Annotated in this window: 59 protein-coding genes and 1 tRNA gene; 20 read left to right on the top strand and 40 right to left on the bottom strand. The window is 45.8% G+C overall.

Translation table 11 applies throughout. The features are described 5' to 3' along the window. The first annotated feature begins 143 nt into the window (after positions 1 to 143). Together Q0238_RS09500 and Q0238_RS09495 are read left to right on the top strand one after the other, a co-directional pair. On the top strand, positions 144 to 569 hold the full coding sequence (locus Q0238_RS09500; RefSeq protein ID WP_297945530.1) for a hypothetical protein: 426 nt from the start codon (positions 144 to 146) through the stop codon (positions 567 to 569). Between the two features lie 355 nt (positions 570 to 924). Further along, positions 925 to 2,481: a hypothetical protein gene (locus Q0238_RS09495; RefSeq protein ID WP_297945528.1), complete on the top strand. Its 1,557-nt coding sequence runs from the start codon at positions 925 to 927 to the stop codon at positions 2,479 to 2,481. 927 nt (positions 2,482 to 3,408) lie between these two features. On the opposite strand, the gene Q0238_RS09490 is transcribed toward Q0238_RS09495, so the two are convergent. The 21 genes from Q0238_RS09490 to Q0238_RS09390 all read right to left on the bottom strand — a co-directional run bounded on the left by Q0238_RS09490 (position 3,409) and on the right by Q0238_RS09390 (position 24,649). After that, positions 3,409 to 3,882, bottom strand: a complete 474-nt coding sequence (locus Q0238_RS09490) for a hypothetical protein (RefSeq protein WP_297945526.1) — start codon at positions 3,880 to 3,882, stop codon at positions 3,409 to 3,411. Then, positions 3,875 to 4,480 (bottom strand): hypothetical protein, encoded by a 606-nt coding sequence (locus Q0238_RS09485; RefSeq protein WP_297945525.1) that lies wholly within the window; start codon positions 4,478 to 4,480, stop codon positions 3,875 to 3,877. Before Q0238_RS09485 ends, Q0238_RS09490 begins: the two co-directional genes overlap by 8 nt. After that, positions 4,449 to 4,724 carry a hypothetical protein gene (locus Q0238_RS09480; protein WP_297945523.1) on the bottom strand — a complete coding sequence of 92 codons (276 nt, stop codon included), beginning with the start codon at positions 4,722 to 4,724 and terminating at the stop codon, positions 4,449 to 4,451. Before Q0238_RS09480 ends, Q0238_RS09485 begins: the two co-directional genes overlap by 32 nt. 308 nt (positions 4,725 to 5,032) lie before the next feature. Further along, complete coding sequence (locus Q0238_RS09475; protein ID WP_297945521.1) at positions 5,033 to 5,335, bottom strand: DNA cytosine methyltransferase; 303 nt, start codon at positions 5,333 to 5,335, stop codon at positions 5,033 to 5,035. A gap of 268 nt (positions 5,336 to 5,603) precedes the next feature. After that, on the bottom strand, positions 5,604 to 12,935 hold the full coding sequence (locus Q0238_RS09470; protein ID WP_297945519.1) for an LPD23 domain-containing protein: 7,332 nt from the start codon (positions 12,933 to 12,935) through the stop codon (positions 5,604 to 5,606). Next, a complete protein-coding gene (locus Q0238_RS09465; RefSeq protein WP_297945517.1) occupies positions 12,935 to 13,807 on the bottom strand; it encodes a hypothetical protein in 873 nt (290 codons plus the stop codon). Before Q0238_RS09465 ends, Q0238_RS09470 begins: the two co-directional genes overlap by 1 nt. Positions 13,808 to 13,818: 11 nt before the next feature. Further along, on the bottom strand, positions 13,819 to 14,055 hold the full coding sequence (locus Q0238_RS09460) for a hypothetical protein (protein WP_297945515.1): 237 nt from the start codon (positions 14,053 to 14,055) through the stop codon (positions 13,819 to 13,821). Positions 14,056 to 14,209: 154 nt separating this feature from the next. After that, positions 14,210 to 15,742 carry a hypothetical protein gene (locus tag Q0238_RS09455; RefSeq protein WP_297945513.1) on the bottom strand — a complete coding sequence of 511 codons (1,533 nt, stop codon included), beginning with the start codon at positions 15,740 to 15,742 and terminating at the stop codon, positions 14,210 to 14,212. Beyond that, the gene (locus Q0238_RS09450; RefSeq protein ID WP_297945511.1) at positions 15,742 to 16,323 is read right to left on the bottom strand and encodes a hypothetical protein; all 582 of its coding nucleotides are present in this window, start codon (positions 16,321 to 16,323) and stop codon (positions 15,742 to 15,744) included. Before Q0238_RS09450 ends, Q0238_RS09455 begins: the two co-directional genes overlap by 1 nt. After that, complete coding sequence (locus tag Q0238_RS09445; protein WP_297945509.1) at positions 16,316 to 16,756, bottom strand: glycoside hydrolase family protein; 441 nt, start codon at positions 16,754 to 16,756, stop codon at positions 16,316 to 16,318. Before Q0238_RS09445 ends, Q0238_RS09450 begins: the two co-directional genes overlap by 8 nt. A gap of 87 nt (positions 16,757 to 16,843) precedes the next feature. Further along, positions 16,844 to 17,173, bottom strand: coding sequence for a DUF5675 family protein (locus tag Q0238_RS09440; protein WP_297945507.1), 330 nt, complete (start codon positions 17,171 to 17,173; stop codon positions 16,844 to 16,846). Continuing rightward, on the bottom strand, positions 17,154 to 17,513 hold the full coding sequence (locus Q0238_RS09435; RefSeq protein WP_297945505.1) for a phage holin family protein: 360 nt from the start codon (positions 17,511 to 17,513) through the stop codon (positions 17,154 to 17,156). The genes Q0238_RS09440 and Q0238_RS09435 overlap by 20 nt, the downstream gene beginning before the upstream one ends. 152 nt (positions 17,514 to 17,665) lie before the next feature. Continuing rightward, the gene (locus Q0238_RS09430) at positions 17,666 to 17,998 is read right to left on the bottom strand and encodes a hypothetical protein (protein ID WP_297945503.1); all 333 of its coding nucleotides are present in this window, start codon (positions 17,996 to 17,998) and stop codon (positions 17,666 to 17,668) included. Continuing rightward, a complete protein-coding gene (locus Q0238_RS09425) occupies positions 17,995 to 18,531 on the bottom strand; it encodes a hypothetical protein (protein WP_297945501.1) in 537 nt (178 codons plus the stop codon). Before Q0238_RS09425 ends, Q0238_RS09430 begins: the two co-directional genes overlap by 4 nt. Before the next feature lie 55 nt (positions 18,532 to 18,586). Further along, entirely contained in the window at positions 18,587 to 19,237 is a 651-nt protein-coding gene (locus Q0238_RS09420) for a hypothetical protein (protein WP_297945499.1), read from the bottom strand. A gap of 10 nt (positions 19,238 to 19,247) precedes the next feature. After that, entirely contained in the window at positions 19,248 to 20,309 is a 1,062-nt protein-coding gene (locus tag Q0238_RS09415; RefSeq protein WP_297945497.1) for a phage tail protein, read from the bottom strand. 89 nt (positions 20,310 to 20,398) lie between these two features. Continuing rightward, positions 20,399 to 21,034 carry a hypothetical protein gene (locus tag Q0238_RS09410; RefSeq protein ID WP_297945495.1) on the bottom strand — a complete coding sequence of 212 codons (636 nt, stop codon included), beginning with the start codon at positions 21,032 to 21,034 and terminating at the stop codon, positions 20,399 to 20,401. A 40-nt stretch (positions 21,035 to 21,074) separates the two neighbouring features. Next, positions 21,075 to 22,004 carry a DUF5309 family protein gene (locus tag Q0238_RS09405; RefSeq protein ID WP_297945493.1) on the bottom strand — a complete coding sequence of 310 codons (930 nt, stop codon included), beginning with the start codon at positions 22,002 to 22,004 and terminating at the stop codon, positions 21,075 to 21,077. A gap of 12 nt (positions 22,005 to 22,016) precedes the next feature. Continuing rightward, the gene (locus Q0238_RS09400) at positions 22,017 to 22,577 is read right to left on the bottom strand and encodes a hypothetical protein (protein WP_297945491.1); all 561 of its coding nucleotides are present in this window, start codon (positions 22,575 to 22,577) and stop codon (positions 22,017 to 22,019) included. Between the two features lie 2 nt (positions 22,578 to 22,579). After that, complete coding sequence (locus tag Q0238_RS09395; protein ID WP_297945489.1) at positions 22,580 to 22,879, bottom strand: hypothetical protein; 300 nt, start codon at positions 22,877 to 22,879, stop codon at positions 22,580 to 22,582. Positions 22,880 to 22,951: 72 nt separating this feature from the next. Beyond that, positions 22,952 to 24,649 (bottom strand): hypothetical protein, encoded by a 1,698-nt coding sequence (locus Q0238_RS09390; protein WP_297945487.1) that lies wholly within the window; start codon positions 24,647 to 24,649, stop codon positions 22,952 to 22,954. Positions 24,650 to 24,778: 129 nt separating this feature from the next. Between Q0238_RS09390 and Q0238_RS09385 the strand changes: the two genes are divergently transcribed. Both Q0238_RS09385 and Q0238_RS09380 read left to right on the top strand, forming a co-directional pair. Beyond that, positions 24,779 to 25,114 carry a type II toxin-antitoxin system RelE/ParE family toxin gene (locus Q0238_RS09385; RefSeq protein ID WP_297945485.1) on the top strand — a complete coding sequence of 112 codons (336 nt, stop codon included), beginning with the start codon at positions 24,779 to 24,781 and terminating at the stop codon, positions 25,112 to 25,114. Positions 25,115 to 25,149: 35 nt separating this feature from the next. Next, the gene (locus Q0238_RS09380; protein ID WP_297945483.1) at positions 25,150 to 25,428 is read left to right on the top strand and encodes an XRE family transcriptional regulator; all 279 of its coding nucleotides are present in this window, start codon (positions 25,150 to 25,152) and stop codon (positions 25,426 to 25,428) included. A gap of 82 nt (positions 25,429 to 25,510) precedes the next feature. On the opposite strand, the gene Q0238_RS09375 is transcribed toward Q0238_RS09380, so the two are convergent. From Q0238_RS09375 to Q0238_RS09345, 7 genes are all read right to left on the bottom strand, one after another. Continuing rightward, positions 25,511 to 25,714, bottom strand: a complete 204-nt coding sequence (locus tag Q0238_RS09375; RefSeq protein WP_297945481.1) for a BrnA antitoxin family protein — start codon at positions 25,712 to 25,714, stop codon at positions 25,511 to 25,513. Continuing rightward, positions 25,711 to 26,001: a BrnT family toxin gene (locus Q0238_RS09370; RefSeq protein WP_297921088.1), complete on the bottom strand. Its 291-nt coding sequence runs from the start codon at positions 25,999 to 26,001 to the stop codon at positions 25,711 to 25,713. The genes Q0238_RS09375 and Q0238_RS09370 overlap by 4 nt, the downstream gene beginning before the upstream one ends. Positions 26,002 to 26,116: 115 nt before the next feature. Then, a complete protein-coding gene (locus tag Q0238_RS09365) occupies positions 26,117 to 26,422 on the bottom strand; it encodes a hypothetical protein (protein WP_297945479.1) in 306 nt (101 codons plus the stop codon). Between the two features lie 115 nt (positions 26,423 to 26,537). Then, entirely contained in the window at positions 26,538 to 26,741 is a 204-nt protein-coding gene (locus Q0238_RS09360) for a hypothetical protein (protein WP_297945477.1), read from the bottom strand. 97 nt (positions 26,742 to 26,838) lie between these two features. After that, entirely contained in the window at positions 26,839 to 27,081 is a 243-nt protein-coding gene (locus tag Q0238_RS09355; protein WP_297945474.1) for a hypothetical protein, read from the bottom strand. A gap of 86 nt (positions 27,082 to 27,167) precedes the next feature. Continuing rightward, positions 27,168 to 27,536 carry a hypothetical protein gene (locus Q0238_RS09350; protein WP_297945471.1) on the bottom strand — a complete coding sequence of 123 codons (369 nt, stop codon included), beginning with the start codon at positions 27,534 to 27,536 and terminating at the stop codon, positions 27,168 to 27,170. 4 nt (positions 27,537 to 27,540) lie between these two features. Then, a complete protein-coding gene (locus tag Q0238_RS09345; RefSeq protein WP_297945469.1) occupies positions 27,541 to 27,891 on the bottom strand; it encodes a hypothetical protein in 351 nt (116 codons plus the stop codon). A gap of 151 nt (positions 27,892 to 28,042) precedes the next feature. On the opposite strand from Q0238_RS09345, the gene Q0238_RS09340 reads away from it, so the two are divergent. The 13 genes from Q0238_RS09340 to Q0238_RS09280 all read left to right on the top strand — a co-directional run bounded on the left by Q0238_RS09340 (position 28,043) and on the right by Q0238_RS09280 (position 38,245). Continuing rightward, the gene (locus Q0238_RS09340) at positions 28,043 to 28,288 is read left to right on the top strand and encodes a hypothetical protein (RefSeq protein WP_297921109.1); all 246 of its coding nucleotides are present in this window, start codon (positions 28,043 to 28,045) and stop codon (positions 28,286 to 28,288) included. Between the two features lie 23 nt (positions 28,289 to 28,311). Further along, on the top strand, positions 28,312 to 28,884 hold the full coding sequence (locus Q0238_RS09335) for a helix-turn-helix domain-containing protein (RefSeq protein ID WP_297945467.1): 573 nt from the start codon (positions 28,312 to 28,314) through the stop codon (positions 28,882 to 28,884). Between the two features lie 119 nt (positions 28,885 to 29,003). Continuing rightward, positions 29,004 to 29,387 (top strand): hypothetical protein, encoded by a 384-nt coding sequence (locus Q0238_RS09330; RefSeq protein ID WP_297921115.1) that lies wholly within the window; start codon positions 29,004 to 29,006, stop codon positions 29,385 to 29,387. A gap of 1 nt (position 29,388) precedes the next feature. Continuing rightward, the gene (locus tag Q0238_RS09325; RefSeq protein ID WP_297945465.1) at positions 29,389 to 32,319 is read left to right on the top strand and encodes a phage/plasmid primase, P4 family; all 2,931 of its coding nucleotides are present in this window, start codon (positions 29,389 to 29,391) and stop codon (positions 32,317 to 32,319) included. Continuing rightward, a complete protein-coding gene (locus Q0238_RS09320) occupies positions 32,276 to 32,716 on the top strand; it encodes a hypothetical protein (RefSeq protein ID WP_297945463.1) in 441 nt (146 codons plus the stop codon). Before Q0238_RS09325 ends, Q0238_RS09320 begins: the two co-directional genes overlap by 44 nt. 11 nt (positions 32,717 to 32,727) lie before the next feature. Then, a complete protein-coding gene (locus Q0238_RS09315; protein WP_297945461.1) occupies positions 32,728 to 33,297 on the top strand; it encodes a hypothetical protein in 570 nt (189 codons plus the stop codon). A gap of 162 nt (positions 33,298 to 33,459) precedes the next feature. Then, a complete protein-coding gene (locus Q0238_RS09310; RefSeq protein WP_297945459.1) occupies positions 33,460 to 33,855 on the top strand; it encodes a DUF4406 domain-containing protein in 396 nt (131 codons plus the stop codon). 40 nt (positions 33,856 to 33,895) lie between these two features. Beyond that, the gene (locus Q0238_RS09305) at positions 33,896 to 34,105 is read left to right on the top strand and encodes a hypothetical protein (RefSeq protein WP_297945457.1); all 210 of its coding nucleotides are present in this window, start codon (positions 33,896 to 33,898) and stop codon (positions 34,103 to 34,105) included. 627 nt (positions 34,106 to 34,732) lie between these two features. Continuing rightward, a complete protein-coding gene (locus Q0238_RS09300; RefSeq protein ID WP_297945455.1) occupies positions 34,733 to 35,581 on the top strand; it encodes a hypothetical protein in 849 nt (282 codons plus the stop codon). A gap of 1 nt (position 35,582) precedes the next feature. Continuing rightward, the gene (locus tag Q0238_RS09295) at positions 35,583 to 36,002 is read left to right on the top strand and encodes a TFIIB-type zinc ribbon-containing protein (RefSeq protein ID WP_297945453.1); all 420 of its coding nucleotides are present in this window, start codon (positions 35,583 to 35,585) and stop codon (positions 36,000 to 36,002) included. A 98-nt stretch (positions 36,003 to 36,100) separates the two neighbouring features. After that, a complete protein-coding gene (locus Q0238_RS09290; RefSeq protein ID WP_297945451.1) occupies positions 36,101 to 36,850 on the top strand; it encodes a helix-turn-helix transcriptional regulator in 750 nt (249 codons plus the stop codon). 145 nt (positions 36,851 to 36,995) lie between these two features. Next, the gene (locus Q0238_RS09285) at positions 36,996 to 37,859 is read left to right on the top strand and encodes a hypothetical protein (protein WP_297945449.1); all 864 of its coding nucleotides are present in this window, start codon (positions 36,996 to 36,998) and stop codon (positions 37,857 to 37,859) included. Further along, positions 37,856 to 38,245, top strand: coding sequence for a hypothetical protein (locus Q0238_RS09280; RefSeq protein WP_297945447.1), 390 nt, complete (start codon positions 37,856 to 37,858; stop codon positions 38,243 to 38,245). Before Q0238_RS09285 ends, Q0238_RS09280 begins: the two co-directional genes overlap by 4 nt. A 40-nt stretch (positions 38,246 to 38,285) precedes the next feature. Here the strand turns inward: Q0238_RS09280 and Q0238_RS09275 are convergent, their stop codons facing one another. The 3 genes from Q0238_RS09275 to Q0238_RS09265 form a co-directional block, all read right to left on the bottom strand. After that, positions 38,286 to 39,455, bottom strand: a complete 1,170-nt coding sequence (locus Q0238_RS09275; protein ID WP_297945445.1) for an integrase arm-type DNA-binding domain-containing protein — start codon at positions 39,453 to 39,455, stop codon at positions 38,286 to 38,288. Between the two features lie 156 nt (positions 39,456 to 39,611). Beyond that, positions 39,612 to 39,686, bottom strand: a tRNA-Glu gene (locus Q0238_RS09270). Positions 39,687 to 39,999: 313 nt separating this feature from the next. After that, complete coding sequence (locus tag Q0238_RS09265; protein ID WP_297945444.1) at positions 40,000 to 41,223, bottom strand: ankyrin repeat domain-containing protein; 1,224 nt, start codon at positions 41,221 to 41,223, stop codon at positions 40,000 to 40,002. A gap of 498 nt (positions 41,224 to 41,721) precedes the next feature. Between Q0238_RS09265 and Q0238_RS09260 the strand changes: the two genes are divergently transcribed. Together Q0238_RS09260 and Q0238_RS09255 are read left to right on the top strand one after the other, a co-directional pair. After that, positions 41,722 to 41,883 (top strand): hypothetical protein, encoded by a 162-nt coding sequence (locus Q0238_RS09260; RefSeq protein ID WP_297945443.1) that lies wholly within the window; start codon positions 41,722 to 41,724, stop codon positions 41,881 to 41,883. 126 nt (positions 41,884 to 42,009) lie between these two features. Beyond that, complete coding sequence (locus tag Q0238_RS09255) at positions 42,010 to 42,306, top strand: hypothetical protein (protein ID WP_297945441.1); 297 nt, start codon at positions 42,010 to 42,012, stop codon at positions 42,304 to 42,306. Between the two features lie 200 nt (positions 42,307 to 42,506). On the opposite strand, the gene Q0238_RS09250 is transcribed toward Q0238_RS09255, so the two are convergent. From Q0238_RS09250 to Q0238_RS09240, 3 genes are all read right to left on the bottom strand, one after another. Beyond that, on the bottom strand, positions 42,507 to 42,977 hold the full coding sequence (locus Q0238_RS09250) for a hypothetical protein (RefSeq protein WP_297945439.1): 471 nt from the start codon (positions 42,975 to 42,977) through the stop codon (positions 42,507 to 42,509). Continuing rightward, positions 42,978 to 43,691: a DUF4230 domain-containing protein gene (locus tag Q0238_RS09245; RefSeq protein ID WP_297945437.1), complete on the bottom strand. Its 714-nt coding sequence runs from the start codon at positions 43,689 to 43,691 to the stop codon at positions 42,978 to 42,980. Between the two features lie 471 nt (positions 43,692 to 44,162). Then, positions 44,163 to 44,690: a hypothetical protein gene (locus tag Q0238_RS09240; RefSeq protein WP_297945434.1), complete on the bottom strand. Its 528-nt coding sequence runs from the start codon at positions 44,688 to 44,690 to the stop codon at positions 44,163 to 44,165. Positions 44,691 to 44,787: 97 nt separating this feature from the next. Between Q0238_RS09240 and Q0238_RS09235 the strand changes: the two genes are divergently transcribed. Then, positions 44,788 to 48,231, top strand: a complete 3,444-nt coding sequence (locus Q0238_RS09235) for an acyl-[ACP]--phospholipid O-acyltransferase (RefSeq protein ID WP_297945432.1) — start codon at positions 44,788 to 44,790, stop codon at positions 48,229 to 48,231. 659 nt (positions 48,232 to 48,890) lie between these two features. Here the strand turns inward: Q0238_RS09235 and Q0238_RS09230 are convergent. From Q0238_RS09230 to Q0238_RS09205, 6 genes are all read right to left on the bottom strand, one after another. Continuing rightward, a complete protein-coding gene (locus tag Q0238_RS09230) occupies positions 48,891 to 49,667 on the bottom strand; it encodes a hypothetical protein (protein ID WP_297945430.1) in 777 nt (258 codons plus the stop codon). Between the two features lie 305 nt (positions 49,668 to 49,972). Continuing rightward, complete coding sequence (gene fldA, locus Q0238_RS09225) at positions 49,973 to 50,464, bottom strand: flavodoxin FldA (protein WP_297945429.1); 492 nt, start codon at positions 50,462 to 50,464, stop codon at positions 49,973 to 49,975. An 11-nt stretch (positions 50,465 to 50,475) separates the two neighbouring features. Continuing rightward, the gene (locus Q0238_RS09220; RefSeq protein WP_297945427.1) at positions 50,476 to 51,714 is read right to left on the bottom strand and encodes a hypothetical protein; all 1,239 of its coding nucleotides are present in this window, start codon (positions 51,712 to 51,714) and stop codon (positions 50,476 to 50,478) included. Continuing rightward, entirely contained in the window at positions 51,707 to 52,030 is a 324-nt protein-coding gene (locus tag Q0238_RS09215; RefSeq protein ID WP_297945424.1) for a DUF2325 domain-containing protein, read from the bottom strand. The genes Q0238_RS09220 and Q0238_RS09215 overlap by 8 nt, the downstream gene beginning before the upstream one ends. A 118-nt stretch (positions 52,031 to 52,148) precedes the next feature. After that, a complete protein-coding gene (locus tag Q0238_RS09210; RefSeq protein WP_297945422.1) occupies positions 52,149 to 52,841 on the bottom strand; it encodes an aspartate/glutamate racemase family protein in 693 nt (230 codons plus the stop codon). Positions 52,842 to 52,920: 79 nt separating this feature from the next. Further along, the coding region (locus tag Q0238_RS09205; protein WP_297945420.1) for a hypothetical protein at positions 52,921 to 53,114 on the bottom strand (194 nt) is incomplete at its 5' end.

Genomic DNA, 53,114 nt, shown 5'->3' with positions numbered 1-53,114 from the left:
CGGCGCTTACGGGCAATTTCCTAACCACCACCGGCGATAGCATCGCAAGCGACAAGGCGCTTGTGGCGCAGTGTGGATTCGACCTCGCAAAGGGCGCGGATTAGCGGCTGCGGGGAATTAAAGATAAAATTTAAGAGGTAATTGTGAAATTAAAATTTTTCTCTGCCTTGATTTTAGTCGTGTTGCTTTGCGGCTGCTCGACGCTCTCGCAGGACAGCAAGGAGGCTTTGTTTGCAACAGGCGCGAACAGATGCGACGTCGCAAGCTCGCTAAATAAGGAGCAGCCAAACCGCTGCGTGAAGCGGCAAAAAATCGACGCCGAAGCCGCGCGAAAGGCGCAAGAGCAAGCTGCATCGCAAGACGCGTTTAATTCATTCAGAGCAAATAGCGCCCAAGCTCAGCAAAGAGCGCAGCAGCAGTATATCGCCACGCAGCGAAGCCTAATGCAGCAGCAATCGCAGCAGCAACTGGAGCAGATGCAGCAGCGACAAAATATGCGAAATTTACAAAACGAGCAGAACTGGAATAGGCTGCGTAATCTGGAAAATATAAGTAGCGGCGGAATTTAGCCGTGAATTTTACAATTTGATCTAAATTTTAATTCGCGCGACTTTAATTCTAGATCAATTAATCTCGATAAAATATGATGAAATTTTAATCAAAATACTCAAAAATCAAATGATGTCTTAAATTTTAAGGGCAGACAGCTGAATGCTAGAAAATTTTAATTGATTTTAAGTGATGAAATGGTGACCCACAGGGGATTTGATTATAATATATATATCGCCTAAAATAGGCAATATGTAAATTTTGGTTATACACTTTTTTATACAAAAATTTTAGTAAGCATCTAGCGGGATTTATAAATTTTATGAAAAAATCAATTATACCAAAGTTGCGCGAAATCAAAAGAAAGGATAGCTAGTGAAAATTCCCCCAGAGCTTTACTTAAAATTTGCAAAAGATATAGAACCGGAAATCTTTGAGAACAAAACGCCCAAATTTCACCTGGACGTTTTGAAATTTATCGACGGCGCGGATCAATACAAAGCCGTAGTTATATTTCGCGGTAGCGCAAAAACTACGCTACTCAATAAAATTTACGTCGTCAGCAGGCTGTATTTTTATGCAGAGCCTTTCATTATGATAGCTTCTGCAAACGATACGAAAGCAAAGCTATTTGTCGAAGCAATCAAAAATTCGATCGATAAAGCAGCTGCCAAAGGTTACGCGATAGAGCGCGGTAAAATTTGGAATAAAGACCGCATAGAGGTCGTCGTTAATCGCGGTAAAAAAGACAGGAACGGAAACGATATTGAGCGAACCTGTCACGTAGTATCACTCAGCTCCGGGCAGGATCCGCGCGGCGCTAATATCGATAATATGCGTCCGACGCTTATCATCGTCGATGATTTGGAAAGCAAAGACGGGCAATTCCCGGTTGGGAACAAGGCGAGCCGCCAAAAGCTTAGAGGTTGGTTTTATGCGGATCTGCTCCCCGCCGTGCACCCAACTCGCGGCAAAGTGGTAGTGTTAGGCACAATCTTGCACGAGGACAGTATCTTAAATAATATCGTAAACAATGAGAATATAGAAGAAACCAATAAGCAGGGATGGCAACATATAAAAATTCCTATCATAGAAAACGGCGCGAGCGCATGGCCGTCTCGTTTCCCTTTACCGCGCATAAAAGCAATACAAAATCAACTCGTCTCAAAGGGGCTTGCAAATGAATTTTATCAAGAGTATATGTGTGCGGCGATCGATCCGCAAAGAGCGATTTTCAAACGCGAGTATTTTCGCTACTTCGAGCGCGTAGAATACGACATCGGCGCAGAACCGGAAGCGCTAAACATTACGGACGGCGTCAACATACGAACGCTGCAAATCAGAAAGGCTATAAATTTAACGCTAGGCGGCGAAAAAATAGAGCTTGCAAAATGTCAAATTTTTACAACGATTGATCTGGCAAGCGCAAACGGCCGTGACCAAACAGCGATGATAACCTCGGCTATCGACAACAGAAATCGCATATTCATAATAGACATCAGCGCCGGGCACTGGACACCGTTTGAGAAGAGCGTCGAGATTATACGAATTTTTCAAATATTCGGCTGCACCAGGATAGGGATTGAAAAAGCCGGAATGCAAAACGATTTTTTCTATACGATTGACATCATACAAAAAATGACGGGAGTGCACCTACCCATTGATCAACTTAGCCACGGCGGAAAGGCAAAAAATACCCGCATATCAAACCTAGAGCCATATTACCGCACCGGGCAAATTTATCACAACGCAAGCATCGACTCAAGTACCGAATTAGAGGCGCAACTCCTTAGCTTCGATAGCGAAGTCGAGAGCAAAGAGGACGACCTGATGGATGCGCTCGCATATTTGCAGCAATATATCGTAGGACGAGAATTTGACGAGCCAGACTACGAGGACGAGGACTACGAGGGCGCCGAAGCATGGGCATAAATTCGCGCTGGCAGGACAAATGCAGGCGGACACCGCTCCCGCAGGCGCAAAGCCCTAATGCTTACGCTCGTTTCGCAGATCGTGGGACAAAAAAATGCGGGCTTAAATTTTAAGCAGATAATAAAATGTGTTCGTATTTTTCGCGGGACAAAAAGTCTAAATTTTGAAATTTTTCTCTACACCGTCAGTATTGGGCGGAAAATTCCGAGTGGGGTCATAGCCCCCTCGTCAAGAGAGTAAGTGGGCGCTATCAAAGCCCCACAGCAGCGCGCCTGCAGTAGATTATGACATAGGCGCAGGCAGGTGCATAGGATTTTAAGCAAATAGTTATCAAGACCGAGCCGAAATTGCGCGCGAAACTTAAGCGGCGCGCGTCTAAATTTTCACACTTTCCTTAAGCGAAAACGAACAAATTCGCGTTATTTTTGCTGCTTGAAACTTAAACTTAATTTTCACGGCTCTTTAAAATGCCTATTTTAGGGCGTTTTATAAAATTAACTATTGAAAATAATTCTTTTCAAAAAAATGTATTTTCACGAAATTCGACCCCAAACTCTGCCCCAAACCTTAAGCCGATTTTGCCTCAATCAGCCCATACTTCAGCGTCAAAAATCTGCAATCTGTCCCGAAAACGGAGCGGTGCACCCCCGAAAAACCCGCGTGCCGCCCCCTCCCCCGTCGGTATTTCCTACTATCTGTTCTGCGAAGCTTCGCGCGCTGATTCTCGCGCCAAGGTGCATGCGTAAGCAGGCGGCGTTGGCGCTTACCCGGCGCAAAAAACCTAAAACTCTGCGGTTGTTTCGTCTTTGATGAGATTTGATTTTTCAATCAAATTGCTATCAATAAAATTATGCCACTAAGCCTTGATAATAAAACGCGAACAATACGAATTTATATTTTATGAAGCTACTTATAGTAAGAAAGTTTTTAAGTTGATTCTTTTTTAAATTTAGAATCCAAATCTTTAAAGAGAGAGCTGTCGATGATTTTATTAATCCTATCATCGTCCTTTTGAGCTTCAAACTTATTGCACCGATATATTTTCTTTGGATCGAATATGTCATTATATATATCACATAATCTTTTATTACACCACTCTATATCATCGGGCAATTTTTTATTTTTAAAAGAAATAGTATAATGATAGTCGTTGCCTTTACGCTCAATATTAATATCTTCATATTGAGCGCATATATAATTCTTTAATATCTCAATGTATCTTTTAGGTAGTCCAAGCTGCGCACCTATAAATTCACATATCTGTTTGCCACTTTTTTCTATAGCACTTTTATTATAAAGAGATAATCCGTCTGTATCCGATTCTCTTAGCTGAAAATTTAAATAAGTATCATCTGTTTGATTTTTAAGAACTCTTATAAGAATTGTGTCTCTGTTATGCATATTTAGGTACTAATATACTATCTTTTGGATAACAGATTGTATCTTTTTTAGGCTTTAATAATTTGTTTATATCTTCTTCTGTAATTCGATGTACTCTATAGTTTTTGTTTTGATCATTTTCAGTTTTTTTCGCCTTTTTGTATATGTCGCTGGCGGTAACATAGTAATCGCTATTTAAATTCATAATGCTATCTATATTGAAAATATTCTCGCTCATACAAAATTTATACAGTTTTTTTAAGTCTTGCATATAAACCTTATTTTTTATTAAGTCCATAATATTATCTATAGTATAAACATTTTTATCTATATATAATTTATGCAATTTTAGTTCTCGTATAAGAATTTTATTCTCATTATATATTTGTAGTTGTAGAGTATAGTCCTCTTTTATCTCTAAAGAGACTATTACGTCGCCATCACCTATCGTAAATAACCCAATATTGATATAATATCGTTCAGGAATATTTTTAGCTATCGCATATGCAACCGCCAAAGTATTATCTGAAATAGACTTATCGTTTTTATCTAACGGATCTTTTTTATAATTTGATATTTCTATAAATTTATTTTTTAATATTTCTTGTTTTTTTGACATTGCCTGATTTCTCTTTTGTGATTTCAATGCCTTCTTCAAGTGTACCTGCCGAACGCTCAATCTCTTCAATTGTCTTATTTATGGCTTCTTGTAGAGTTTTTAAAGTATGAAAAGACATATAGGTCTCCGCAACGATTTTATCGGTCAAAAATAGAGCCAGCTTAACATCTCTGGACGCAATAGAAAGTGAAAAGCCGTTAAAATACACTGTTTGAGCCTCTTTTATGCCGTCTACATTTTGCATACCATTTTTCCTTTTCTCTATAAAATTTATACTAGATATTCTTAAGTTTTACTTAAAGCATCATAGACTACTACAAATTATTTCTGTATAATAATGTGCTCTTTAACGCCCATTCGCTACTCTATTGCAAATCATCACAAGAGAGTAGATAATATATCGGTTGCTGTATGGTTATATTAATCAGGTCTTGCTTAAAAAGTAATTAAAGTAATGACGTAAAGAATATTTATATTGTAGCGCCCCGCCTATTGAAGCCTAGTTAAAATTTGAATAAATTCTTGATTAGATTTTATGGATATGCTAGAGGGTTATAATTTCCCTCTGAGATTGCCGCGATCTCCCTCCGTGCCCGCTCGCTCTCCCGCGATAGAAAAATCTTGGCAGGGGCTGCCGCCTACAAGCACGTCTATTTGTCCGCGATACCTCGTAGCGTCTAGGGTGCGGACGTCCCCATAGAAAGGCACGCCCTGATGGTTTCCTGCGTTGGCTTCATAGCTACGGCGGGCGAATTTGTCGATTTCGCAAGCAAAGATTGTGCCGCTACAGCCGAAAACCTTGCGATGCGCCATCTCCGCTACGCCGATGCCTGAAAAGATAGTCGCTAGATACATTTTAGAAAAATCTTAAATTTTGGAATTATCGGTTTTTGCATTTTCTCTCTCTTTGATGTAGCGCCCAAGGAGGAGAGAGGACCCCTTGAGCGCGGTGATTATATGGCGGCGCGTCCTAAATTTTATAAACTCGCCGTAGCAGATCGTGCAGGTCTAGCCAAACCCTCGCGAAGTTGCGGGATCGGTCGCAAGCTCGCACCATAGCGAGCCCGCAGCCAAGCCTATTGCCCGCAATTTTATGCCGCCGCAAACTCGCCGTAGCGGGCTACTATTTCGAAAACTTCCCGATCTGCGGGCGGGAGATCAGCGCGGGATCAAATTTCTTGGGCGCAAATTTACGCTGTTTTTTCTCATCGCGTAGCCGCTTGAGGCTCTGCACGTCGAAGGCAAACCCCTCCGCATCCGCCACCTCTTTGAAAATTTCAAGCTTGTGATCAATCTGTTTCTGCTTTTTCTCTTTTTCCGAAGCGCTCATCTTTTGCAGCTTTTCGTTATATTTGACCGCCTTTTCGACCTTTTCCTCGTCGTCGCTATCAGGCACCTTTACATATTCAAGCTCCATCTTTTGCTTGCGTAGCTTGCCGAGCTCGCTATTTAGCTCTTTTTGTTGATTGAAACGGCGCGCGCCCACGCTACGTTTTAGGATGCCCGCGTATCCCAGCTCGTCCTTGTTGTAGTCTTTCGGCGCGTAATCTTTGTCGCCCGTGATGTCTGAAAGAGCCTGCTCGCCGAGCTGCTGCCCGTATCTGCCGATCGTAAAGCTCGGTAAATAATTTTTAGCTAGCTCTTTTGCGCGCTTGCGAGCGCTTTCCGCCCCGCTATCCTCTTTACTCTCTATGTCATAGCCTAAAGGGCTTTTGCCAAAAAATATGATCTGCACTAATCCACCGATAAAGCCTCCTCCTTTAAGATCAAACATTTCGTCAAATCTAAAGCCGGGGACCGCACGACCTGCGTTAAAATAGGTATCGCTATTTCCGACCCTAGCCCAAGTTTTGAGACCAAAAACGTTAGGGAATTTCGAGCTTTGCGCCCACTTCGGCTTGGTTAGATTTTCCTTTTCAGTATCTGCGATAATCGAGCTTAGCGACAGCCCCGCGGCGTCCGCAGCTATAAAGGCTGCCTGCATCATCGCGAAACGATGCGGGTTTTTGAGTATCGCTTTGATCACCATCGGCGTCGATTTGACGGAGTAGTGCAAAAACGGCGTCAGACCGCTTTTGTCGAGCTTGCGTAAAAAGCCGTTGAAATGGGTGCTATAATCGACGTAGTGATACTGCGCATCGCTCATCGCCGCTGCAAGCTCCTTTTCGCTAAATTTAGAGAGGTCGCCCGCGGCATATCCGCGTTTTGCAGCGATCGCGTCGAGGTTTTTCTTAAACCGCGCGATTTTGAAAATTTCATCCTCCCAAGCGTAGGCTTTTCTGACCGCCCTACCCAGCGCGGAGCCCTCGCTCATGTAGATATTTTTACCTGCGGCGGTTAAAAAATCCATAGCCGTGCCTAGCACTCCGAAAGCTTCGCTATCGTTTTTAGGCTTAAGCCCCTTAATCGCGCCCTCCAGATCGTCCATAGCGCTATCCAGCCCCAAGCGACGCGCGAGCTTCCAATACTCCTGCCGCTTCTGCCGCCCCAAAAGCGCCCAATTCGCAAGAGCCTTTTCGTCGCCGTGCAAAAATGCTAACACCACGTTGCTCGCGACGTTATAGATGTGCGTAAAAGGATTTTTGACCGTGACGTTCACCTTGATGTGGTCTATGAGCGGCTTCCAGTATTTCTCAAACACGCCGAGCTGCCCGCCCAGAGCCTGCGTGCTCTTTAGCGCCTCCGCCACCTCTTTTGGGACGTATTTGCCCGCAAGCGCGCCGAATTTCTTTATGCCGCCTCCGACGGTTTCGTCACTGATCCGCACGTATTGCCCCTGCTTTGCGGCTGCGGGGATCTCATCGAGCCCGAAGCGATCCGCGATACTTTGCAGTGCGCGAGCTTTAAGAAGCTGCGTGCGCTGCTTTGCGAGAGTATTTGCGACTACGAAGCTGATGTCCGTGCGAAGCCCCAGAGCTCTTTTTTGCGCCTCGCTCAGGTCTTTACGGGCGAAAAATTTATCAAATGTCCTGCTTATTTTGCCACGCTCGTTTTGCATATACTCGTCGTAATAATGCCCGATGTAGTCGGTGAGCTTGTTCTCCTGCTTCAGCGCACCTGCCTTGATGAGCTCGTTTGCGTTATGATCGATCGCGTCGCGTAGCTTTTGATAGGTCGCTTGCAGCTCCTCGGGGAGATCAGCTCTAGCTATCTTTCCATCCAGGGCGTTAAATAGCTGCTCGCTCTGAGCGGCGTCAAATTTGTCGAGATACTTCGCCGCAGTGCGAGCCTGCGCATTAATAGCCGCGCTCTCGCGAAAAAAGCTCTCGATCGCGCCGTCTATCTGCCGCTTTGCCGCGTTTCGTAGATCGAGGACGCTCATCCCCTTTTTCACCAAAGCGGGGGTATTTTCGCCCTCAAAGATGCGATCTACCGCGTTTTCGTATCTGTTGATACCCTTGCGCCATAGAGTATCGACAAACTGCGCCCATTTGCCGTCCGCGCCGCCGTATGATCCCAAAAGCGCGTCCGTCTTACCCAGCAGATCGTTCATCGTAGGCATATCGGGGTTGAAAGGATCTGCCTGCCGCGCCGCGCGATCGTATTCGGCTTGTAATTTCTCCTGCTTTGCTTTGCTTTCTTGAGCGATTTTGGCTTTGAAAGCCCTCTTGTCGGCTCTTTTTAAAATTTCCTCCGCCTTGATCGGGTCTTTTTCATTTAGAAATTTTGCCTTGGTCTCGAAGCTATAATTTTTCAGCGCCTCATCGCCGCCGAAGAGGCGATCAAACATCGTCTCGTTTGCGCGAATGCTCTCGTCAATATGAGCCTTAGAATAGGCATTGATGCGCGCCCTGCCGCCCTCGTCCATATCGATGAAGATCATCTGCTCGTCGCCATTTTTGCCGCGCTTTTTGAATGTGAAGCCATCGCGGCTGATGTGAGTTAGCTTGGCGCCTGCGATGTCCTTTTTGAGCCGCGCGAGTTGGCTTTCGCTTAGGTTCGTCTGCACCCCTTGCGAGAGCGCGTCGAAATTGCCCGTCCTTACGGCATCCAGCACCTCGCCCGCGGTGTCGTGATTTTTGTAGCTATCCTTGTAAATTTGCTCTACGCTCTGCTCTAGCTCCTGCTCGATGTTTGGGCGGCGCTTTTTGATCTCGCCTCCTATATTTTCGATCTCGCTTGCTTTGAACTTAAGTGGCTCCTCGTTTGCGTTCACGCCGCCGTCTCGCAAAACGATCGTATCGTCCGGGCTAACGTCAAAGGTGCTTAGCGGGTCTTTCTGCGCCCTTGCAGCATCGTCCAAGCCTAGGCGCGTCTGCACGTTTCTAGCCTCCGCTTCGCCGTGCAGCTTCGCGTAGTTCGCATCGCCGCCTGTGCCGCCCGTTGCAAAGCCCTCTTTGCTCTGCACCCAGTGTTGGATCTCGTGTATCAGCGTGGATCTGTCTTTTAAATTTTTAAGGGCGATCGTGTTACTCTGGGGATCGAAATACCCCGCCTCACCGCTTTGATAGATATTCGGGCTTGGGCTGAAATCGCCACTATTTTTGACGTGTTTGATCTGATTGCTCTCAAAAACGATAAGATACGGCTTCGCATCCACTCCGTCGATGTCTTGCATAACTATGCCGTCATAACCTTTCGACTTCAAAAATTTTTTAAAGCCGTCGCTTTGTTTATCGGGGTAGAGCTCTGTGTTTATCCCTTTGGCTTCGGCTTCGTCCAGAAGCTTTTGCGCTTTTGCGCTGTATGGAAAAGATAGATCGATAGGGTTGTTTGATTTTAGATAGACTTTATAGATTTTGCCGTGTTCTCTAAATTCATTCGCGATCTCTTTTTCCTGCGAAAACCAAAACCCATATCCGCTCTTATCAAACTCGCCTTTAAACTCCGTAATGTCCTTTGCGGAGCTTCCGTGATAAAACACTTTCGGGCTTCCGTCCGCGTTCTTGGTGATAGGCGCGCTGTGTTTGTGCCAATTTTGCAAATTGACGTCGTATCTGACCTTTGGGTTTTCAAATTCCATAGGCTTTTTAAGGTTTCTGTCAGAGTAAAAGGTTATAATGTCCTCAAAGTCCGCAGGTCGAGGTAATTCGGCCGTGTAAGGCGTCCCTGCGGACTTGTTACTTGCTACGAGCCTAAATCTCACCCCCTTGTCATCTTGCCATTCATAAACTCTAGCATTGCGTTTATTTATAAAAGGCTCTTTATACTTTGCTAAATATTTACGCATGCTCTCGCCTAAATCTAAAAGCTCTTTTTTGCTTACATATCCTTCGCTGCCCTCATTGTTAAGGTGTCTTATTTTTATATGCTTTGCTCCCTCGCTTCTATCGCCCCTCGCATATCTTAAAGCTCCCTCTATTTGATCTAGGTCTTGCTTTACATAGGTTGCTACTTTATTATTGTAGGTCACGTTGTAGATGCCGCGCTTTTCCTTTTGCCTCGCATCCTTTGCAAGTATCGCACCGGACGGAGCGTCGCTTTGCATCTTTACGACCTTTACATCCCTGAGCTTTGGATAGGCCTTAAACAGCTCATCGTGCTTTAGCAGATCCCCGAGCTTGCCGCCGCTTTGAAATTTAGGATTTAGTTTCGCGTCGCCGTCGCCGATCTCAAATTTCCAAGCGCCGTCCTTGTCCCGAAACCAGCCCGTATCTCGCCAAATTTCTAACTCATTTTTTCCCTCTTTCGCCATAGCCTGCGCTTTGCTTAACTTATCCGCTTTCACGGGGGCGTATTTTAGCTCGGCATAGGCTTTCTCTCCTGCAAAGATTTGAGGCTCGAAATCAAGCCCCGTCTTGTTCGCGACCTTTGTTTTTGCAAACTCGGCGGCGTTAAATAGCGTCGTTTTGGCACGAGATTTGATCTCATCGCCTAGGGCTTGCGCGAAAAGATCAGCTCGATCGTTTGCGAGCGTTGGATAGGTCTTTGCCTGCTTTGCGGCGTAGGCTTTCATACTTGCGCGGAAACCCTTTCGGATCACTGCGACGCCGCCGAGCCCTGCGATGAAGCCCGCCGCAAATCTCTCGGGGCTAAATTTGCCCTCCTCGTCGGTAGCGTTAAGCATGCCGCCGCTAAGTCCTCCCGCAAGATGAGAGGTGAGATTAACGTTTACGAAGCCCTTTTTCATATCCTCGTTTAGCTTTGTGCCTTGCTTGGCGGAGTCTGCGCCCTCGTTTGCCGCAAGATCGCCGCCTTGAGGCTCGCTTTTTAGCGCTGCGCCGCTTTGATCTGGCGCATCTTGTGCTGAAACCACTCGCTGTTTTGAAGCTGCGGCATCAGCTGCGCTATCGCCTGAAGCGGCCCCGTATCGTTCCACGAGCTCATCGCCCGCGGCATTTTTTGCATCCTCGCCGCGGAGTATAGCAGCAGATCCGCGCTGCGATGATACCTGCGCATCGCCTCCCGGTCCCCGCTCCGCTCGGCTTGGAGTATCGCCGAGATCAGAAACGCCCTTTGATACTCGCTCATCTTTTCCGCCAGCGCCTGCGCCGTTTGTGTGGACTCCGCGCTGCGGCGCGTCTGCGTTTGCTTTGCCATTTTGCACCCTCCTTATTTTGCCATCTTTAATGGTCCAATCTTTCATTTGATTGTTTACGATGTCGTCGTATTCGGCTTTTGCGACCTTGGCGTCGATATAGTTTTTTAAAAATTTTATATCTCCGTCGTCGTATGCCTGCATCGCCGCAGCCTGCACGTCGGGAGCAAAGCCCTTGCTCGCCAAGCGCGCGCCGTATTGCTCGGTAGTGTAGGGGTGAGCTTTGATGTCGTTTTCCACCCGCCAAATGAAATTTTGCCCGGCATACATAGGATCGACGTCCGCACCGTCGTTGTAGGCGCGGGTGTATCGAAGCTCCGCTTCGCTTGGTTTTATGCGCGAGTTTAGAAGTTCTCTTTGTGCGCGAGCTGAAAGGGTAGGATTTTCCTTTGCTATCCTTTCCGCCTCTCTTTGCATAGCGGCAAATCGCTCTATGCCGTCCGCCCTCATCTGGGCTAGCTCCTCCGCGCGATCGGCGACGCGGCTTTGATACTCTCTCGCCCACTCAAGGCGGTTTGCGAGCTCGTAAAGCTCGTCCGCTTTTTTAAACGCGCTCTCGCTCAAATGCGCCGAGCGGCTCGCACCGCGGTCAAGCTCGCCCAAAATTTTATCTGCGGCATCATCCGCCACGTTTTGGGTTTTGAGATACTGCCTTACCTGCGCTCGCGGATCTAAATCCGCCTGCGCTGCGGCTTCGGCATTCTGCGCGCCTTGCGCCGCAGGGGACGAGGACGATTTGATCTCCTGCGCCCCGCTCGCGGCTTTGATCTCCTGCGCGCCTTGCGGGGCAGAAGCTGTATTTGTATGCGCCGCCGCATCATCCGCCGCACGAGCAGCGCTCTGCTCGCCCCCTGCCGCATCGCTCGCATTCGTTTTCGCGAGCTCGTCCGCTTTTGCTTCTTGGGCGCCTTGCGCTGCATCGCTCGTCTTGAGCTCTTGCGAAGCGGAGCCCGCACCCTCTTTTTGCGCGCCTCCGAGCCCATCCAGAGCATCATCGAGCGCTCTTGCATCATCAGCCGCACGTGCCGCCCCCTCTGCGCCGTCTGCGGCTTTTGACGTGCCGCGCAGATCCTCCGCGAGGTTTGAGATGTTATTTACTTTGCCGCGCGAAAGGGCGCTAAAAAGCGCATTGGCCCCGCCCATTATCACGCCGCCGAGCAAATCGTCTTTGACGTGCTGCTCAAGCGAGCGATCGTCCCCCGCGTTTCTTACCTCGTTCATTCCTACGCCCAGGGCAAAGCCCGTGCCCGCGCTTTTTGCGATATTCGCAAGCTTGGCGCCCTTGGTGAAAATCCCCGCGGGTGCCGCAAGAAACGGATCTATAGCCCCGCCGACCTCTCCCCACTCTTTGTTGTTTTCGGCGATTATCCGATCAAGCTCCTTTACATTGTCGTCGAAGAATTTACGGTTTTCGCCGAAAAACTGCTTCGCTCCATCCGCTCCCACGGCGCCCGCGATCTTTTCGCCCGCGGTATTTACGGCGCGACCGAATTGATTTGGGAATTTACCCACTCCAGCAAAAAGGGCAAAATCCTTATCAAGGCTATCGGCGGTGAGTCCGTTTTGTTTTATATCCGCCGCTTTATCCGTGATTTTAGGGCCTAGGGTTAGGGGATTGATCCTGTTTATCAGACGTCCCACGCGACTTGCGATGTCGATCTTATCAGGGTTGAGCTCTCTCCATCTCTGATCCGCCTCATCTACCGCTTTTTCATCGCCGCTGGTATCAAAAACGTTTCTAAGAAACCTATCTGGTGCGCTTGCCGTAGCCTCGTCATTGAGCTTTTTGGCATTATCTGCGTCGAGCCTCTGGGCTATCGCCATCTTTGCGATGTCCTCTCGCACTCCGCTGTCCGCAAGCTCTTTCTTTTTCGCCTCGTATTGTTCCTTTGCAAGAGCTTTGATATACTCGGGGCTGTAGCCCTTGCTTTCAAGCTCGGCGATCCGCTCGTTGCCCAAAAAATCTCTTGCAGTCATCAGTTCGCTCCGTCATCCATATCGCTATCAAGCACGGAGCTAAATTTAGCGTTCGGGTTTTTCTTTTTCCACTCGATCGCTTGATCTACCCTAGCACTGGCGTCGCTAAAACTCATCCCTCCGCCTACCAGCGTTTTGATATTGGCGAGGCGATTATCGGGATTGCTTAGCTGCTCCATCTGGCGAGCCTCGCGCTGCTTATCGATATTTACCTTTTCCATAAGCCAAGGATCGGTATAATAGTTTCCTTTGTCGTCCCAAGTTACGTGACCGCTATCACCATATTGCTCAACAAATTTGGAATCCACCGGGATATTTTTCTTGAATATATCGACCTTATTCTCTTTAAAGTTTTTCTCGAGATTATTTCCCCACTTTCCAAGCTCCTCATCGGTATAACCCGCCGTTTCTTTCGGGTAGAGTTTGCGTAGATAGGCTACGTTATCCGCCGTTTGCTGAACCTTTGCCGCAGCTTCGGACTCCTCTTTGGCTCGCTTTCGACCTTGTTCGGTAAGCTCTGCGTTAAGCCTAGCCACAGAAAGGCCGTAGTCTCTGTTGTCCTTAAAGATGGTGTGATCGAGCTTCGCCCTATCCAGTCCATAATCCCTATCGTCTTTAAGGATAGTGTGATCGAGCTTCTTTTTATCCAGCCCGTAATCCCGATCATCCTTAAATTTTAGGTAGTCAAACTTATCGGCCTCCATCTTTTCGGCTCGCGCTTGGCGCGCAAGGTCTGAATCGAACTTCTCTCTGGCGTGTCCAAGCTCGCCGAGCTTGGTTAGGCTATCGCCGATCGCGGCGACCCCCTGCCCTATGCCCACAGAGGTATCACCTCTCGGCTCTCGTAGATATCTTATGTTATACCAGCCCATATTAGCCTCCTTTATGCTCCGTAACTAGAGCTAGCCCACGCTTTATCGAGGTTTTCTTGCTGCTTCTTTCTGCGTTCTTGCTCTCCTCTTAAAATATCTGCGTTAAGATCGTATGTCTTTTTTGCAAGCTTATTTGCTTGATAAGCGCTATATGCATTCCCCAGTCCGCTTGCGATAGTCCCAAGTCCACTAAGAGCGTCTGCATTATTTTTAAAAAACCCGCCTGCCGATTTAAGCCAATCCCACATCTTTGATCCTTTCAAACAAATTTATATAAAAAGTATCTTTTTATTTCCTATTTTTTCTATATCGAGCGCGAATTTAGTCGCGTAAAAAACGCTCTATGTTTCTGCCAATAAACTATCGTCGATTGATATTAGTGTGCCGCCCTCTAAACCCAAGTCATATTCGACGTCGCGCTCGTAAAAGCGCCTTTTTTGCGTGCTCCTCATCCATATCCGCATCGGAGTTCACGCTCACGACCTTTTCCTCCTCGCTCTGCTCTTGCATATCGGTATCTTGCGTGTCGCCGTGTTTGCGAAATTCCGAGCGTATATCTTGCACCAAAGCAAAAGCCTTGCTGCCTATACCTACTACTTTCAGTGCGGTAGTGAGGTAAAGCTGTGACGTGCTAGTAGCTCCTGCGGCGGCAAATCCACCGATAGATGCCCCTTGTGCCGCATTTACCGCAGAGCTCGCGCCCGCGTTTGTGCCAGCCCAAGAGCTCACGCTTACGCCGTTGTAGAGCTGGCAGGTTTGATTTGCTCCACTGGCTCCGGCTACGGCTTGATTTGTCGCGGTGCTCGCGTTTTGAGCGGCGACGGATTGGGTAAAAAGAGATTTTACGGAGAGATAGATCGAGCCTATTGCGCCGATAAAACCCGCTATGCGCCCAATTTTAGATAAGCCTTTATTTCCTGCAATAGAGCCTATCGTAGCTATAAACCCGCCTATGGCGCCAGCGACTGCAAGGATCGACATCACTCCTCCTAGCGTAACAGCGCCTGTGCCTCCTGTTAGCGCGCCTATTGTAGCGCCTGCCGCAGGTCCGTATGTGCCGACGGTTACAGCCGTCAGCACAAAGGTTATCGCTATTAAGCCAAAACTGATTATAGGCCCCCATTTGCCAAATTTGCCTTTGGATTTCCTATCATATACCAATTTATACATTTGGCTCCACTTTTTGACCCATTTTCTAGAGCCCATTACGGGAGAATTACTATCCGCATAAAAAAGAGGATATGCGGTGCAACCAAGACGCATTTTAGATGGTCTCCCTCCATGTTCCCCCTCTTGATGATTGGGATCGGGAAACCACATATAGTAAAAATAGCAAATTCCCTCGTCGAGGTCTATAAACTCGCCGCCCATATTTTTTGTTTCATTGTAAAATTCCTTTACGATTTGATAATTGGTAATACCGCAAAGCGCTATTATTTTTTCAATCGGACGATTCCGATTTAAAGAAAAAAAACGATAAATTTCATATTGATTCCATCGCCCGCTATATTTGCAGGCAATCCTGAAGTTGCTAAATTTTGTTTTCTTGATCCAAAAATAATCTGTTATCTGTCCGTCGCTAGGTCCGGAGTAGGGTGCGGTTGGCTTTTGCCCCGCAAAAAATTGAGATAGCCCTAAATTGTCGCCTCCCTCGTAAGCATAGGGCTGAAGCCCGCCCGTATCTAGGCGATAGCCACCTACATAATAGCGTCTATCAAACTCGTGGGGAACAAGATCTCTGCAGTAATATACCCGCCCCCATTTTTGCGTATCTATAAATATCTGCTGCGGTGCGCGCCCTTTTCTTACCAACTGCTTATGCAAATACTCACAAATTTTATTATACGCGACCGCCGAGTAGATCATCCCGTTGGTAGCATCGGCTACCACATCGCCCGATGGGTTACGATAAAAAGCCGCGGCTTCGCTACGCATTACGGAGTAATCCTATCGATTGCATTAAACATTTTAGTTGTCATCTCTGCGGGCGGATTTAGCCCTCCTACGGAGTAGCCAAATACGCTATCTTTTAGCAAGCTTGCCTCTTGGATTCTTAGTTTATCATCGTAGCTTTTGATTTCTCTGTCTATCGCTTGCCCGCGCTTTTTTTCGCTATTGGTCTGCTCTTTTATTAGGGCCGTGCGCGCCTCGTTAAATGCCGCCTCCCGATCTGCCAAATTTAGCTTTTTCTCCATCAGATCAAGCTCGCGTTCTTTGAGTTTGACATCGGCATCGGCTATTTTTACTTGAGCTTCGAGCTGCTGTTTTCGCAAAGGCAACTCCTCGCTCTCGCTAAGAAGTCGCAGGGCGATCTCTTGACTGCTCGTCGTTACGCTCTGCGTCATCGAAACGAGGGTGTTACAGAGCATATCGAATTTCTTATCGTTATGTAGTCCGTAAAGCTGCATGTATTCATCGATCTTGGCGGTAAATTTTTGATACGGCGTATCTGCCGCCATAGTGTCGCCGAGCACGCGCTTGTAAAGCTCGCTATATGCTTCCTTGTAATCAGCCATTTTTCAGTCCTTTTATGTAGCCCTCAACCCTTTTTGGGGTCTGGCGATAAAGCAAGCTTGCTTTTAAATTCTTAGCCGCCTGTGCGTAATCGCCTGCTTCTATGCAGCCTAAGGTATGACGGAAACCTAAGAGCCCCGCAAGCCCTAGCTGATATGCCATTTCGATTAGGGTATCCTGCACGTTTTGCGGCTTGTCCGCAAGCCACGGCAAACACTGAAAGAGCCGTTTTTTGAGCCTCGCAACTTTTAAATTTAAGATTTTTTCCGCTACCTCTTTACTCATCGGCTCCGCCTTGCCGCCGTTGAGCTTGAGCTCGTCGGGGCTAAGAGCGGCTACCAAAAAGCCGTATCCTATTGTAGCCTTTCCGAGGCTATCTTTGTATATCTCTCTGCGATAGCCCTCGTGGATTTTGATATTTTCGATGAGGCTCATATCCCCTCCTCGTTTGTGATCTCTATGAATTCTATGTGTTTGCCTATGCAAATTTTGAAAAAAGAGTTATAGGTTTTTATCGAGTTGCTAACCCCCCGCGGCGGTATAATTTTCACCTACTAAAATGCAGCCTGCAGTATCTTTCGGGAAATTGCCGGGGTGAATGAGAATGTAGCGCTCTTTCGGCACCAGCTCATTGTATAGAAGTGGACACATTCGCTTCTGGCTCGGGCTATTGTGCCACTGCATTTGATACCTGCCTGCCGGTATGCGCCTATCCTTGCCGCTCTGCGTAGTATCGCCGCCCGCGGGCTCAAGGGTAAAGCATTCAAAAAGCCTCTTTCCGTCGTCCGTGATCGTTAGCTTGCCGATCGTGCCGTCATGGATACTTTTAAATCTACTTATCTTTATCTTCATACTCATCCTCCCTAAAATCATCCTCGCCCATTCGCCTATCGATGCCTAGCTTAGAGCAGACGAATTTTTCAGCCCAATTTTTTACGGCATCGGCGCCTACCCAAGCAAAAAACCCGCCTACCGCTAATCCAAAACGAGTGTTCCCCGTCATAAATAGGGTAAATTCCGATCCGAAGTAGCAAAGAGTAATCGAGCTTAGAAAGCCCGATAAAAATGCTACGATATAGGCAAATTTGCTTTTCCTTTTCTTTGACATAGTCCGCAGTGCGGTGATTGCTATTGCTAGTGCCATCATACACCCCCAATAAATTTTGTCGAATAGGCTGTTTAGGTCATTCATTTAGCTTCCTTATGCTTTCTAGGTTAATCGCACACTTCGCGTAAGCCTCGTATAGATCAAGCATCAATTCCGCGGCGTCTGCTTGGCTGCGGATAGTGCGGTTCGCGTCTATGCGCGGCACGGCTAATAGATACTGCGGCGGCTTGGTGCAATTAGGGGCGCTCGCGCAGCCGCTCAAGCACAAAATTAGCGCTAGCGTTAAGCTCGCTTGAAATTTCATCCCCGCCCCCTTTCCTAGCCTTTAAAGCTATTTGCCTCTTAATTTGAGCCAAATCCTTGCTTAGCGCGTCTTTTTGCTGCGCGGCTTGTGAGATTTGCTCCATCTGCTTATCTCTTTGCCCCACTTGCTGCTTTAGTGCTTCGATCTGTGCTTTTTGAGCCAAAATCTCAGCTTCCAGCTTGCTTGCTTGCCAAGATTGAAACTTTAGCGCTCCAAGAAGCAGCGCAATTACCGCGCCTAAAATTGCGTAAATTTTAAAGCTCATATCATTACCCACAAGATTATAAATGCCGCGTCCTGCATAGCCCCATAAAAGAGCTCCTGCCTAGCCCACGCGGTTTTAACCTCAAATTTCTTAAAAGCGAAGCTAAATTTCGTGCGATATCCTAGCTCACAAGCAAGCGGGAAGCCTGCCGCAAGAGCTACGGCTAGAAACGGCGCGCCGTAAATGCCCGCAAAGAGCAGCGGCACGAAAACGGGCAGCCACCAAAGCAGACCGCGCAAAAACAAACATACGCGGCAATAGCCCAGCCAATGCGCGCGCGGGTCTTTGACGATCTTGCGAGCGATGCGCTCGATAAATTTTACTTCATGCTCGCTTGTGTAGCTGCCGTGGGTTACAAGTGCACCTACCCATACTCCCCAACCTTTGCTTTCGCCTGCAAGATAGCCTAGCCCACAGATGATCGCGAGGTAGAAATTCCCCAAAAAGGCAAATATCAAAAGTGCCACCACCAAAGCGTTAAGCTTTGCGAAGTATGTATAACGGCCGCGCAGCCTATTGAGTATCCAAAACATTATCGCTCCTTATCGGCGAAGAGGACAAACGCCGAGAGAAAAATCAGAAAGTAGCTCATAGCGCCACCTCGATCGTATCTGCGAAAGTGATCGCGTCAAGCTCTTTTTTATCTTTAGCTTTTGAAATTTTGAGTTCATACTGCCATTTGAGGGTATGGAGTTTTTGCCCTCCGATCTGAATAGCCTTTTTGATACGCTTTAACTCCTCTTGTCCATTGATTTTTTTCATAGAGTTGTCATACATACGAAACGCGCGAATTTCTAGGCTATCGAAGGTATCGATCATTGCCTCAACATTCAGCAAATAGCGATAGCCTCCGTTGATGACGCCGAAATCCTTGAGGTTGATCTTGCAACTATCGCCCATCGAATGCGTCCAAGCGGCAAGCTCTGCGGTCTTTGCTTCGCGTAGCTGTTCGATTGAGGGCTCTTTTGGCGTTTCGCTTAGGGCTGAAGTGTCTTGATCTAGCTTTGTGATTTTTACTTCATTATTGTTTGCGTCGTAGTATGTTTTGCCACGCTCATCTTTGATGTATTGCCAAGCGCCCTCTTTAAAGCATACCGCAAAGCCATTTTTAGAGGCTAGAGGTTGCTTATCCGTAGCATTAGCGGGGATTAAATATACATTTTCCTCAAGCGGACTTTTTTGTGCCTCGCTTTGCCCTATATATTCTCCCGATGCCCCGTCATAATTGTAGATTTTCATTGCCCTTTCCTTAATACTTGATATAGAAATTTACCGCTACGTTGCGCGGTCTGTTTTCATTTGCAGTAGGTACTACGCGAGAAGCATCGAAATTTGCGCCATTGTAAGACGTCTCATTATAGTCCTCTCCCACAACTGATATTCTTCTGGAGGCGTATCCGATATGTCCGAATGCCCCTGAGAATTCGTTTATCAAAAATCTATCTCCATATCCTGCGAATTGTCCTGTGATATTTCTTATGGCGTCGCTTTGAGTCGAGCCCAAAGCTCTGCCTCCATCTACCCCGCGTCCATTATCAGCTCCGCGGATAAACTCTCCTCGTAGATCGGGGATATTGAAGGTGCTTGAGCCGTCCCCTGCTCCGTATGCCGTGCCGATAGCCGAAAACAAATCGGCATAGGCGGTGCGGGATATCGCTGCTCCGCTGCATAGTAAAAATCCATCAGGTGCGGTAGACCTTGCACTTGTGATTATTGTGCCTACTGGTAGAATCGTAGAGGACAGCAGTGAAAAACCTACCGCTCTTGTATAATTGTCATTATCCGAGGCACCTACTCTAAAGAGGATTTCATTGTTTTTTGAAAAGATATTGTTTTGCACGGGAGCGGTAAGTTTAAAATGCCCTGCTGTAACGTATCTGCCCGCGAAATCTCCGTTTGCGTCTCTTAATACCAAGGTATTGGCAAGGGAGTTGTTTGTTGGGTTATATTTACTTTTTTCCATAAAATTACTGGCGGCTACGCCACCTAATTTTGCACTATCTGCTGCTTGATCGGTTTTATTTAGCTTGGTTTTTAGCTTTTGCTCAATTAGTCTTGAACTATAGGTTTGAGTAGCGCTTTGCTCCCCGTCATTAATAAGTCCGCTTTGAAGCAGGGTTTTAATTTGCTCCTTAAGCAGTTTTAGCTCCTCAAGAAGTACGCCCGCGTTTTCTACCTTATCCGCGGCAGATTTGATCTTCTCTTGAAGCTTTTCTATCGAGGCAAGTATCTCTTCTGCTTTTTGTTTCGCACTTTTTGCGCTCGCAGCGTTTTGCTCGGTTGCCTCTTTGTCTTGTTTTGTCCTCTCCATAAGCTGCCTTGTTTGCTCTGCCAACGGAGACACTTTTTCTGCAATAGCTAAAATTTCCTTGCATATCTGTGTAAATTCTTTATCCGCCATTATGGTTTTATCCTTTCTTTCATTATTTTATCCAGCGCTGCCAAATCAGCGCGATCTATCTGTTTGTTTTGATATTTGATAAAATCGTAAATAAAATTTCGCCACGAAAGATTGCGCTTGCGGGGAATATCGGCAAGCCAAAAATCAAGCATGGAAAGAAACTCTGGTACAAAAATATATACTTTAGAGAGCGCATAATAGATGCCGTAGGGTTTCAAATACCCGCTTCTTGCCAGCGCGGCGGTCAGATCGGGCGTGTTTTCATCGAAATTATTTAGCTCGTACTCGCAGAGCGATCTTTGATAAAAGCTCCTGTATTTTTGATAAAAATCGTCTCGTCCGCGTTTCGCGGCGATTCCGTAAAGCAGAGCGCTTATCAAGCTATCGTCTTTGAAATCGATCTCGTCGCTATCCTTTGCAGGAAGCTTAAATTTTCGCACGAAGTAATCGCCCCCTAAGTGATACGCCACCTCGAAGCTGCGATGATCTATCTCGATCATCTCAAGCGGAGTGATAGCCTTGCAAATCTCCAGCGCCGCTTCGCCCATCAGCGTCTTGATCTCCTCGTCGCTCGGAGCCAAGACGTCCGGGCGAGTCGCGATTTGCAGTCTTTCTTTGAAATTTGAAAAGGTCATCTCTTCTCCTTGTTTGGGGCAGGCTTACCTGCCCCGCGCTTTAGGCTGCTAGGTTTTTCACCCAAGCAAAGGCCACCGGCGTGCAGACTCGAAGCGTGAATTCGGTCAAAATTTCCCTTTTGATCTCGTCGTTCTCGCTCGGAAGCTCTCTTCTTCTGGTATTTCTCCAGTCCACCTTGTAGATGTCATCGCTTCTGAATGCGATCAGCTCTGTATCCGCAAGCTCCGGGCTTAGCAGGATTTTTACGCTCTCGCCGTATTGAGAGTCGATCGCCTGCACCTTATCATGGAGATATTCCACCGTGTTATTTACCTGTTTGATCTTGTCGATGAGATCCATGATCTTATCGAGCTGCTTATCATTTACTAGGATGAAATCATACGGGCGGCTTTTCTTGTGCCCTACTTTGAGCACGTCTCTAAGCGTTTGCATGCTTAGCGTGGCGTTTTTCGCATCGATCGTGTTCGTTACGGTGGCAAAGCTTTTCAATCCACCACACTTTCCCGCAGCCTTTGATGCGCCGGTATTGACGCGAGCAAGCGCCGCCTGATCGCTAAGCAAAATCTTCTCGATCGTCTGCTTGTGGCGGATGCCCGCAAGATCGCCCGCACGAGCGAGCACCATCGAGCCGTCCACTCTTTTGCCGTCCTCCTCGGTGCCGCTGACGCCGTAGGTGTCTTTGACGATTTGATAGTGGTTGCTTAGCTTGCCGCCGATCACGTATTTCAGCGCAGCCGGAGCGCCGCCCTCCATGTGAGCGTTGTTTAGATCGCCGTCGGGCGTCTCGTCATACATCCAAGTATGACCTAACGCCGCGTTGGAGCTCCTATCCCTCGGCGCACCCATTCCGATCGCCGTAAGAAACGGCGTGCTTTTCCAGCCGATCTCTTTGATCGTATTCCAAAACTCCATCCCCGATTTGCCGAACGCTTCCTCGGAGGTAATTAGCCCATCTCTGATAGTTGGCATCTCTTTCTCCTTTTAATAAATTTTGGCGAGGTAGGCGAGCTTCTCCTCTTGGCTGATCTCGCCCTTGTTGATTCGGCGCGCCATCTCTCCTCTATCGATAGCGCTGCCGCCCTTGCCGTGGACTACGTCATATTCGTCGTCCTGCGGCGCCTTATCCTTGAAATATTTGAGATAGACGTTTTCGATCCCCGTAGGGTTGAAATTTTTCTCCAAATACCCCTTGTTCTTCTCGTCGAGCTCAAACATCTTGTCGAGGACCTTTTGCATATTGAAGTCCCCGTATTCCTTTTTGAAATCCGTTTCGAGCTCTTTAAGCTGCCTTTCTTGCTCCATCGCGCGGAAGCTTTGATACTCCTCGTCGCTTAGCACCTTGCCTCTGGCGCCCTCTTTCTTGCCAGACTCCGCGCCTTTGTTCGGCTCCTCTTTTGCAGATTTGTCGTCGCGAGGCGCGGCGGATTTTTTAGGCTCGCCCCCCGCATCCTTGGCAGGTTCCCCCTTGCCGTCTGCGACAGCCGCGGCGGCGGGATCTGTTACGCCCTCGTCCAAATCGTCGTCATAGATATCCACGTCCATCTCTACTCTCCTTCCTTGCTTGCTTTACCGCCCAAATCCAAAAGACCCTCGTTCGCTTTCACGTCGTCCTTTTTCCCGTCCTCATCCTTGCCGGACTTTTTCTCATCGGCTCCCATGGCGGACCACTCCTCGGCGCTAAAAATTTGCACCTCCAGCCCCGTCTCGTCCTTAGCTCTGACGACTACGTCGCCGATTTTTCCGTCCGAGATCTGCCCCGTGCTCTTGCCGTTTGAAAACACCATCAGCCCGTTAGAAGCCATATGGGTTATCGTGCCGAGCACCTTAAAATCGCTTTTTTTCATAGCTTTCTCCTTTGAAAATTTTTAATGATTCTATTTCTGCGCGTCCTAAATTTTTTAAACTCGTTTTTCATCTCAAATCCCGCCGTTTAGCAGCGCTGCGCGATCGAGTTCATCGTCGCTCGGAGGATGTTCGTCCCTATCAGGGACGTCCGGTGCCGCGCCGCCCTCATCATCGACTGCGTCCTGCGCTTGCTGCGCCGCTTGAAGTTGGGCTTGCTGGAGCGCTTGCATCTGCGCCATAGCCTCGTCGATCGCCTCGATAGGCGCGTTTTCGCCGAGGATCAGAGTTAGAATTTCTTTTATGATCTCCCCTGAGATAGCTGGGGTTGCCATATTCGCCTGCGCCAAGACCTGCATCAGCGAGTTGAGCTGTCCGATCTTGACTTCGTTTGCGATGGTGGTGCCGAAATTTACGTTCACGTCGAAATCAAGCGGCGCGCTGCGATCACCTATCTTTTCGATGATCTGCGGATCTTCCGTAATCCGCACAAACTCCTCGTCGCTTGTAAATTTGTATATGAGCCAGACGAAATGTTCGGCATAGCTTTGCAGCATCGTATCGAGCAGGGTTTGAAGCATGCTCTCTATCCTCGTGCCGGAAGCCGAATTGACCGCCTGAAGCGCGCTCGTAGCCCTGCGATCGCTCGGGCTCGTTTGCCCCGTCATCACGCTGTTTACGCCCGTCGCGATCTCATATTCGTTCTTTAGCATCGCGATCTCTTCGCTTAATCCATAGGTGCCGGGTTCGTTTATCGGAATAATGACGTCTTTGACCGTCTTGCCCGGACCCGGGCTTATGCGGATAAATTTTTTCCTAGCGGCGATGTCGCTGATCGCCACGCTGCCCGAATCCTTATCTACGGCGTAAGGCGGATCGATCTGATTTTCGGTGATGTCGATCTTTTGGTTTCGCTTGATGTTGTATTCCTCTTGCAGCTCCCAAACGATCTCTGGGATACACGAGCCGTATATCGCTATCTCATCCTCACGCTCGTCCTCGTTTATGCTAGGCGTAGTTTCGATGCAATATCCGTAGTGAAACGGCAGGCGGGAGAATGTCGCTTCGCGCACGAGAGTGCCGTTTGCGTAGGTTTTGAGCTTCCATACGGCGCGCCCCTGCTCGCGGCTTTTGATATACAGATCTCGCATCGCTATGCGCTCGCTGCCTGCCGTGGTCTGCGCGATCACGTTTCGGTCTTTGGATTTGTAGAATTTTCGCTCCAGCTTCTCTCTGATCTCTCTTGCCGATTGGTTATATTTATAGGCTACGTATTCGATGTCGTTGATGTCGCTTGCGTGGCGATCAAATGCAAGATCGGTGATCGGGATAAATTTCGTGCGGATCTGCGCGGCGGTTTTGTCGTAAAATAGATTGACGATACCCAGCGGCAGATACAGCGCGCTAAGCACGGCTTTGGATAGCCCCACGCGGTGCTCTTTCTTTTTCCAATAGTTTTTCAGCACCGCCGTAAGCGCGTTTTGCAGGATTAGATCATGATCGCTTCGCAGTCCTACCCTCTTTACTTCGATCGGGCAGCGGTCGCTCATAAAGCTGGTTTTAAATACGCTATGGATGATATTTACGGTGGTTTTTACGAGCGGGATGTAAAGCTTCGAGCGGCTTCGCTCTGCGCTCTTGCGCTTGCTCGTGCGGTTATCCTCTTTGTAAACCGCACGATATGCTCTCTCGCAGCGCAGAAATCTCTCCTCCTGCTCCTCAAGGTCGCTAAAAGCGCGCGTAATCAGCGAATAATCTTCGTCGTTTGGCATTTTCTACTCCGCAAAAGGGCGCATCCTGCCCGGATTTGACCCTATTTTTTGGATAGCTTATTCCCCCGCGTCCTAATTTTTCTATACTGCGATTTGCTTTTTTGTATCTTTTTTGATACAATACGGAATATGAAAAAAATTGAGGCGGTTTTCTATCAAAATGCGGGCGGCAATATGCCCGTTCGCGAGTGGTTGTTGAGTTTGGATAGAGAGGATCGCAGGATCATAGGAGAGGATATTGCGACGGTGGAGTTTGGCTACCCGATCGGGATGCCCGTGTGTAGAAGTTTAGGAAATGGACTTTATGAGGTGCGCAGCGATATTTCGGACGGAAAGATCGCAAGAGTGATTTTTATCGTGAAGCGCGGGTATATGGTGCTGCTTCACGGCTTCATAAAGAAAACGCAAAAGACGCCTAAACAGGATATCGATCTGGCGAGCAAGCGCGCAAGGGAATTAGGGTAAAAGTAAGGCTAGCAACAAAAAAAGGAAGAGTGAATATGAAACTGGAAAATTTAAGTTCGTTTGATGATTTTTTGAAAGAGGACGGGCTTTACGAGCAGACGAAAGCCGTGGCGATAAAGCGCGTTATAGCTTATCAGATTGAAGAAGAGATGAGAGCTCAAAACATTACGCAGACCGAGCTCGCGCAGCGTATGAATACCAGCAGAGCCGTCGTATCTAGGCTTTTGAATCCGAAAAATAGCTCTCTTACCCTAAGCACCTTAAGCTCTGCGGTAAGCGCGCTAGGTAAGAAGCTCGACGTCTCGATTATTTAACCATCCGCCGCCGCAGCCATTTAAACTTCGGCGGCGCCGATGAAATGCGGACAAAGCGAGGGCGCGCGTTTTAAGGGCGAATTTATAAAAAATTTGGTTTTAGCCCCTTTGCCGCGCATTCGCTTAAAAACATATTGATAAGCGTTTGATACTTCGCGCCGCTCTGATCGGCAAGGGCTTTAAAATATTCGATCGTCTCGGCGTCTAAATTTATGCTGATCTGCTTTTTGAGCTTTTTTACATACGGATTTTTAACCGATTTGCTAAAATCATACTCTTTTTTCATCGTAACTCCTCGTACTGCTTGGTTTCGCGAGCGGTGGCCTTGCGCGCCGATATGATTCTGATGACCTCGTCCTTTTCACGGTAGCAATGCGCCACGACGAGAATTCTCGCTCGCGCGCTCATACCTAAAATGATAAATCGCTCCTCGTCTTCCGAATGCTCATCGTCGAATATCACGCGCGCAAACTCGTCGGCGAAGACGCTTTTTGCTTCGCCAAAGCTCACGCCGTGTTTGGCTAAATTGATCTCGGCCTTGCGCTTATCGAAGGTAAATTTTATATATTTCATAATTATATTATATAGATTTTTACTTATAGGAAGCTTATGTAATCGCTTCGGATTAGCTCGCGCAAAATTTTAAAATGGATTTTTATTTGTAAATTTCATATGCGAATAAATTTAATTATTTTCGGTCGGTTTCGTTTGGATCTGCTTTTTTTCTGTCTTTATTAAACCATTGAGGCAAAATAGCGATTATCGTCACGATGATACTCCCGCCGGCCATCCAATAATAATCTTTGTAAATGCTATAAAATAAAGAGCCGACCAGGGACAAAATAATAATTGTGGCAAAAATTTGTCCCCTTAGATTAAACTTTACAATCTGCGGCGCCTCCTGCGCTCTTAAGCTCTGCTCCTTCTCTTCGACGGCTAAAATTCTATCCTCGATTTCATGCCTATGCTTCTGATCATTTTCTAGGTATTGCATAGCCCTTTCCGCGTAATCGGGATCCTTTTGCAAAATCTGGTTGAGTTCCGAAGGGATAACATTTATATTTAAATTTTACTGAACTGCCTTATCTATGTAGTTTTGAATCGGCTGGCTATTTATTGCCTGCGGATGATTGCTTCTTGGATTTTTTCTTTTTGATCTGCTCGTCGCCATATCTTTTCTCTAGCTCTTTTATTCTCTTTTTGTATATTCTCCTTGATAGGTCGCCCGCCCTATAGATCATATCGCTTTCAAGCGGGAAGGTGGTAAAAGCATTTCTAAATCCTGAAGCAATATATCTTAATGTCTCGCCCATCTTTCATCCTTTCTTGAAATTTTATTATGGAAAGTAATTTTACCAAAAAATCCTTAACCTTCGGTCGTTTTTGTAAATTTCCTCTTGTCGCTAAACGTCAGCCCCTTTTGGTTCTATAACTCTTTGTTTTATAGGGGCTTTTGCTTCCCCTTTTTCCGGTATAGGGATTGTAGTTCCCTTTTGTGGAGTAATTATTATACCTGCTGCCGTCTTTGTAGCTTCTGTGATGCGGCATCACATAGGTGCCGTTCCGTTTCGTATAGCCGCCCACCCGCTGCGCTGCACCCGCGTTCGTTGCGGCAAACATGCAAAAAATAAAAAGCAAAAATAGCTTTTTCATATCATCACCTCGCAAAAGAAATAAATAATAGTCCTATTATACCACAAATCGCGATCGCGCCGCTTTTAATAAATATAAACTTAATACTAATTTTTATTATTTTGTATATTTCTGTTGCCTATCTGGCTATTTTTGCTATTTATTTGGATACATTGATCGTCAATTCGCTTTTTCCTTTTTTTTCTTTTTCCCTCTTGTAAAATTTTAACTCTTAGCCACACGGGGTCGCTTTTGTGTTTTTGAATAAACTCCGCCTCGATAATTTCATAATAGCAGATATTCATAAATTCCAAGAACTCTTCTGCCGCAGTTTTAGGATCGCTATATCCCGCGTTACTTTTGGCATCTTCTCTAAAGAGCATTAGCTCCTTCACCTTAAATAGACTAATTTCGTTTTCGTCATCATATACGCTCAACCCAATGTCTTTTTCGTCATACGAACTAGATTTATCCATTTTTTTACTCCTTTGCAAATTTTTCTTTTTCTTCTTTTAATCGCTCAATAAATTTCTTAAGCATGGCGTTGCTACCAAATTCATTAAACAAGTCCATAAATTCTTTCCATGCACCATTTCTATCAAATTCGCCCATTCCGCTGTTTTGGGTGTTCTGATTTCCAATTTGGCTATTTATAATATTTGATCCTTTAAACTGTAGTTCTATTATCCTGCGCCATTTCTGCGGTATATCCTTTCTGCTTATCCATCTGTCTATTGATCCTTTCGAGGTATTTAATGCCACCGCCAGCTCTTCATCGGTTTTTAACCTTAGACGAAATTTTAAATCGTCCAATTCCTCTCTCACCGTCATTTAATGCTCCTTTATAAAAAAGTTATAAAAATACTTGACATTTATATAACTTTTGTTATATAATTAATGCAGAAAATTAAGAAAAATGGTTTTCTTTTTTCAGGACAAAATCACTTAATTATATCAAATCTTTGCGTAAAAGGAGTTGAAAATGCGCAAGAGTATCGATTTCTACTCTATCGGGGATCGATTGGATCTGATGAGAAGACTTACAAATCAGAGCCTAAAAGACGTGATGCTTTTTTTAGACACATCCAAATTTATCTATAAAAAGGTTCGCTTCGGCGAGAAGCTTATCCCTTTTGAGTGGGTTATGCGATTTGTCGAAAGATACGGCTTTAGTAGAGATTGGATATACACGGGCGACGGCGAAATTTTTGAGCCGGTTCGCAGGTAATTCATAAGAAAAGAGGGTTTATCGTGAGTGAAGTAAGTGAAATTTTAACAAGAGCGCGCTTCTTTGCCGGCGTTAAGACCGATGCAGAGCTTAGCACCCTTTTAAAAATTCCATACGGAACGCTAATCGGCTGGAAGACTAGGAAGAGTATCCCGGAAAGCAGGATCGCGCAGATGGCGCTAATCCTCGGCATACGCCGAGATACTCTCATTCCTGCGAATAAAGAAATAGAAGTCCCACATTCGTGTGAAGGCTGCTGCGGCAGCTGCAATAACAAACCTTCAAACAAAACAAAAGCGCCCAAAGAGCCTGAATTAAAAGTGTCAAAGCGTTACGTCCTGCTTAGCACCCTTAGCACCCCGGCGCAAAGAGCCGAGGCCGTGCGGCTTGATAACTCCCTCAAGCTCGGCGAGTTTTGCGAGCTGCTTCATACTTCGCGCCACCTCTACAACCGGGCGAAAGATGGACAATACCCTTTCTTGCTTGAATGGGCGTATGCGCTTAAAGAAAATTTGCATGTCAATATCGATTGGCTCAAAAGCGGCGTTGGTCCGATCTATGAGATCGAATTTACCGAGGATATGAAAATTTTATAGGGGGCGGAGATGTTAGAGGCTTTTTTTGAAATGGGCTTTGTAGATTGGGCGGTAGCCCTACTTTGCCTTGCCCTTTTAGAGCTTATCGGATACACGCTTTACAAGCAGGGCGGCGGGCTATGAGAGAGTTTATGTCTCTGGAGTCCGCTTGCGCTACCTACGAAACCCCGCGCAAGGCCCTGCAAAACCTATCCTATTTCGACCGAAGAACCGGGCGCGACGATAGGTTTTATAGGCAAGACGGGCATCTCTATGTTAGACAAAACTACAAATGTCCCCACTTTGACGACATCGCAGAGCTATATTACAGAGCGCTTGAATGCGCCGATAGTGAAAAAGAGATAGCCAAATTTATCTCGCGCCGCACCGGCAAAAATATCAATGCGGTTTATTTTTATTTTAGAAATTTCAAATTCAAAAACCCGGACTTCGCCCGTATCGTAGCAAAGCTTTTGGGGATTTTTATACGACAAAACAATCTATTCGCGGAAGTGGGATATTAACATGGAGAATAATATATTTCAAACGATAAGAGAAATGGTCGACAAAGAGCAGTTTAGGGACTATGTAAGCTCAAAATACGGCATAGAATTTAAGGGCCGCACGGCTAACGGCTTCTGCCCTTTTCATGATCACGACCACGACACGCCGAGCCTCGGCATCGCAAACGGCAAGAGCGGCGGGGCTTTCTTCCACTGCTTCGCCTGCGGAGCTAGCGGCGATATCGTGAGATTTACAGAGATGAAAGAGAGCATCCCTCCGCTTGATGCCGCAGCTGCGGTGTGCGAATACTTCGGCATCCCGCACAATATCAAAAAGGGCGAACTCAGCGAGGAGCAAAAAGCGCAGATCGAGGCTAGAGCAAAGCTTTTGCAGGAGCAAAACGAAGCTCGCGCAAAAGCGGACGCCGCCAAGAGGGCCGCCGCCGAAAAAAGGATGCGAGCTCGCATTGCGTCCATCGCGCCGGAGCTTGTCTCAAATTTTGAAGCAATAAGACCGACGCTCATAGAAAACGGGCTTCGCGGGATTTTCGTAAACTACGAAGCCCCTACCTTTCTGACCTACTCCAAGGACGCGATAGGATATTCGCACGAGCATCAAAGCATAGCGATCATCATTCGCGACGAGCGAGGCATGCCGCTAAATATCAAATACCGAGAAAAATTTGCTTGGGATAGTAAGGCTCGCGCCATAAGCTCCGAGCGTATGAGCGGCAAGTGGATAGGCGAAAGCGGAGCCGCAGCGGCGCCGTTTCCGATCAGATATTTTTTAGACAACCCGGACGATCGCGTCATCATCTGCGAGGGCGAAAAAGACGCCCTAAATTTGATGAGCTTCAACGTAAACGCCCTAACTTTGGGCGGCGCGGGGAGCAGATGGGACGAGTATCTGGAGCTGCTGCGCGGCAAAGATGTTTATATCTGGTTTGACCACGATGAGGCGGGATATGAAAACGCGATCAAAAGGTATTACGAAATCAAGCCCGTAGCGCGAAGCACCCATATCGTGCTTTTTTATATGCTCGAAAAAGACCTGAATAAAAAATATGACATCAGCGATTGGCTCTACAACCATACCTCAAAGATCACAAACGACAATATGTTTGATCTACTGGCGTTTAGTTGTTTCGAGCCGACAAACATCGTGATCGATGAAATTTGCGATTACTTTCCGAATTTGCGCGAGAAGCTGGCGCCCTTCCGACGCGGCAAGATAATCCATTATTTTGATGAAATTTTTGACGAGTTCTTGCTAACCGACAAGGATGGCAACTGCGTCAATATATTCACCGTCAGAGGCGAGTTGGACGAACCCTACATCAATACTATCCTAAAAAACGCCAAGGCGCTCAAGAAGTCAGATAGCGATACCTACGAAAGGATCAAGAGAGCTTTTTTCGACGGCGCGCTCATAGGCGAGATCGCCCAAAAAGATTGGGATAAGTATAGCGCGACGTTTGACAAGCTACTTCAGATAAACAAGACTGTGCTGACGAACTACCACCAAACTCATATCGTGGATATGGTGGAGAGTTTTCTTGCTTCGGTAGAGAAGCTCGGATATCCTTTCGCACAATACAAGGGAGAGCTGTATTTCTGGACGAAAACGCATTACGCTAGGGTCGATCTGCGCGTGCTAAACCACTTCCTGCAAGAGTATTGGATGCCGAGGGCTTGCGTGGACGTGAAGAAAAAGAGCGTGGATAACTCCACGAAGATCATTGAAAATTTACTTAACAAAGCCCACCCGCTCGATACGATCAAACGCGACGAGCAAAGGCGAGTTATAAATTTAACCAACGGCACGATCTTTATTTCCAAATACGGGAATATCACCTTTAAATCGCGCCACGAAAAGGGCGACGGCGCGCTTAATATCTTGGATTTTGCATACGACAAAAACGCTACCTGCCCGAAATGGAATAGATTTCTACGCCAAATTTTAGCGGACAAAGACGACATCAAGACCCTGATGGAGTTTATCGGATACTGCTTCTTGCCGAGCCACGAATTCGAAAGCTTTCTGTTTCTATACGGCAAGAGCGGCGCAAACGGCAAGAGCGTTATTCTAGACACTATCCGCAACTTTTTCGGCGAAGATAACGTCTCAAGTCTGCAGCTCCAGCAGTTTGAGGGGCACCAGCTTTACGGACTTTCAAACAAGCTCATTAATATTGGAACTGAGATTGATAAGAACGGCACCGATAAAGGTCAGCTAGCAAATTTAAAGGCTCTCGTATCCACAAAAGATAGCATTATGATAAATCCAAAAAATGAGAAGCCTTTTAACCTTTTGCCAAACGAAAAGCCTAAACTTGCTTTTTCGGGGAACGCCAAACCTAAGCAGGGCGTGGATAACGCTACGCTTCGCCGAATGGTGCTTATCAGCTTTGATAAAGAGATCAAAGACGGGCAGAAGATTAGAGGGCTTAGCGACCGCTTCAACGACGAGATGGCGGGGATTTTTAATATGGCCCTTTGCGGGCTTATGCGCCTCGTAAAGCAGGGCAAATTTACCCGCTCCAAGCGAATGCTGAGCGAGCTTGAGGAGTATAGAGACGACGTAAATCCTATGAGGGCTTTCGTAAGGGATGCCATCATCCCCGATGAAAATTACTTCATTCCGAATAAATATCTTTATATTTTCTACAAGACATACATCGAGGACAAGGGCGGCACCCCGCAGAAAGAGAAAAACTTTTATGCAAATTTTATCGACGAATGCACGATAGGAAATATCAAGGTCGCTCGTGGAAGAAGGCGGATGGCCTATCCTTTGGCGGGGCTAAGCGGCGATAGGCCTCATTGCGTATTCGGAATCCGGGTAAATGAAAATTTGGATTTCAATAAGATCAACGTGGACGGCACCTTTATCGAGGTGAATGAGTTGAGTGGATATCAAATCGGAGGAGCAAGAAGCGATGACGAAGAATAGTCTTGTCCCACGATTTGGGCTTTTGTCCCAACATTGTCCCACTATTTTGACTCAATGCTGGGACAGCAAAACCGCGCTAAAATCGGCTCTGGAGAGGCGTTGTCCCAGTGTCCCAGCATTTTTTACTATATATTCATATATTTTTATTACTGAATTCAACCTTAAATTATCTTTAATTTTTAAATTTTTTTCTACCGATTATAAGGGAAAAATAGTGGGACAGAAAGAAATCTTAAAAAAGAAAATAACCATTTTTAGAGCTTTTGCCCTTGTCCCACGATTTTTAAACTTAAAGGGACAGCCTCGCCGCAAACGCCCATTATATGGGCATTTTAGTGGGTCAGCATTTTTTGGCGATAGTGGGACAGCTGGGACAGAAATAAACGAGAGGGTGTAGGAATGGACGTTATGAACGAAATTCAGCAAAAAGCCTTTGACATCTATATCCAAAGCGCGAGCCTAGAGAATGACTTTACTCCTATATCGGAGCGAGCCTTGGCCAAAAAACTTCACGATATGGGATTGAAAAGCTCTATGAGCGCGATAGGCAGATGGAAAAAGAAATTCGGATGGGTGCAGTCTCTGCAAAACAAAGTTACTTTGGCTATGAGTGAGGATAAACCCGTAAAAGATATGCTTCGTAATTCGAGCCTTAAGGCGGTCGTGGAAAACACCAAAGTGGATATTGAAAGAAACGACGTGCTTATGGCTAGCTCATATCAATTTTTTGAGAGCGAGGCGCGGGAAATTTTAGAGAAAAAACGAAACGGAGAGATCATTTCAAGAGAGGAGAGAGAGACGATGAAATTTATAGCTACGCTTAGCACCACCCGCAAGGATAAGATGCTGGATCGTATGGCACTTATGCCGCGCGATGCAGTAAGTGCTGATGAAATTTTATCGCGATTTAGCGCGATTTCGTTGGAGGTGGAAGATGACGCGATCGATATTGAGCCATCTGAAGCAAGCGACGATTAGCGCAGGCTTTGCGATCTTGATGATCGCCGTATACGTAGTAGTGCAAAATTTATTTTAAGGAGAGAGATATGGAAATGGAAATTGCATTGTGGATAATTGTGATTTTAGGCGGCGTCCTTACGGCGACCGCCGGCATTGCAGCTTTAGTCTTAAGGAAAAATCATGAGTAGCCATGCATATATACCGCGCATTTACATTTGCTCGCCATATACGGCTGTGGCTAGTAGGCGCGAAGCAAGACGTATAGCGATCAGGGCGATGGAGGAAGCCGACGAGTTTTTTGACGGCAAAGGGCTAGCCGTAGAACTCTTTTCGCCCGTGCTCGCAAACTCGGTGCAGTATGCGGATAGAAGCTACGACGAGATTATGAAAATTTGCTTTATGCAGATCGACACATGCGGAGAGATTTTTATCCCTAGCGCCAAAACCTGCGATCTGTCTTTGATAGCCGGCTCAAAAGGCATAGGGTTAGAGATAGAATACGCGACCGCGAGAGGGTATAAAATACACAATGACGAAGCCCTCCGCAGAGAGAGGTTTCGCGCAAATTTACAATGAGAGAGAATACAAATAAATGTGATCTAAAAAGGATAGAAAGATGAATACCGATCAAAGACTACTGACGCAAAAAGAGGCGTCGGTTATGCTAGGATATTCGCAAAACAGCAATATTTTGGCTCAAATGCGAATGCCGAAAAATAAGGGCAAATGGGAGTTTACCCCACGCTTCATAATTTTTAACGGCGAAATTCGCTATCCCCTTGATTGGCTCAACGAGGATATTAAAAAGCTAAAAGAGGGGTGCTAGCCCTTGCGAAAAGCAGGACGGAGTATTAATGAGAGCGTTAAAAGATCATAAGCGGACAAGGTTCATGTTTTTGACGACAGCATCGCTCGGTATAGTCGAAATAAGGACAGGCGCAATGTATTACTTTCTCGCCGCGGATAGTTACCTTGACCTCGTTCTTATACCCTCCATAAGCGGAGTATACCAACGGGCAGTTTCTAGAAAAGGTTTCGGTCTTCAAGCCATTTTCTATATCGCGGATTTTTTGCGGCAGAATAAATTTTACCGCAAACACATAACCTCCGAAAGCGCCGAGACAGAAAGCCGCAGCTTCGGAGCCGAAAATGTTTTTTAAAAGATCTAAAAATTCCATACGGAATTATATCTAAATTTAAGGAGAAAAGATGATTTGGATTATTTATTTTTTAATGGGTTTTGGCATAGGAGCGATCGTCGCGAAAGACTATATCGGATATAGGCGTATGAAAAAGGATAAGGGCTTATGATCTCGTGGCGTCCGCTAAGCCCGTGCGAGCGTTAAAAGATCATAAGCGGACAAGGTTCATGCGTTGTTTTACGAAACGCGCGTAAGGGCTTTTAAATTTAGATTTCTGTAAAATTTGATTAAATTTTAATTAAAGGCCAAAGATGAGCAAAAGCTACGATCTGCATTTTGATTTTAACGCCGACGGCGGAGCTGATTTTTTTAAAAACGTATCGGCTTTTATCGCGAGCTTAGACGAGCTAAACGTCGCTATCTGCTCATACGTAAATAGCGAGATAGCCACGCACGTAATTTTAGAAAGCGTAGAAAACGGCTCGCTCAAAGCCGAAGTAAGAGACATATTAAAAAGCGCAAATAGCGACAAAATAAGGAGCTACGTGAAAGACCCAAGAGATGCCATAGCTGATTTGTTGATTATGGCGAAAGATAAACTAATAGAGCTTTTAGATGACGACCCTAAACAGTTGCCAAACAAAGCCGACGAGATAGTCTGCGAGATCATAGAAAGCGGCGAGCTAAAAGACTACGGCTACAAACGCAACAAAACCCCGCTTTTGCAGGCTATGTCGAATTTATCCCAAAGCGCGAAAGGATTTAAAATGCCACCACGAATAAATTTAAAAGGCAACGAGCGAGAAGTAAAAGGCGATTATGAATTCAGCCCCGAGGATTTGCCGGGCGTGATAGAGCAAAAAAGCGAATTCAAGGGCAGCTTCATCATCAAAAAGCCCGATCTGGCAGGAGCGAGCAAATGGACTATCATAAACGGTAGCGCGATAGACGTGAAGATCATCGACGAAGCATGGCTAAAGAAGCTCAAAAGCCACGAAGTATCGCTAAGCTACGGCGATAAGATAGCAGGCACGCTAATATCTAACTCTATTATAGATCCTGATTTAAACGTTATCAGCACGGATTATTTTTTAGACGATATTTTAGGCATCGAAGCGCCTAAAAGCGCCGAGCAACGAAATTTAGAGATAAAGGAATAAAATGTATAAATGCCCTAAATGCGGAAGCACTAGCGTGGAGAAAGAGCGACTTTATATCCGTGAAGCCGGACGAACAATCGCTACTGGCGATAGAATATGTCAAGACTGTGGCTTTGTTGGTACATCTAATGAATTTAACCGAGACATATACGATCAAGAGTTAGATGATGAAATTTCTGATCATCCAAATTTGCATATACCCAAAGAAAATCTAATCAAAGCTACCTGCAAAGAGCTAAATTTGACGTATAAACAGCTAGGGGAAGCGATAGGGTATAGCGAGAGCGCATCAAATAACGCGGCTAGACAAGAAAAAATCAGCGAACCGCTAAAAAGAGCGATTGAGCTTTATCTCGAAAATTTAAAACTTCAACAAGAATTAGCAGACTTCAGAACTCTAAAAGCGATTTTATCGCGCTAAAATCAGCCCGTCCATTTTTGCGTTGTTTTACGAAACGCGCGTAAGGGCTTTTAAATTTAGATTTCTGTAAAATTGAAGTAAATTTTGAAGGATAAACAATGAGTAAATATGTAAAAATAACGGAAGATATGATAAAAGAAGCTTTTAAGGAAAAAAGCATATCTGCATTTAATGCTGGAGTTATCTCAGAGGCAATACATATAGCCAATGAAAAATATAACAAACAGGATATACGAACGAGAGAAATTTTAGACTTCTTAGCCACTATCAAGGACGAGTTTTGGGAGTTAGAAAACAAAATGCCACCGAAGCAAATATGGGATATGCTTGCTAAAAAAATTTTAGAATATTTGAAAAATAGCGTAATAGTTCTAGGATACGATGTTGTCAATCAAGAAAAAGCTGTGGCATATGGCAGGGTTGCACGGCGAATAAAACTTGATACAGATCCTTTATATTCAAACTACTACCTTATAGAAGAGGAGTTAAAAAATAAAATTTCATCTATAGTGGGGTATCTAGTAAAGCCATCATCTCCTCAAGGGGCTGATAGATATATATATTTTGCGGACAATGACGGCGAACTTTTATATGTGCTAGAGTGGCATTTTGACGCCGACTATGGAAAAGAGCAAAATATAGTTAAGCGCGTATGTAAAGAACTAGGCATAACGCAAAGAGAGCTGGCGGAGAGGATGGATATTCCCGAAAGCACGGTTGCAAGGTGGAAAGGCGGCGACCTGCCGAGACTTGCCGAGCTGTATCTAAATGCTTTGCTTGAGAATATCGAACTCAAATCAAAGCTAGAAACAATCAAAAAAGCCCACGAAATCGTATCAAATCTATAAGGAGAACGAAAATTTCGTTACCCTTTATTTTCATTTTTAGAAGTTTATTTTAGCTATTTTTTCAAAAATGAATAAAAACCCTTGACAAACTTTCAATAATAATATATAATTCGCTTAAAATATTTCAAAAATGAAAGGTTTTAAGATGAATTCTTTATTCACACAACTAAGCCCGCAAGTTGAAATTCTAAATTTCCAAACATTCACTTCTGAATACGTGGCTCAACGTTATGGCGTAAGCAAACAAACCATTATCGACCACAAACGCAACCACGCAGACGAAATCGTCGAGGATATTCACTTCATCTACGAGCTAGCTGACACTAAAGGCGGCAGACAAGAAATCCTAAAATGGACGCTACGCGGCATAATAAAACTCGGGATGTTTATCCGCAGTGAAAAGGCTAAGGGTTTTAGACTATGGGCGGAGCAGGAGCTCGAAAAAGCGATTTTGAAGCAGGTGCGGGATTATGCCGCTATACGCAAACAAAATTTAGTTTACGAGGGTGAAATCTCAAACCTGAAAGCGGATGCCGAGCTTGAGGCCAAGAAATACGGCAGAAAGCTCGCCTACTATAAAGGCGAGACCACAAAAGCGAAAAATGCGCTCGCCTCATATCGCGCCAAGCGTACCGCTCGCGCGGGCTTTCCCGCTCGCATAAACAGCGCCGAGCTATCGGCGCTTAATAAGGAGCTAACAGACGTAAAGCACGAAGCGATCTCTAATATGTCCGAGGTCTTTCGTTTGCGGGGCGAGATAGAGGATCTAGTAGGTGAGCTAGCGTTAGCTAACGGGACCATAGCCTCTCAAAAAGAATATATCGCCCGTCTTAGCTCTGCCGTGGTGCAAGCAAGCATCGAACAAGCGCAGGCGCCTGCGGCTATGCGGCACGAGCTTGAGCTTTTGCAATCGGATCTTGCCTGCTTGCAAAACAAGCTTTCCGCCGCTATGTCGAAGCTAAAAGAGCAAAGCGAAGGAAATAAACTTTATCTAAAGGACGAGCGATGAAAAGCATAGGCGGACGGGTTTTTCCTAGCGAGGAGGTAGAGATGCTTAGCAAAAAGCAAGAAGCGCAGCTACGAGAATTAGAGCTCTCTTTTAAAGAGGTCTATGGCAGAAATTTCGATATGGATAAAGTTCTAGATAAGCTTTTATATCTCGATACCCTCTACCCAAGCTATGCGAAAGAGCACTTCAATCCTTTAGGGCTGCTTGAAATTTACGGCAGATATTTTAAAAAGGATAGCCCTTACAAAAGACGCAAGCGCGCCCGTCGTAAAAATAAAGCTAAAAGAGGCGTCATCATCATAAACGGCGACAATATCCAGATAGGTAACGGCAACGTTCAGAATAACGGGAAAGGCTCAATCCCCCAATGGAAAGCAAGAGCTTAGATCATATGGTGCGAAAAGGGTGCGATCAAGCACGGACGGCTTAAGCTATTAAGTCGTCTAAATAATCCGCCCACCACTGCAATACCCGCAAATGCTCCCGCGAGTTGAAGTCCCTGAAATACGCTTTGTCTACTTCGCTACTAGGCGCGTGTAGCAGCACTTCGTCGATGATACGCTTTTCAAACATAGCTCGCTCGCCGTCGGTTGCCCGAATAGCAAAGGTCGCAAACATTGAGCGAAAGCCGTGTGCGTGCAGATCGGCTATACCCAAGCGCTTCAGCGTTTTTAATAGTGTGCCGTCCGAGATAGCCCATCCGCTACGCTTAGAATAGGTATTCGATTTGAAAACTATCCCCTCTGCGCTTACTTCTTTTTGGCACTCTAAAATTTGCTTTGCTTGCCTTGGAAGCGGTAAGCGCGCATTTACCCCCGTTTTATTGTCAGCCTCTCTGAAATAGATAAAATCCTCGTCTATCCTATCCCAACTAAGCTCTCTGATCTGATGCGGGCGCTGCGCCATAATCAGATTGAAAAAGAAAAGATTTTTAATCGTCGGCTCTATAAGGGCGTCTCTGACCGCTTCTATGATCTCTTTTAGCCGCCTTGGATCCGTCACCGCCTTTCTGTGCTCTACTTTTTTCTTAGGATAAATTTCACTCATATCATCGATGATCTCATAAATAAACGATATATCGCCCGCCGCGTTTTGGGCGCGAGCAAATTTAAGCACGTCGCGCAGGATCGGGATTATCTTTTTGGCGCTTGCAAAATTCACGCTCTTGGTCACCGCGATCACCTCTTTCGTGCCGATCTCATCTATCGGCATATTACCTAGAGGTTGCAGCAGATGTTTATTTACACGGTTTACCATCTTACGACGAGATTGCCTTGTTTTCTCGCTATCCTCGGGCGGAATTTTAATATCCAGCCACGCGCGAAAGACATCTTTTAGTTTCTGCTTTTGTAGCTCGTCGCTCGTGCCGGATTTACGTAAGCTCATTGCTTTTTCTCTAGCTTCTGCGAGACTTATATTATCAAAGCTTCCTAGCGTCTTGTAGCCTCTTTTTGTGCGTAGCTTGTAGTATCTGCTGCCGTTTGCGAAACACACGAGATACAGCGCGCACGTGCTATCGATAGAATACGCCTTGAGTTTGCCGCTACCTTCAAATTTTAATTTCTTCACCTGCGTCGCGGTTAAAATTTTAGCCATTTTATACCCTTGTTATACAGAAAGTTATACATTTTTTACGAAAATAATTATAAACCGATATAAATTAATATAAATTGAAAATGGCTTTAAAATACCTTGCTATCGGTAATCTGTAAATGATTATACATTGATATAAATTGATATAAAAAGAAGCAATGGTGACCCACAGGAGATTTGAACTCCTGTTACCGGCGTGAGAGGCCAGCGTCCTAACCACTAGACGAGTGGGCCGCGAAATTAAAAATGAGATGATAGCGAAGTGTATATAAATTTTGGATTAAATTATATAATTTCAACAAAAATAATGCAAAATAAAATTTTCGCCGAAAACTTAAAGCTTTTTGGCATAGCCGCAAATCTTGGTGCTCTAGATAGTCCGATATGCCGCCCATTCTAGATGGCATATAAATAAGTTCCGTCGCTGCAGCCATAAGCCAAATCGATATCATAAAAGCTTGCTGCGCCTTGCTATCAGCATCAAAAACGCCAATAATTTTATCGCGCTGATTTAAAGCAGGTGATAAGAAGCCATTTAGCATACCTTTTATTTAGCTTCTAGGCTTTTTAGATACTCATATACTCTTTTATCCTCGTTTTTCCTTGCCCAATCCGATGGAGTTACACTTTGGTTATGAGAACATCTAGCTTTTGGATCGGCGCCTCTTTCTACTAGATATTTTACGATTTCTAGACTATGAGAACTTGCCGCATAATTTACCATGGAGCAGCCATCCCTATCCTTTGCTTTAAAATTTCCGCCGTATTTTTCTAAAAGCTTTACGAGCCTAAAACTCTTCTCATCGTCGTGTTGGCTTCCAAATACGCTCATCATCATTGCGCTATCAGTCAGTCTTTTTGCGCACTCTAGCATCGCGCGAAGCGAATTTTCGCTACCTAACATTACCGCCATTTCGATGGGAGTGGTATTTTCATGACCTTTAAAATTCGGATCGCCGCCCATTTCGCAGTATTTTTTAGCATCTTCGGCGTTGTCTGAATATGCCGTTTTGTGAAGCAACGTTTGTATCTCATCTATACTCAAACTCTCTTCAGTCTTAGGCGTAACGAAAAAGTTTTTGTCGTAAATCTCCTTTAATGAATTTGTACCGTAGTATTTACCCGGCTCGTCTTTAAAAATCAAATTTATACCATTTAAATCCGTAAGTTCTATAGAGTCGTTTGTTTTTAAATTTATTATCTTGTTAAAGTTAAAAACTAAATCATCCTTTTTAACCCCGCTATCAAAGATGAAAAAGTGGCTAAACTCGTAAGGAAATTCTTTTTTGTATTCAGGGTTTGACACCGGATTTATCCTAGAATCGCCGATTTCTATCTTATCATGCCCCCATCTTTTGCTGAATATAAATATATTTGTACCCCAGCTTTTTGAAATTTTATCATCGTTCTCGCCCATTACGAAAATATCGTTTCCCCATGGGTCTTCCACATCGCTTCTGCCGCCCGTCAAAATATAGACGTTGTTATTTCCGGGGCAAACTATAGAGTGCCTCGTATCGCTTTCGGCTATAATGATTTCGTCTGCGTTTTGGTTGCAGCGAGAATTTATATCCCAATATATGGTTTTGCTAAAATTTAAACTCACGTCTTCTAATACGGTGGTATCAAATCCTTGCGTCACTAAAATCTTTTTAGGAAAATATCCTTTCGCTTGCCCGTCTTTGATAAATTTTTCCAAGCTTTGAAAGTCGGTTATATTGCCTCCAAAACAGCCGCCGACTACCAAAAACAATATAACGATAAATCTCATACTCGCTCCTCTTTTCGAGATAAAATTTTAAAAATTATACAAAATTTGTAAGCAAAATTTACTAAAAACAGCTCAAATTTAAAAATCAAAAATAAGCGTTTTTATGCTTATAGTAATGGCACTTGGATAGTTATAAATTTTAAGCTGCTCCGATACTTTTAAATTTAAAAAGTTAAATCCATTTTAAACAGAATTTGCGTAAAATCCCATTTCAAAAATGTATTGCGCGAGTGGCGGCAAAGTAAAATTTGCGGTAACTACGGCGTTAAATTAAAAGCACTCGTAACGGCGGAACTAAATAAAATTCGCGGCAGTAGCCCAAGGATGAGATATTCGGCGGCGTGCTGAGCTTAAATCATTCACAGCGACGTAAAGTACGAAGTATGCGCGGCGGCGTAAAATTAAAATTCGCGACGGCTAAATTTAAAGCCACGCGGCGATAAATCGAAACAGCACTCGCATTGCAGCGAGCCGAACATTAAAATTTAAAGGGATAAAATGTATGAAGATTTTCAAAGAGCGAAGCTGCAAGGCGCGCTCGGCCTATTAGTCGCTAGCGCGGCGTATTCTATAAAAGGCGAGATCGCTTATTTGGATTCTCAAATCTTAGTGTGGATTTTTGCCTTCACATTCCTTTACCACGCGCTTAAAAACATCTAAAATATCACGGGCCCGCAGGTTTTTATAATCTTCAAATACGCCTACAGCATTGCGCTTGCGGCGCTATTATATTTTTCAGCCATTTATATACTTAGAAGATGTGATTGTAATAGGCTGCAAATATACGTGCCGTATTTGATTTTTGCAGTTACGGTCGCTTGGATAATTGTAAATTTTAAGTTGCGCGCCGCTACCGGATGCAAGCTTTTTGCCGTATATGCCGCACTACTAATCGCAGATATCGGCGCAGACGTCATCTATAGCATGATGTTCAAAATACCGGCTCCCGCTGCTATAACGATGGGCGTCATAAATTTCATGGAACTGCTAAATTTAATCTTAAATCCATTAGCGTCCGTAGTGCTGCTTCTTGCGTGGCTTAGCATGAAAAACTCCGCCAAAGCAAAAGATATATGGAGCTAAGCAGAGATAAAATTTGCTCGCGTTTATACTCGCGCGGAGTTTAAATTTAGACTGCGCCGGGGCGTTTGCAAAGATAAAATTTCACACTGCTTGCGCTGTTTTGGCAAAGACACGGTCGCTGTTCGTCTGCGCAGTACAAGCTTTGGGCTGTATCGGCGCTATCCTCGATATGAAATTTAAGCAAATGCCATTTTATACGACTATAAGCCCGCTTCGCCGCACTCGTAGCCGAAAATTTTAATCCCCGTATCGCTCTGCTCGTAGCGCAGCGCGGGGATTTTTTGCAGTAGATTTTTTAGCTTTTCCAGATCGTTTTTCCGCCCGCCGTCGAAGGCTCGCGGCACCCACACCCACGCGATCTCGTCGTATGCAAACGAGCCTACAGAAAAGCTTGCTCGCTTTGAGCCCGCCTCCCATTTGATGGAGTTTTTGATAGCATAGAAGTTTGGATAGAGGATTTTTTTGATGATGAAGCATTTACAAAATTTAAAATCCGCGAAAAACTCCGCCCACGTCGCATCCTCGGTAAAATAGCCCTTTGCGCGCAGACGCTTTTTCTCTTTGCGCAGCCTGATCGGCTCATAAAATCGCTGCCAAGCCCTTGCGCAGGCATCCATAAACGCAAGCATGCGGGCGAAGTAAATTTTAAAAAGCGCCTTAAAAAGCTCCATCTACTTCTCGATCTGCGATTTTAGCGATTTATCGATTGCGATCTCGCTGGAGTTTATATCAATCGTCTGAAGCGCCTTGTCCTGGAAGATAAATCCGACCTCCTTTGCGCCGAAGCTCTTGGCGATCGCCTCCAGCGTGTCAGTCGCGGATTTGTGGATCTTGCCGCCAAGATCGTTGATGATTTTTAGCGAGAGCTGCTTGACCTCGTCCTTGGCGTCGTCGATGAGGCGGTTTTTATCGCTCTCGTCAAAGCTCGCGCCGAATAGCCCGTTTAGCGAATCGGGCAACAAAAACGGCAGCAGCTTGGCGTTTTTCTCGTCGTAAATTTTCATATCTTTGATCGAGTATTTGTATTTACATGGCGGCATCTTGATCTCGTAGCGATCCTCGCCCTGCGGCAGTATCGCAAACTCTGGGCTTAGCAGGTCGTAAACAAACTCGATCTCAAACTCGAAGATGATGGCGATCTGCTTTTTCGTCATCAGCGGCGAGACGAGCGAGCCCAGCAGCCCGCTGCCTACGTTTTGCTTGCGCGTGACGATCTCTTTGGAGTAAATTTTAAAAACGCTCAGCTCGCCGATGCTTTTAAGCCGCGTGATATCGGTGGCGATCTGCGGCTTGCTCGCTTGCTCGCCGCTTTTGCGCATCTTAAAAAACATAAAAACCAAGATGCAAAATATCACTAAATTTAGAAGAAAAGCAAAATTTTCCAAATTTCATCCTTTAAAATTTTATCGGTATTTTAGCAAAATACAGCGCCAATTTGTAGTGCAATTGAAATTTTACGATTTTTGCGGCAAGAAATTTTAAAATCAAAGCGTGCGGCGCAGCCGCGACATAAAAATTAGCGCGAGCGTAGCTCGCCCTTTGAGCGTGCCAGGGGTTGGGGGATTTTAAGGGGGAAGGGGAGCGCCTCGCAAGTAGCGCCCCTCCCCCCCCTAAGAGAAAACGCTGCCACGCCCCAAATTCTAGAGGAAAATTCTACATAGAGAAATTTTAAATTTATACAAAATAAAATTCCGTTTAAATTTTAATTCCTGATATATCTTGGGGCGAGAAGGGACCTCCAATTGCGAGGTCACACTTTTCGCGGGCGCCGCCTCCGCAGCACCACACTGCTCTGCTCGCCCACAAGCCCCACCCATCCCCCGACGACGCTTTAAGCGGTGCAGGCTGCGCCTGAGTTAAATTTCAACGTCCATATCCACGGGCTCGATCTGCAGCCCGCGTAGATCCGCGAGATGCTGCACCGCGGCGTCCGTCTCGGCGTTTTTGGGAAGCACGATATGAAAGCCGCGATCAAACGCCAAGAAAAAATTCTCCCCGCCCGCAGCGATTCGATTTAGCGAGCACGCGGCAAATTTCTCGCTTGCGCGCGGCTCGCCTTTTGAAAACGAGATCGTCTCGCCGTCCGCGACGAAGCTCATCTCCGTGCTCGAGTCTTGCGCGAGCTTAGCGGCAGAGAGATGTTTTCTTAGCATGCGGCGGTAAAATTTCGGATAAAAAATAAGCCACGCCGCACCCAAAATAACCGACGCCACGCTCGCAATCGGCGCCGTTTTTAAAAGCCCGTCGATGATGATGCCAACGAGCAAAAACTCAAACGGTATGGCGTAGGTGCTGACTAGGCGCTGCTTGCGCGCCTTTTTGCTGTAAAGCAGCATAAATTTATTGAGATTATCGACGTCGCGATTGGTGATACGTACTTTCATATTTTTCCTTTAATTTTTGCGTAATTGTAGCGAAGCCGCCTTAAATTTGCGTCTATTAACTTCCGTGAGATAAAATCCCGTTTTTAAAGGAGATAGCTTGAAATCTTTATTAAAAATCAATGGATTTTTGCCATTTTTGGCGATTATGTTTATCAACGCAAGCGTCGATCTGGGCCATAAGATCACGATTCAAAACGTCCTTGTCAAAAGCGCCGATTCCGGCGCTCTCATCGCCCTTACCTCGCTTGTAAATTTGCTGATTTTGCTGCCTTACGTTTTTCTTTTTAGCGCCAGCGGCTATCTCAACGACAAATTCTCGCGCACCCGCATTACGCGGATCTGCGCGAAACTCGGCGTCGCGCTTACCGCGCTCATTACGCTCGGATATCTGTGCGGATGGTTTTATTTCGCATTTTTTATGACGATCCTGCTTGCGGCGCAAAGCGCGATCTACTCGCCCGCCAAATACGGCCTGATTAAAAAAATCGTTGGCGCGAAAAATTTAGGCGCGGCAAACGGCCTCGTGCAGGCTCTTACGATCATCGCGATTCTGCTTTCATCACTTGTTTTTTCGGTGATTTTCGAGCTGTTTGCAGCCCGCAGCAGCGACGCGGGCGAGCTGATGAGCTCGGTTTGGTTCATCGGCGTGCTTTTGGTCGCGGGCTCCGTGCTTGAAACATACTACTCATATAAAATTCCATTCTTCGACGCCGCGCAGCCACAGGCGGAATTTAATAAAGACGACTATCTTAAACTTCACTATCTAAGGCAAAATTTAAATTTTGTGCTAAAAGACAAAAACGTCCTGCTCTGCACGCTGGGACTTGCGATGTTTTGGGCGGTCTCGCAGCTCGTGATAGCGACCTTCCCGGCTCACTACAAGAGCCTTAGCGGCAGCGACAACGTAATGGTGATCCAGGTGATCTTAGCTCTTAGTGCGATCGGAATCGCGCTAGGCTCGATCTTTGCGGGCAGCTACTGTAAAAAACATATCGAGCTCGGTATCGTGCCGTTCGGCGCATTCGGGCTCGCGCTCGCGCTAATGGTGTTAGCCAACGCGCACTCGGTATTTTGGCTCGGTACGGCGTCGTTTTTCTTCGGATTTAGCGGCGGAATTTTCATCGTGCCGCTCAACGCCGTTATTCAGTTTTTTACCGCCGACGAGCGCATGGGGCGGGTGCTTGCGGGTTCAAATTTTATTCAAAATATCTTTATGGTGCTGTTTTTGCTCATCGCCATCATCTTGGTGCATTTTGCGGTCGCCAGCGGCGAAATTTTCGTTATGGCTGCTCTTTGCGTGCTCATCTGCGGGATCTTCGGCGCAAAATATCTGCCACAGCTTTTCGTTAGAATTTTACTCATTCCGTTTATGAAATTCGGCTATCAAGTCCACGTAGACGGCATCGAAAATATCCCGCAAAAAGGCGGCGTTCTGCTTTTAGGCAACCATATCAGCTGGATCGATTGGGCGGTGGTGCAGCTTGCCTGCCCGCGCGGGGTGCGCTTCGTAATGCATCGCAGCTACTACGATCTGTGGTATTTGAAGTGGTTTTTTAAAATTTTTCGCGTCATTCCGATCGGAGCGGGCGTGAGCAAAAGCGCGATCGAAAGTATCCGCGAGGCGCTGAATGCAGGCGAAGTGGTCGGGCTCTTCCCCGAGGGCCACATCAGCTACAACGGCCGCATAGACGAGTTTCAGGGTGGATTTGAGCTCGCCGCGCACGATACGAACTCCGTCATCGTGCCTTTTTATATCAGAGGGCTTTGGGGATCGACATTTTCGCGCGCCAGCGAGCATTATAAAAGAACGATTTCGCAAAGCGGCAAAAACGCGCTTCGCGTAAGCTTCGGCGCGCCGATTGAGGCAAATTCCAAGGCGCACGAGGTAAAGCGCGCAGTAACGGAGCTGTCGTTTTTCAGCTGGGGCAAATACCTCGCAAGTCTAAAGCCGCTTGCTTACAACTGGCTAAATCAAGCCAAAAGATCGCCTTTTAAGCGCGTGGCGGTCGATAGCACTGGAGTGAGCTTCACAAATTTAGCGATGATGAGCGCCGTTTTGATACTTCGCAAAAGACTAAAGAGTCGCATAAGCAGCGAGGAAAACGTAGGTATCATTTTGCCTAGCTCGGTCATCGCAAGCGCCGTAAATTTAACTCTTTTTGCGATGGGCAAAACGAGCGTAAATTTAAACTACACGCTAAGCGAGGAAAATTTAATCTACTGCGCGGATAAAGCAAACATCCGCACGATCATCAGCTCGCGCAAATTCGTAGAAAAGCTCAAATCAAAGGGCTTTGATCTGGAAAGCTCGATCGGCGATCGGCTCGTGTATCTTGAAGATCTAAGCGAGGGCACCTCTAAAAACGAGCGCATAGCCTGCGCGCTAAAATCGCTGCTGATGCCTAAAATTTTATTTCGCGCGCTGTATTTTAAGCCGCACGCGATAGATGACGTAGCGACCATTTTATTTAGCAGCGGCAGCGAGGGAAAGCCCAAAGGCGTGGTTCTGACGCATAAAAATATAATGGCGAATGTCCGTCAAATTTCGGAGCTCATAAACGCCACCGAGCACGACGCGATTTTAGCGTCGCTGCCGATCTTTCACTGCTTCGGGCTTACCGTAACGACGCTATTTCCGCTAAACGACGGAATTTTAAGCATCCACGTACCCGATCCTACGGACGCCTTTAGCATCGGCAAGATGAGCGCAAAATACGGCGTTACGATAATGTTCGGTACTTCGACGTTTTTTAGGCTCTACACCAAAAATAAAAGGCTCAATCCGCTTATGCTAGCAAGCATTCGCCTGGCGATTGCGGGCGCGGAGAAGCTAAACGAAAACGTCCGAAAGGAATTTAAGATAAAATTCGGCATCGAAATTTACGAGGGCTACGGCACGACCGAGACTGCACCGGTGGTTAGCGTAAATACGCCGAACGTCCTTGAGCCCGATTTTTTCAAAGAGCTTCACTTCAACCGCGAAAAGAGCGTCGGCTTGCCGCTTGCAGGTACGGTCATAAAGATCACCGATCCCGCCTCGCTGCAACCGCTATCAAACGGGCAGGAGGGTCTTATCTTAATCGGCGGACATCAGGTTATGAAGGAGTACTACGATGAGCCGGCAAAAACCGCCGAGGCGATCGCGCAGATGGACGGCGTGCGCTACTACAAGAGCGGCGACATCGGCTATATCGACGACGATGGGTTTTTATTTATCACCGATCGCCTTTCGCGCTTTGCCAAAATCGGCGGCGAGATGATCAGCCTGGGCGCAGTAGAGAGCGCCGTGGGCGAAATTTTAGGCGAGAGCTCGATCTATTCGTGCGTGAATCTAAAAGACGAGAAAAAGGGCGAAAAGATCGCTCTGCTTTACGTGGGCGAGACGAGCGAGGATGAAATTTCGCGCCGTCTGAAGGACTCCGCGCTAGCGCCGATAATGCAACCAAGCGTCGTGAAAAAGGTGGAGCAAATCCCGGTGCTCGGCAGTGGCAAGGTAAATCTCAAAGCGGTAAAGGATCTGGCGATAGAGCTCGGGCTTTAGGGCAAAATCTAAGTAAAAGGATTTGGTTAGTGCGAGGCTTTAAAACCGCGAAATTCCGGCTATATCGCAGAGTGGTAGAATTTTGGTTGTATCGTAGCGTGGCGAAATTTTGCGGTGCAAAATTTTAATTGATTGAAATTGTATGGTATGAAATTTAAAACTCTAGGAATTGAAAAGCCCGTGCGATAAAAATATGCTGTGAGTGCAAGATGACGGGGCTACTGACGCTGCTCGTCGTTATTGGCTATAAAACAAGAGCGCGACGGCAGAATTTCGCGATGTGGATTTGTGAAGCTGGGGGGGTCTAAGGCGTTAAATTTCAGGCTGCAAAATTCAAAATTGAGAAAAATCTAGCTGCTAAATTTCGATTAATTCAGTTTGTAAAATTACACGCATAAGGCGTCTTAGTAAAATATGGAATTCCGTGCTTAAAATTCCACGCCACGACATAAAAAAGGAATTTTAATCGTGGCAAACAAGCGCGATATATCGACTCAGCCATGAAATTCCGCATTAAAATTTTACGTCGAAACCGCAGACGAAATTCCACAAAATTCTATCGAAATTCTATGAAATTTTACCGAGAATGAAATTCTTTAAATTTCGTAACGGAGCGAATTTTAAAATTCTGCTCCGCTACTCAAGAATTTCGCAGCATACTATCTTGCATAAAATACTGCTAGTGCGTCTTTAGATGTATCATTTTTGCCGGCAGGCTCCTCTTTGCCATCGGATGTTATCTTAAATCCCGACGCCAAATCTACGCTTTTATCGTTATTGACGACGAAATTAAGCTCTATCGTTGCGCTAGACGGCGCTTTTTTATTAGATGCGCCATAACTAGCTTTTAATTGCTCGGGCGTCAATTGTGAATAATACACCGCGTTTTTCAAGAAATCTAATACGCCCGGTAGATATGTCTTATCTTTTTTAGGGTCTTGGTCTTTTAGAATTTCATCCTCTAGCGACTTATCGCAATCGATCAATCCCTTCTGATCTTTGTATTCTATTTTACCTTTTGCTTTTATAGTCTCTTGGAATTTCGCGTCGTTTAGTTTACAAAGCTTGTTGCCTAGCTGAAGCAAGCTATTCCTATCATAAGCTTTACCCCTATAAAACTCCATAGTACTATCCATATTGCTATTTATAGCATCTTTATTATATTTCTCAAGACGTTCTTTGGTCGCTTTCTCGAGTTCGGCATTTATTGCCTCCACATCTATGTCGCACACCATCGTGACGGATTTTAACCCACCGCGATCAGCCTTCGACCACGTGATATTTTTACATCTTTTCGACCCCTCGATCGCCGTGCCTATACTCATAGATTTAAAATCGGGCAAAGTATAGTTTTTGACGAGTTCTATCTCGTCCTCACCGCATCCTGCTAACACCAAAGCCGCCGCTACGGCACCCATCATATATCTGAGCTTCATACTTACTCCTTAAGATTAAAGTAAGGAATACTAGCCCCCCCCCCCGCTTAAAATTTGATTAAATTTGAGGTAAATTTTGAGATTAATTGTTAAGCATTAGCGGAATATTTTAAAATCTCACTAAATTTATCGGCAACAAAATTTTATGTGATAAAAATAGGCTAAATTTTATTTGCCAGTATGATACAAAAAATTACAAGCAGAAAGAAGGTTTAAAATTTTATAGCTTTGTAATTTAGCTAGAGCTTTAATGATAATTCTAATTTGCCGCGAAGTGCACGCTCCACGGCAAATTTAAAGGAGAACTATTTAAAAGATGGGGCGATCTGCGCTATCCATGCCTCGATGCGGCTCTCGGTGAGGTCGCTTTGATTGTCATTGTCTAGCGCGAGGCCAACGAATTTGCCATCCACTACGGCCTTGCTCTCGTCAAATTCATATCCGTCGGTAGGCACTGCGCCTACGATATTTGCACCCGCTTTTTTGAAGTTGTCGTATAGCTCGCGCATTGCGTTGCAGTAGGCGTCGCTGTAGCTTGAGCTATCGCCCATGCCGAAAATCGCGACAGTCTTGCCCGCGACATCAAGGGCTGAGAAATCAAAGCCCGCCCAGTCGTCTTGTAGCTCGCCGTCGTTCCATGTAGAGCTGCCAATGATAAGCGCAGTATATTTATTTAGATCTGCAGGCGCGATGTCCGCAACGTTTTTTAGCTCGTTTTCTATGCCTAGCTTTTCAGAGATCAGCTTCGCGGCGTCCTCGGTATTGCCCATCGAGCTTCCAAAAATAATTCCAACCATTTGGTATCCTTTTAATAAATTTTGTCGGTAAGCTTGTATGGTACTAATTTCATAATGAAATTTCCCTTAAAGCATTCGCTTTTTATCTCGGCGTGGCGGTTAAAATTTTCATTTTTTGGATAGACAAGATACACGGCGTCGAGGTTTGCTCCGCGACAAAGCTCTAGCGCTTTTTTTATATCATTATCATAAATGGCTGGATTTTGAGGTAAAATTTTTTTAAAGCTCGTAACCACGCCTAGGTTAAAACCGCTCTTACGAACTACGATAAGCTCGCCTGATTTGCCCACAAGCTGCAGCTGTGCGCCTGCATTGCGAAGCGCGATTTTGCAAAATACGAAGTTGTGAAACGCATCGTCTCCGTTTAACAACAAGCCTCTGCGCAAACTAACTATCGCACGAGCCAGCTTGTAGCGGGGATTTGCAGCGAGCGCAGGCAGCGGCATGCCACACAGATAAGCAAAGATTATCGCGTTATCCGCTACGCAAAATTTTACGGCAGGCTTGAAACGGTAAATTTTACGAGCCCCGCGCCCAAGTTCGGAAGCGATAAAATTTAAAAATGCCGCTCGAAATTGTATCTCGCCCTGCAAATACTTGGGCGAAATTCTATAGCTCGCATTAACGTTAAAATTATATAGAGCTAGCATCGCCCGCGCTCGCGAAGCCGTATTATAATCCCGCAGCGCCTCTGGCACAATCTCGCGCCCGTTCGCATCAAGGCCAAAAATCTCGCCGCTAAAGAATTGCTTATTAAAAACTTCAGCATTTAAAATTTCATCATCAATAAGCTCATTATTGCGCCGCAGATCCGCTTTTTGGCGTTTTTCGCGTGCTGCGATACCTCGTTTTGACGTGGTAGTATCTTGTAACAAAGCTGATTTTTCATCCGAACGCTTAGCGCAGAAAAAATTCTTTTGCGCGGAGCTAGTGTCGTAAAAAGCTCTTGCTGTAAAATTCCTATTCGCGCCGCCCTTTTGCGCGCTCTTTGCAGCGCACGACTTAGAGGCATTATGATTAAGCGCGCCCGATTTATCGCTTAGAAACTTTTTAAATTTACCGCTAAATTTCTTGCTTTCGGCGTGCGCAAAGCAAGTAGCGTTAAATTTGCTAGAATTTAAAAAATCCTTGAAATTTAGCTCGCCAGCTTCATCGTCGTAAGCATTTGATTGCGACGCAGTGCACGATTTTTTAACCGCTTGCTTGGGCTTGCCGGCACTACTACTTAAATTCCTTGGAATTTTAATCATCTTCGCAAGGCTTGCAACCAAATTCTTGATTTAAATTGAAGACCTTACAGTATTCGCAAAATACGCAACTGACGCTTCTTTTAGCGCATACAAGCGGGATTTTGCGCTTTTTTACTTCGCCTTTGATTTTTTTCATCGTGTTGTGGTTTAAAAAGCTCGTAAGCATCACGACACACTCGGTATCTTGCGGGATCGGCTTACGATTTACGCGATTTTCGTTTCGTGCATCCCAGTGCTCGATATTGCTCGCGCCAAGGTCTTTTAAAACCGCCTTAATGGGCGTAATCTCATCTGCTCCTATAACTAAAACGTTCATTTCATCCCCTTCTATGATTGATAGTCGTTATTATAACAGAGAAAGATTAAATTTAACTGATAATATATATAAAAATTTGAAATTACAAGCCGGAATTTTGCCGGCTCATATTTGATATTTATTCGCTTAAAGCTAGACTTACTGCCGCATCGATGTGGATCTGCGTAGTATCAAATAGCCACGCGGCGGTATCTGCTTGCGATACGAGCAGCCCGATCTCCGTGCAGCCCAGTATCACTCCCTGCGCGCCGCGAGCCCTAAGTCCTTCAATAATCCGTAAAAATTTCTCTTTGGAGTGCGGTAAGATTTTACCAAAGCAAAGCTCATTAAAAATTACTTCGTTTACCGCTTCCATTTCGTCTGCATTTGGCACGAGTACCTCCACGCCGCCATCTATCAAGCGCTGTTTGTAAAAATCCTGCGTCATCGTGTAGATCGTACCGAGCAGCCCTACTTTTTGCACGCCACGTTTTCGCAGCTCATTTAGCGTAGCGTCTGCGATATGCACGAAAGGCACCGAGATAGCGGCTTTTATCGCCTCGTAGCACTTATGCATCGTGTTGGTGCAAAGAAAAATATAATCCGCGCCGCCGCTTTGCAAAATCCGCGCGTGGCTAGCTAGAATTTCGCCCGCCTTGTCCCACTTACCCTCTTTTTGGCACTGCTCGATTTCGTCGAAATTTAAGCTACTTAGCAGAATTTCGCCGCTACTTAGCCCGCCTAGACGCTCGTTAATTTTGCGATTGATCCCATCATAATAGGTAATCGTAGATTCGTAACTCATACCGCCGATTAGTCCGATTTTTTTCATGGATTTTCCTTTTGGAATTTAACGAAATTCCTGGGTCACAAATTCTGCGACCCAGAATTCTAAAAACTAACTACAACACCTAAGCATTCTCGCTCGCGGCGCCCGCAGAGACGACCTCATCGCCGAAATCGGCATTCGCAAGGCGCTTAAGCTGGCGGTAGCGCCTCATCGCGTCGGCTTTGTTTGCCTCATAAAGCTTGCCCGCGTGCTCCGGATCAATCTTTTTAAGCGCGTTGTAGCGCACTTCGTTTAGTAAAAATTCCTCATAAAGGC

This window comes from uncultured Campylobacter sp. (genome assembly GCF_938045775.1).
Lineage (GTDB): Bacteria > Campylobacterota > Campylobacteria > Campylobacterales > Campylobacteraceae > Campylobacter_B.
Note: the sequence above shows the minus strand (reverse complement) of the source record. Positions and strands in the feature narration are given on the sequence as shown.

Bases quoted from the DNA above. Each gene is read 5' to 3' on its own strand.
- Q0238_RS09485 (WP_297945525.1), bottom strand. From the start codon at position 4,480: ATGTCAAAAAAACAAGAAATATTAAAAAATAAATTTATAGAAATATCA.
- Q0238_RS09220 (WP_297945427.1), bottom strand. From the start codon at position 51,714: ATGATTAAAATTCCAAGGAATTTAAGTAGTAGTGCCGGCAAGCCCAAG.
- Q0238_RS09300 (WP_297945455.1), top strand. From the start codon at position 34,733: ATGAGCAAAAGCTACGATCTGCATTTTGATTTTAACGCCGACGGCGGA.
- Q0238_RS09390 (WP_297945487.1), bottom strand. From the start codon at position 24,649: ATGCCAAACGACGAAGATTATTCGCTGATTACGCGCGCTTTTAGCGAC.
- Q0238_RS09350 (WP_297945471.1), bottom strand. From the start codon at position 27,536: ATGGATAAATCTAGTTCGTATGACGAAAAAGACATTGGGTTGAGCGTA.
- Q0238_RS09380 (WP_297945483.1), top strand. From the start codon at position 25,150: ATGAAACTGGAAAATTTAAGTTCGTTTGATGATTTTTTGAAAGAGGAC.
- Q0238_RS09475 (WP_297945521.1), bottom strand. From the start codon at position 5,335: ATGTATCTAGCGACTATCTTTTCAGGCATCGGCGTAGCGGAGATGGCG.
- Q0238_RS09325 (WP_297945465.1), top strand. From the start codon at position 29,389: ATGGAGAATAATATATTTCAAACGATAAGAGAAATGGTCGACAAAGAG.
- Q0238_RS09400 (WP_297945491.1), bottom strand. From the start codon at position 22,577: ATGGACGTGGATATCTATGACGACGATTTGGACGAGGGCGTAACAGAT.
- Q0238_RS09455 (WP_297945513.1), bottom strand. From the start codon at position 15,742: ATGCGTAGCGAAGCCGCGGCTTTTTATCGTAACCCATCGGGCGATGTG.
- Q0238_RS09490 (WP_297945526.1), bottom strand. From the start codon at position 3,882: ATGCATAACAGAGACACAATTCTTATAAGAGTTCTTAAAAATCAAACA.
- Q0238_RS09340 (WP_297921109.1), top strand. From the start codon at position 28,043: ATGCGCAAGAGTATCGATTTCTACTCTATCGGGGATCGATTGGATCTG.
- Q0238_RS09210 (WP_297945422.1), bottom strand. From the start codon at position 52,841: ATGAAAAAAATCGGACTAATCGGCGGTATGAGTTACGAATCTACGATT.
- Q0238_RS09305 (WP_297945457.1), top strand. From the start codon at position 33,896: ATGAATACCGATCAAAGACTACTGACGCAAAAAGAGGCGTCGGTTATG.
- Q0238_RS09275 (WP_297945445.1), bottom strand. From the start codon at position 39,455: ATGGCTAAAATTTTAACCGCGACGCAGGTGAAGAAATTAAAATTTGAA.
- Q0238_RS09385 (WP_297945485.1), top strand. From the start codon at position 24,779: ATGAAAAAAATTGAGGCGGTTTTCTATCAAAATGCGGGCGGCAATATG.
- fldA (WP_297945429.1), bottom strand. From the start codon at position 50,464: ATGGTTGGAATTATTTTTGGAAGCTCGATGGGCAATACCGAGGACGCC.
- Q0238_RS09280 (WP_297945447.1), top strand. From the start codon at position 37,856: ATGAAAAGCATAGGCGGACGGGTTTTTCCTAGCGAGGAGGTAGAGATG.
- Q0238_RS09425 (WP_297945501.1), bottom strand. From the start codon at position 18,531: ATGTTTTGGATACTCAATAGGCTGCGCGGCCGTTATACATACTTCGCA.
- Q0238_RS09285 (WP_297945449.1), top strand. From the start codon at position 36,996: ATGAATTCTTTATTCACACAACTAAGCCCGCAAGTTGAAATTCTAAAT.
- Q0238_RS09240 (WP_297945434.1), bottom strand. From the start codon at position 44,690: ATGAAAGTACGTATCACCAATCGCGACGTCGATAATCTCAATAAATTT.
- Q0238_RS09355 (WP_297945474.1), bottom strand. From the start codon at position 27,081: ATGAAAAAGCTATTTTTGCTTTTTATTTTTTGCATGTTTGCCGCAACG.
- Q0238_RS09230 (WP_297945430.1), bottom strand. From the start codon at position 49,667: ATGAAGCTCAGATATATGATGGGTGCCGTAGCGGCGGCTTTGGTGTTA.
- Q0238_RS09460 (WP_297945515.1), bottom strand. From the start codon at position 14,055: ATGTGGGATTGGCTTAAATCGGCAGGCGGGTTTTTTAAAAATAATGCA.
- Q0238_RS09480 (WP_297945523.1), bottom strand. From the start codon at position 4,724: ATGCAAAATGTAGACGGCATAAAAGAGGCTCAAACAGTGTATTTTAAC.
- Q0238_RS09430 (WP_297945503.1), bottom strand. From the start codon at position 17,998: ATGAGCTTTAAAATTTACGCAATTTTAGGCGCGGTAATTGCGCTGCTT.
- Q0238_RS09290 (WP_297945451.1), top strand. From the start codon at position 36,101: ATGAGTAAATATGTAAAAATAACGGAAGATATGATAAAAGAAGCTTTT.
- Q0238_RS09310 (WP_297945459.1), top strand. From the start codon at position 33,460: ATGAGTAGCCATGCATATATACCGCGCATTTACATTTGCTCGCCATAT.
- Q0238_RS09470 (WP_297945519.1), bottom strand. From the start codon at position 12,935: ATGACTGCAAGAGATTTTTTGGGCAACGAGCGGATCGCCGAGCTTGAA.
- Q0238_RS09265 (WP_297945444.1), bottom strand. From the start codon at position 41,223: ATGAGATTTATCGTTATATTGTTTTTGGTAGTCGGCGGCTGTTTTGGA.
- Q0238_RS09215 (WP_297945424.1), bottom strand. From the start codon at position 52,030: ATGAACGTTTTAGTTATAGGAGCAGATGAGATTACGCCCATTAAGGCG.
- Q0238_RS09445 (WP_297945509.1), bottom strand. From the start codon at position 16,756: ATGAGCCTCATCGAAAATATCAAAATCCACGAGGGCTATCGCAGAGAG.
- Q0238_RS09465 (WP_297945517.1), bottom strand. From the start codon at position 13,807: ATGGGCTGGTATAACATAAGATATCTACGAGAGCCGAGAGGTGATACC.
- Q0238_RS09365 (WP_297945479.1), bottom strand. From the start codon at position 26,422: ATGCAATACCTAGAAAATGATCAGAAGCATAGGCATGAAATCGAGGAT.
- Q0238_RS09330 (WP_297921115.1), top strand. From the start codon at position 29,004: ATGAGAGAGTTTATGTCTCTGGAGTCCGCTTGCGCTACCTACGAAACC.
- Q0238_RS09370 (WP_297921088.1), bottom strand. From the start codon at position 26,001: ATGAAATATATAAAATTTACCTTCGATAAGCGCAAGGCCGAGATCAAT.
- Q0238_RS09345 (WP_297945469.1), bottom strand. From the start codon at position 27,891: ATGACGGTGAGAGAGGAATTGGACGATTTAAAATTTCGTCTAAGGTTA.
- Q0238_RS09360 (WP_297945477.1), bottom strand. From the start codon at position 26,741: ATGGGCGAGACATTAAGATATATTGCTTCAGGATTTAGAAATGCTTTT.
- Q0238_RS09315 (WP_297945461.1), top strand. From the start codon at position 32,728: ATGAACGAAATTCAGCAAAAAGCCTTTGACATCTATATCCAAAGCGCG.
- Q0238_RS09250 (WP_297945439.1), bottom strand. From the start codon at position 42,977: ATGGAGCTTTTTAAGGCGCTTTTTAAAATTTACTTCGCCCGCATGCTT.
- Q0238_RS09410 (WP_297945495.1), bottom strand. From the start codon at position 21,034: ATGACCTTTTCAAATTTCAAAGAAAGACTGCAAATCGCGACTCGCCCG.
- Q0238_RS09395 (WP_297945489.1), bottom strand. From the start codon at position 22,879: ATGAAAAAAAGCGATTTTAAGGTGCTCGGCACGATAACCCATATGGCT.
- Q0238_RS09415 (WP_297945497.1), bottom strand. From the start codon at position 20,309: ATGGAGAGGACAAAACAAGACAAAGAGGCAACCGAGCAAAACGCTGCG.
- Q0238_RS09375 (WP_297945481.1), bottom strand. From the start codon at position 25,714: ATGAAAAAAGAGTATGATTTTAGCAAATCGGTTAAAAATCCGTATGTA.
- Q0238_RS09295 (WP_297945453.1), top strand. From the start codon at position 35,583: ATGTATAAATGCCCTAAATGCGGAAGCACTAGCGTGGAGAAAGAGCGA.
- Q0238_RS09260 (WP_297945443.1), top strand. From the start codon at position 41,722: ATGTATGAAGATTTTCAAAGAGCGAAGCTGCAAGGCGCGCTCGGCCTA.
- Q0238_RS09450 (WP_297945511.1), bottom strand. From the start codon at position 16,323: ATGGCTGATTACAAGGAAGCATATAGCGAGCTTTACAAGCGCGTGCTC.
- Q0238_RS09435 (WP_297945505.1), bottom strand. From the start codon at position 17,513: ATGAATGACCTAAACAGCCTATTCGACAAAATTTATTGGGGGTGTATG.
- Q0238_RS09420 (WP_297945499.1), bottom strand. From the start codon at position 19,237: ATGAAAATCTACAATTATGACGGGGCATCGGGAGAATATATAGGGCAA.
- Q0238_RS09405 (WP_297945493.1), bottom strand. From the start codon at position 22,004: ATGCCAACTATCAGAGATGGGCTAATTACCTCCGAGGAAGCGTTCGGC.
- Q0238_RS09440 (WP_297945507.1), bottom strand. From the start codon at position 17,173: ATGAAGATAAAGATAAGTAGATTTAAAAGTATCCATGACGGCACGATC.